This window comes from Mesorhizobium silamurunense, assembly GCF_014843905.1.
GTDB classification, from domain to species: domain Bacteria; phylum Pseudomonadota; class Alphaproteobacteria; order Rhizobiales; family Rhizobiaceae; genus Mesorhizobium; species Mesorhizobium silamurunense.
Map to the genome: position 1 here is coordinate 1 of NZ_LPVS01000104.1, position 55178 is coordinate 55178.

General features: G+C 64.5%; 56 protein-coding genes and 2 pseudogenes. 29 read left to right on the plus strand and 29 right to left on the minus strand.

Annotation, left to right across the window (positions count from 1 at the left end; all coding sequences use genetic code 11):
- The 8 genes and pseudogenes from AU465_RS31150 to AU465_RS31180 form a co-directional block, all read right to left on the minus strand.
- Positions 1-202 (minus strand): annotated as a pseudogene (locus AU465_RS31150) (ABC transporter substrate-binding protein); the annotation flags it as partial.
- Between the two features lie 264 nt (positions 203-466).
- Positions 467-1651, minus strand: a complete 1185-nt coding sequence (locus tag AU465_RS31155; RefSeq protein WP_192256547.1) for a mandelate racemase/muconate lactonizing enzyme family protein — start codon at positions 1649-1651, stop codon at positions 467-469.
- Position 1652: 1 nt separating this feature from the next.
- Positions 1653-2756 carry a mandelate racemase/muconate lactonizing enzyme family protein gene (locus AU465_RS31160; RefSeq protein ID WP_192256549.1) on the minus strand — a complete coding sequence of 368 codons (1104 nt, stop codon included), beginning with the start codon at positions 2754-2756 and terminating at the stop codon, positions 1653-1655.
- 14 nt (positions 2757-2770) lie between these two features.
- Complete coding sequence (locus tag AU465_RS31165; RefSeq protein ID WP_192256551.1) at positions 2771-3475, minus strand: GntR family transcriptional regulator; 705 nt, start codon at positions 3473-3475, stop codon at positions 2771-2773.
- A gap of 147 nt (positions 3476-3622) precedes the next feature.
- A complete protein-coding gene (locus AU465_RS31170) occupies positions 3623-4777 on the minus strand; it encodes an efflux RND transporter periplasmic adaptor subunit (protein ID WP_192256553.1) in 1155 nt (384 codons plus the stop codon).
- A 14-nt stretch (positions 4778-4791) separates the two neighbouring features.
- Positions 4792-7467 (minus strand): efflux RND transporter permease subunit, encoded by a 2676-nt coding sequence (locus AU465_RS31175; RefSeq protein ID WP_512699444.1) that lies wholly within the window; start codon positions 7465-7467, stop codon positions 4792-4794.
- Positions 7468-7490: 23 nt separating this feature from the next.
- Positions 7491-8027: an efflux RND transporter permease subunit gene (locus tag AU465_RS38150; RefSeq protein ID WP_246506585.1), complete on the minus strand. Its 537-nt coding sequence runs from the start codon at positions 8025-8027 to the stop codon at positions 7491-7493.
- On the minus strand, positions 8021-8320 hold the full coding sequence (locus AU465_RS31180) for a hypothetical protein (protein ID WP_376774926.1): 300 nt from the start codon (positions 8318-8320) through the stop codon (positions 8021-8023). The genes AU465_RS38150 and AU465_RS31180 overlap by 7 nt, the downstream gene beginning before the upstream one ends.
- A 187-nt stretch (positions 8321-8507) precedes the next feature.
- On the opposite strand from AU465_RS31180, the gene AU465_RS31185 reads away from it, so the two are divergent.
- On the plus strand, positions 8508-9089 hold the full coding sequence (locus tag AU465_RS31185) for a TetR/AcrR family transcriptional regulator (protein ID WP_192256555.1): 582 nt from the start codon (positions 8508-8510) through the stop codon (positions 9087-9089).
- Positions 9090-9466: 377 nt separating this feature from the next.
- Here the strand turns inward: AU465_RS31185 and AU465_RS31190 are convergent, their stop codons facing one another.
- The 5 genes from AU465_RS31190 to AU465_RS31210 all read right to left on the minus strand — a co-directional run bounded on the left by AU465_RS31190 (position 9467) and on the right by AU465_RS31210 (position 14804).
- Positions 9467-10489, minus strand: coding sequence for a LacI family DNA-binding transcriptional regulator (locus AU465_RS31190; protein WP_192256557.1), 1023 nt, complete (start codon positions 10487-10489; stop codon positions 9467-9469).
- Positions 10490-10546: 57 nt separating this feature from the next.
- Positions 10547-11341 carry an ATP-binding cassette domain-containing protein gene (locus AU465_RS31195; protein ID WP_192256559.1) on the minus strand — a complete coding sequence of 265 codons (795 nt, stop codon included), beginning with the start codon at positions 11339-11341 and terminating at the stop codon, positions 10547-10549.
- A 3-nt stretch (positions 11342-11344) separates the two neighbouring features.
- The gene (locus AU465_RS31200; protein ID WP_192256561.1) at positions 11345-12331 is read right to left on the minus strand and encodes an ABC transporter permease; all 987 of its coding nucleotides are present in this window, start codon (positions 12329-12331) and stop codon (positions 11345-11347) included.
- Positions 12332-12434: 103 nt separating this feature from the next.
- Entirely contained in the window at positions 12435-13367 is a 933-nt protein-coding gene (locus AU465_RS31205; RefSeq protein ID WP_192256563.1) for a substrate-binding domain-containing protein, read from the minus strand.
- Positions 13368-13646: 279 nt separating this feature from the next.
- Positions 13647-14804 carry a fumarylacetoacetate hydrolase family protein gene (locus tag AU465_RS31210; protein ID WP_192256565.1) on the minus strand — a complete coding sequence of 386 codons (1158 nt, stop codon included), beginning with the start codon at positions 14802-14804 and terminating at the stop codon, positions 13647-13649.
- 232 nt (positions 14805-15036) lie between these two features.
- Between AU465_RS31210 and AU465_RS31215 the strand changes: the two are divergent.
- The 7 genes and pseudogenes from AU465_RS31215 to AU465_RS31245 all read left to right on the plus strand — a co-directional run.
- Positions 15037-15669: pseudogene (locus AU465_RS31215) on the plus strand (ABC transporter permease); the annotation flags it as partial.
- On the plus strand, positions 15666-16466 hold the full coding sequence (locus AU465_RS31220) for an ABC transporter permease (RefSeq protein ID WP_192256567.1): 801 nt from the start codon (positions 15666-15668) through the stop codon (positions 16464-16466). The pseudogene AU465_RS31215 and the gene AU465_RS31220, both read left to right, overlap by 4 nt.
- 22 nt (positions 16467-16488) lie before the next feature.
- Positions 16489-18075, plus strand: a complete 1587-nt coding sequence (gene ggt, locus AU465_RS31225) for a gamma-glutamyltransferase (protein ID WP_192256569.1) — start codon at positions 16489-16491, stop codon at positions 18073-18075.
- A gap of 50 nt (positions 18076-18125) precedes the next feature.
- Positions 18126-19655, plus strand: coding sequence for an acyl--CoA ligase (locus AU465_RS31230; RefSeq protein ID WP_192256571.1), 1530 nt, complete (start codon positions 18126-18128; stop codon positions 19653-19655).
- Complete coding sequence (locus AU465_RS31235) at positions 19655-20632, plus strand: 2-dehydropantoate 2-reductase (RefSeq protein ID WP_192256573.1); 978 nt, start codon at positions 19655-19657, stop codon at positions 20630-20632. Before AU465_RS31230 ends, AU465_RS31235 begins: the two co-directional genes overlap by 1 nt.
- A gap of 120 nt (positions 20633-20752) precedes the next feature.
- Complete coding sequence (locus AU465_RS31240; protein ID WP_192256575.1) at positions 20753-21106, plus strand: nuclear transport factor 2 family protein; 354 nt, start codon at positions 20753-20755, stop codon at positions 21104-21106.
- 250 nt (positions 21107-21356) lie between these two features.
- Entirely contained in the window at positions 21357-21704 is a 348-nt protein-coding gene (locus tag AU465_RS31245; RefSeq protein WP_192256577.1) for an ArsC family reductase, read from the plus strand.
- Positions 21705-21797: 93 nt separating this feature from the next.
- Here the strand turns inward: AU465_RS31245 and AU465_RS31250 are convergent, their stop codons facing one another.
- The 3 genes from AU465_RS31250 to AU465_RS31260 all read right to left on the minus strand — a co-directional run bounded on the left by AU465_RS31250 (position 21798) and on the right by AU465_RS31260 (position 24477).
- A complete protein-coding gene (locus tag AU465_RS31250) occupies positions 21798-22151 on the minus strand; it encodes a DUF488 domain-containing protein (protein WP_192256579.1) in 354 nt (117 codons plus the stop codon).
- A gap of 76 nt (positions 22152-22227) precedes the next feature.
- Positions 22228-23484, minus strand: coding sequence for an aminopeptidase (locus tag AU465_RS31255; protein ID WP_192256581.1), 1257 nt, complete (start codon positions 23482-23484; stop codon positions 22228-22230).
- Positions 23485-23562: 78 nt separating this feature from the next.
- A complete protein-coding gene (locus tag AU465_RS31260) occupies positions 23563-24477 on the minus strand; it encodes a LysR substrate-binding domain-containing protein (protein ID WP_192256583.1) in 915 nt (304 codons plus the stop codon).
- A 97-nt stretch (positions 24478-24574) separates the two neighbouring features.
- Between AU465_RS31260 and AU465_RS31265 the strand changes: the two genes are divergently transcribed.
- The 3 genes from AU465_RS31265 to sbmA all read left to right on the plus strand — a co-directional run bounded on the left by AU465_RS31265 (position 24575) and on the right by sbmA (position 27391).
- A complete protein-coding gene (locus AU465_RS31265; protein ID WP_192256585.1) occupies positions 24575-24772 on the plus strand; it encodes a hypothetical protein in 198 nt (65 codons plus the stop codon).
- A 72-nt stretch (positions 24773-24844) separates the two neighbouring features.
- Positions 24845-26005, plus strand: a complete 1161-nt coding sequence (locus AU465_RS31270; RefSeq protein ID WP_192256587.1) for a YbfB/YjiJ family MFS transporter — start codon at positions 24845-24847, stop codon at positions 26003-26005.
- 123 nt (positions 26006-26128) lie between these two features.
- Complete coding sequence (sbmA, locus tag AU465_RS31275; protein WP_192256589.1) at positions 26129-27391, plus strand: peptide antibiotic transporter SbmA; 1263 nt, start codon at positions 26129-26131, stop codon at positions 27389-27391.
- 28 nt (positions 27392-27419) lie between these two features.
- Here sbmA and AU465_RS31280 read toward each other — a convergent pair whose 3' ends face one another.
- Positions 27420-28436 carry a polysaccharide deacetylase family protein gene (locus AU465_RS31280; RefSeq protein ID WP_192256591.1) on the minus strand — a complete coding sequence of 339 codons (1017 nt, stop codon included), beginning with the start codon at positions 28434-28436 and terminating at the stop codon, positions 27420-27422.
- 202 nt (positions 28437-28638) lie between these two features.
- Between AU465_RS31280 and AU465_RS31285 the strand changes: the two genes are divergently transcribed.
- Entirely contained in the window at positions 28639-29304 is a 666-nt protein-coding gene (locus tag AU465_RS31285; protein WP_192256593.1) for a tetratricopeptide repeat protein, read from the plus strand.
- Positions 29305-29310: 6 nt separating this feature from the next.
- The gene (gene der, locus AU465_RS31290) at positions 29311-30741 is read left to right on the plus strand and encodes a ribosome biogenesis GTPase Der (RefSeq protein ID WP_192256595.1); all 1431 of its coding nucleotides are present in this window, start codon (positions 29311-29313) and stop codon (positions 30739-30741) included.
- Between the two features lie 14 nt (positions 30742-30755).
- On the opposite strand, the gene AU465_RS31295 is transcribed toward der, so the two are convergent.
- Positions 30756-31676 (minus strand): LysR substrate-binding domain-containing protein, encoded by a 921-nt coding sequence (locus AU465_RS31295; protein ID WP_192256597.1) that lies wholly within the window; start codon positions 31674-31676, stop codon positions 30756-30758.
- Between the two features lie 117 nt (positions 31677-31793).
- Between AU465_RS31295 and AU465_RS31300 the strand changes: the two genes are divergently transcribed.
- The 7 genes from AU465_RS31300 to AU465_RS31330 all read left to right on the plus strand — a co-directional run bounded on the left by AU465_RS31300 (position 31794) and on the right by AU465_RS31330 (position 37329).
- On the plus strand, positions 31794-33068 hold the full coding sequence (locus tag AU465_RS31300) for an MFS transporter (RefSeq protein WP_192256599.1): 1275 nt from the start codon (positions 31794-31796) through the stop codon (positions 33066-33068).
- A 143-nt stretch (positions 33069-33211) separates the two neighbouring features.
- Complete coding sequence (locus AU465_RS31305) at positions 33212-34393, plus strand: cell wall hydrolase (RefSeq protein ID WP_192256601.1); 1182 nt, start codon at positions 33212-33214, stop codon at positions 34391-34393.
- Between the two features lie 266 nt (positions 34394-34659).
- Entirely contained in the window at positions 34660-35052 is a 393-nt protein-coding gene (locus AU465_RS31310; protein WP_192256603.1) for an AtpZ/AtpI family protein, read from the plus strand.
- A 65-nt stretch (positions 35053-35117) separates the two neighbouring features.
- A complete protein-coding gene (locus tag AU465_RS31315) occupies positions 35118-35879 on the plus strand; it encodes a F0F1 ATP synthase subunit A (protein ID WP_192256605.1) in 762 nt (253 codons plus the stop codon).
- An 80-nt stretch (positions 35880-35959) separates the two neighbouring features.
- On the plus strand, positions 35960-36184 hold the full coding sequence (locus AU465_RS31320; RefSeq protein WP_027164582.1) for a F0F1 ATP synthase subunit C: 225 nt from the start codon (positions 35960-35962) through the stop codon (positions 36182-36184).
- Between the two features lie 61 nt (positions 36185-36245).
- Positions 36246-36827, plus strand: coding sequence for a F0F1 ATP synthase subunit B (locus AU465_RS31325; RefSeq protein WP_192256607.1), 582 nt, complete (start codon positions 36246-36248; stop codon positions 36825-36827).
- A 10-nt stretch (positions 36828-36837) separates the two neighbouring features.
- Entirely contained in the window at positions 36838-37329 is a 492-nt protein-coding gene (locus tag AU465_RS31330) for a F0F1 ATP synthase subunit B (protein WP_192256609.1), read from the plus strand.
- Positions 37330-37458: 129 nt separating this feature from the next.
- On the opposite strand, the gene rnhB is transcribed toward AU465_RS31330, so the two are convergent.
- Positions 37459-38157, minus strand: a complete 699-nt coding sequence (gene rnhB / locus AU465_RS31335) for a ribonuclease HII (protein ID WP_192256611.1) — start codon at positions 38155-38157, stop codon at positions 37459-37461.
- 254 nt (positions 38158-38411) lie between these two features.
- The gene (locus tag AU465_RS31340) at positions 38412-39566 is read right to left on the minus strand and encodes a PA0069 family radical SAM protein (protein ID WP_192256613.1); all 1155 of its coding nucleotides are present in this window, start codon (positions 39564-39566) and stop codon (positions 38412-38414) included.
- Between the two features lie 149 nt (positions 39567-39715).
- Between AU465_RS31340 and AU465_RS31345 the strand changes: the two genes are divergently transcribed.
- Both AU465_RS31345 and AU465_RS31350 read left to right on the plus strand, forming a co-directional pair.
- Complete coding sequence (locus AU465_RS31345) at positions 39716-40219, plus strand: glycosyltransferase (protein WP_192256615.1); 504 nt, start codon at positions 39716-39718, stop codon at positions 40217-40219.
- A 186-nt stretch (positions 40220-40405) separates the two neighbouring features.
- Positions 40406-41380, plus strand: coding sequence for a hypothetical protein (locus tag AU465_RS31350; protein ID WP_192256617.1), 975 nt, complete (start codon positions 40406-40408; stop codon positions 41378-41380).
- Positions 41381-41396: 16 nt separating this feature from the next.
- Here AU465_RS31350 and AU465_RS31355 read toward each other — a convergent pair whose 3' ends face one another.
- From AU465_RS31355 to AU465_RS31385, 7 genes are all read right to left on the minus strand, one after another.
- Positions 41397-41849: a GFA family protein gene (locus AU465_RS31355; protein ID WP_192256619.1), complete on the minus strand. Its 453-nt coding sequence runs from the start codon at positions 41847-41849 to the stop codon at positions 41397-41399.
- A gap of 96 nt (positions 41850-41945) precedes the next feature.
- Complete coding sequence (gene moaB, locus AU465_RS31360; RefSeq protein WP_192256621.1) at positions 41946-42497, minus strand: molybdenum cofactor biosynthesis protein B; 552 nt, start codon at positions 42495-42497, stop codon at positions 41946-41948.
- Positions 42497-43378: a 4-(cytidine 5'-diphospho)-2-C-methyl-D-erythritol kinase gene (locus AU465_RS31365; RefSeq protein ID WP_192256806.1), complete on the minus strand. Its 882-nt coding sequence runs from the start codon at positions 43376-43378 to the stop codon at positions 42497-42499. The genes moaB and AU465_RS31365 overlap by 1 nt, the downstream gene beginning before the upstream one ends.
- A 26-nt stretch (positions 43379-43404) precedes the next feature.
- On the minus strand, positions 43405-43590 hold the full coding sequence (locus tag AU465_RS31370; protein WP_040971812.1) for a membrane protein: 186 nt from the start codon (positions 43588-43590) through the stop codon (positions 43405-43407).
- An 83-nt stretch (positions 43591-43673) separates the two neighbouring features.
- On the minus strand, positions 43674-44531 hold the full coding sequence (locus AU465_RS31375; protein WP_192256623.1) for a S49 family peptidase: 858 nt from the start codon (positions 44529-44531) through the stop codon (positions 43674-43676).
- A gap of 107 nt (positions 44532-44638) precedes the next feature.
- Positions 44639-45433, minus strand: coding sequence for a tRNA1(Val) (adenine(37)-N6)-methyltransferase (locus AU465_RS31380; RefSeq protein ID WP_192256626.1), 795 nt, complete (start codon positions 45431-45433; stop codon positions 44639-44641).
- On the minus strand, positions 45433-45657 hold the full coding sequence (locus AU465_RS31385; protein WP_059186744.1) for a putative signal transducing protein: 225 nt from the start codon (positions 45655-45657) through the stop codon (positions 45433-45435). The genes AU465_RS31380 and AU465_RS31385 overlap by 1 nt, the downstream gene beginning before the upstream one ends.
- Before the next feature lie 162 nt (positions 45658-45819).
- On the opposite strand from AU465_RS31385, the gene AU465_RS31390 reads away from it, so the two are divergent.
- The 5 genes from AU465_RS31390 (at position 45820) to AU465_RS31410 (ending at position 50804) form a co-directional block, all read left to right on the plus strand.
- The gene (locus AU465_RS31390) at positions 45820-46833 is read left to right on the plus strand and encodes a polyprenyl synthetase family protein (protein ID WP_192256808.1); all 1014 of its coding nucleotides are present in this window, start codon (positions 45820-45822) and stop codon (positions 46831-46833) included.
- A gap of 108 nt (positions 46834-46941) precedes the next feature.
- Positions 46942-47607: a GntR family transcriptional regulator gene (locus AU465_RS31395; protein WP_192256628.1), complete on the plus strand. Its 666-nt coding sequence runs from the start codon at positions 46942-46944 to the stop codon at positions 47605-47607.
- Between the two features lie 204 nt (positions 47608-47811).
- Positions 47812-48420 (plus strand): biotin transporter BioY, encoded by a 609-nt coding sequence (locus tag AU465_RS31400; protein WP_192256630.1) that lies wholly within the window; start codon positions 47812-47814, stop codon positions 48418-48420.
- Positions 48417-48836 (plus strand): DUF1284 domain-containing protein, encoded by a 420-nt coding sequence (locus AU465_RS31405; RefSeq protein WP_192256632.1) that lies wholly within the window; start codon positions 48417-48419, stop codon positions 48834-48836. The genes AU465_RS31400 and AU465_RS31405 overlap by 4 nt, the downstream gene beginning before the upstream one ends.
- Before the next feature lie 189 nt (positions 48837-49025).
- Positions 49026-50804 carry a tetratricopeptide repeat protein gene (locus AU465_RS31410; protein WP_192256634.1) on the plus strand — a complete coding sequence of 593 codons (1779 nt, stop codon included), beginning with the start codon at positions 49026-49028 and terminating at the stop codon, positions 50802-50804.
- Positions 50805-50865: 61 nt separating this feature from the next.
- Here AU465_RS31410 and AU465_RS31415 read toward each other — a convergent pair whose 3' ends face one another.
- Positions 50866-51327 carry a GNAT family N-acetyltransferase gene (locus AU465_RS31415; RefSeq protein ID WP_192256636.1) on the minus strand — a complete coding sequence of 154 codons (462 nt, stop codon included), beginning with the start codon at positions 51325-51327 and terminating at the stop codon, positions 50866-50868.
- A gap of 169 nt (positions 51328-51496) precedes the next feature.
- On the opposite strand from AU465_RS31415, the gene AU465_RS31420 reads away from it, so the two are divergent.
- A complete protein-coding gene (locus AU465_RS31420) occupies positions 51497-52441 on the plus strand; it encodes a glycine--tRNA ligase subunit alpha (RefSeq protein ID WP_192256638.1) in 945 nt (314 codons plus the stop codon).
- On the opposite strand, the gene AU465_RS31425 is transcribed toward AU465_RS31420, so the two are convergent.
- Positions 52438-52620, minus strand: a complete 183-nt coding sequence (locus AU465_RS31425) for a hypothetical protein (protein WP_192256640.1) — start codon at positions 52618-52620, stop codon at positions 52438-52440. The two genes, AU465_RS31420 and AU465_RS31425, sit on opposite strands and share 4 nt — an antisense overlap.
- A 221-nt stretch (positions 52621-52841) precedes the next feature.
- Here AU465_RS31425 and glyS point away from each other — a divergent pair, with 221 nt between their 5' ends.
- Positions 52842-54995 carry a glycine--tRNA ligase subunit beta gene (gene glyS / locus AU465_RS31430; RefSeq protein WP_192256641.1) on the plus strand — a complete coding sequence of 718 codons (2154 nt, stop codon included), beginning with the start codon at positions 52842-52844 and terminating at the stop codon, positions 54993-54995.
- Positions 54996-55178: the final 183 nt, after the last annotated feature.

Consider the following 55178-nt stretch of genomic DNA (forward strand, 5'->3'; position numbering starts at 1 on the left):
CGCGGGCAAGCGAGGGCGCGGCGCCGAAGCCCGCGGCCATGCCGATGCGGCCGAGGAGCGGCAGCGACAGGCCGAGCAGGCTGCCGTGGCGGACGAAGTCGCGGCGGCTGACGCGGCCGTCGATAAGGCCGTCGATGAGGTGGTTTTCGAGCGGCGTGCGGTTGCGCCGGATAAGGTCGAGAATGCGGTGGTTCTTGCTCATGGGTCTAGACCCTTTCCCCAGTTCTTGTGGTTGGCGAGTGCATTCCGGTTGACGAAATACCGTGGAGTTCTCCGGTCCCGGCCATCGTCAAGAATATCAGTCGAACGAACTTTAGCATGCAGGTTAGTCCGGTCCATCCGCTCTTGGATGCGGGAAGGTCAGATTTTCTTGATGCATGCCATCTTCGATCTTGCGGTCCGATCGAAATCGCGGCCGCTTCTTTTTCTACGTCTGTCGCCTCCTTTCCTCTGGCGGTCTGCTGGTTCAGTTCAGCGGCAGCCGGCGATAGGCGCCGGGCTTTTCCGGGTCGTGGTACTTGTTGCAGGGCCCGTTCTCGACGAAGTCGCGATGGCAGGCGGCAAGCCTGTCGGGCGACAGCGTGACGCCGAGCCCGTAGCCTTCGGGCACCCGCACGACATTGTTCTTAGGCGCGAACGGCCCTTCCTCGATGACGTCCATCGGCTGCATGCGAAACAGCGACTGGTTGGGCTCCCGGATCCAGCCAAGTGCCGAGCAAAGATGCAGGTAGCAGGCGCTGCCGATGCCGGTGTCGCCGCTGTAACACCAGTAATCGATGCCGGCATGCTCGCAGGCGCCGACGAAGCGCAGCATCCGCCCGATCCCGCCATGCGCCGTCGGGTTGCCGACAAACGCGTCCGGCACCTTCAGCTCCATGGCGCGCGCGACATCGATATTGTGGGTGGAGAAGGGGATCGAGGTGTGGCGGCGCAGCTCGCGCATCTCCTCGATCGTCGCCACCGGGTCTTCCCAGTTGCGCACGCCGAGCTCTTCCAGCGGCCGTGCCAGTCGCCTGGCGGTGGCCAGCGAATAGGCCTGGTTGGAATCGACGCGGATCATCGCATCGTCGCCAAGCTTCTTGCGGATCAACTCGACCATCTTCAGCGAAAGCTTCGGATCCTGCGTCGAGAACTTGCCTTCGAAGAAGGTCGTGCCGTGGCGTTCGTTTAGCTCGACGCAGTAGTCGGCGACCGCTTCCGGCGTCTTCTCGCCCTTTACCGTCGGCCCGTCGCCGCGCAGCGAGAAATAGTCGGTGAAGGGGATCTCCTTGCGCACCGCGCCGCCGAGCAATTGGTAGAGCGGCTGCTTCCACGCCTTGCCGCGCAGATCCCACAGCGCCATCTCAATGGCGCCGAAGGCCATGATGCGGACGCGGTCGTTGATCGACTGCACGCCGCTCCAGAAGGGCAGGCAGACTTGCTCCGCGCTGGCGATGTCGAAGGCGTCGCGGCCGGTGAGCCGGGGTGCGAGCACGTCGTTGACGACGGCCGCGGCCGCCGGCGTCGGCGCTTCGCCGAGACCGACAAGCCCATCCTCCGTTTCGACCTCGACTATGGTCGGCGAAAAGCCGTCGAGCTCGCCGAACACCCAGACATAGGGCGCTTCGAGCCTGTAATTGATCGGCGTTGCCTTGATGCGCCGGATCTTCATTTCAGCCGATCTCGAAGAAGGGCTTGCCGAGCAAGTCCGGGTCGACATCGATGCCGAGGCCGGGTCCGTCGGGAATGCCCATGCGGCTGCCCGTCACCGGCGGCTTGTTGGAGGCGGTGCGCACCGTCACCCATTCGTGGAAGGCGATCGCGTGCAGCCGGCGCTCCTCCGGCGTCGACAGCGACAGATGCGCCATGGCGGCCGTGTCGATCTCGGCGCCGCCGGTGTCCTCGACGGTGATCATGAAGCCGAGATCGACGGCGACGTCGCGGATCAGCCGCGTCTGCGTCACGCCGCCCAGCCGCGAGATCTTCAGCGTCAGCCCGTCGGCCGCGCCACGGCGGTGGATTTCCAGCATCTCACCCAGCGAGGTGACGGATTCGTCCAGCACCATCGGCTTGTCCAGCATGCGGCGCACCGACATGTTTTCCTCGATCGTCGTGCAGGGCTGCTCGAAGGTGTAGTCGATGCCGCGCGTAGCGTCCGCGAACTGCCGCGCCTGGTAGGGCGTCCAACCGGCATTGGCGTCGCAGAAGATTACCGTGCCCTTCGGCACGGCCGACGCCACTGCCGTCACACGTTCGATGTCGTCGCGCACATTGCCGCCGACCTTGACCTGCAGCCGGTGGTAACCTTCGGCGACGATCTTCTTGGCAAGCGCTGCCATCTGGTCGACTGTGCCGTGGGTCACAACCCTGTAGAGCTCCGCCGTCTCGCTCTCGCGGCCGCCGAGCATGGTCACCAGCGGCACGTCGGCCACGCGGGCGGCGAGATCCCAGCACGCCATATCGAGTGCGGCTTTGATGTAAGGGTGGCCCTTGAACACCGTGTCCATCAGTCTGCCGATGCCGGCAAGGCCGCGTGGATCGTGGCCGATGAGGTGCGGCGCGATCTCCGGCACGCCGGCCCGGGTTCCGGCCGGGAAGGCGGCCGAGTAGAAATTGCCGAGCGGCGCCATCTCGCCCCAGCCGGTCACGCCTGTGTCGGAGGTGATGGCGACGATCACCGCGTCGAAGCAGTCGGCGACCCGCCCCTTCGACATGCGGTAGGGGCCGTCCACGAAAGGCTGCACGACATGGTAGGCTTTTATGCTTTCGATCTTCATGTCGGTGTCCGTTGTCAGCGAGGTCGGTCGGCGCCCTTCGAGGCGCGCTTTTCGAGGCCGCGCGCGTAGGCAAGAAGCTCTTCGAAATCGAGGTCGATATGCTCGCGCGCATGGCGCTGGGCGGCGCGCATGTCCGCGCCCTTGAGCAGCGTCACATAGGTCTCGTGCACGTCCTCGGCCGGCACCGGCTCGTTGCGCGCCCGCTGATGCAGGGCGAAATACATCTGCAGCCGGCTGGTCAGCCGCTGCCAGGTTTCCAGCAGCACCGAATTGTCGGCCCATTCGTAGATCAGCCCGTGCAGCTGCAGCGCCGTCTCGATCTGGCGCGTGGTGTCGAGCGCCCGCGTCGCCTGCTTGACCGCTTCGTGGCGGCGGTCGATCTCGTCGAAAAAGCGCTGGTCGCGCTGCGGCCAGGCGAGCTCGATGGCGAACTCGTCGAGCACCTTGTTGAGGGAATAGGCATCGATGATGTCCTTGGCGGCGACATCGATGACGAAAGTGCCGGCATAGGGGATGCTGGTCAGGACGCCTTCCTGCACCAGCTCGCGCATCGCCTCGCGCAGCGGCGCGCGGCTCACTCGCATCTGCTCGGAAATCCTGAGCTCGTTGAGCTTCTGTCCGGGCTCCAGCTGCCCGGTGAGGATGGCGCGCCTGAGCAGCGCGACGATCTCGGCCCTGCGCGTCGTATCCGCGATCGGACTGAAATCCAGTTTCGCCATGTGTCCCACTCCGGATGACCTAGCTGCAAGACAAGCAGATTGTCGACAATCTAACAAGGGTATTTTTTGCAGAGCGTAGCGCTCAACGAAACGGCGCCCTCGACGTGGGAGCCGAGGGCGCCGTCGGACCGGAACTGATGGGGGTTATCAGCTGGCCGGTTTCGGTTGCGGCAAGGGAGAAACCGGCATTCCGGGTCCGATCTTCTGCAAATTGCCCGTGATCACCTGGTCGCTCTCGGAAATGCCTGAGGTGACGGAGATCAGGTCGCCGTCGGTTGGCCCGAGCGAGACCAGCTTCTGGTCGACGGTGTTGCCTTTGCCGAGAACGTAAAGGTACTTGCCGAGCTGGCTGGAACCCAGCGCCACCTGCGGCACCATCAGGGTGTTGGGCTGCTCCTTCACATGCAGCCGCACGCGCACATATTGCCCGGGCAGCAGCCTGAACTTGGCGTTGCCGATCGTGGCACGCGCCGTGATCGTGCCGGTCGAGTGGTCGATCGTGTTGTCGATGAAGGTGAGCTGGCCTTTCTGACTGGGCTCGGTCTCGCCGGGCAGCAGCACGTCGACGGCGATCGGACCGGCGGCCTTCGCTTCTTCGATCTGCACGAGGTCGGTCTCGCTCGGATTGAAGGTGACGTAGATCGGGTCGAGTTGCACCAGCGTGTTGAGCACGGTGCCGGCGACGCTGACCAGCGTGCCGACCGAGGCCTGGTTGCGGCCGATGCGTCCCGGGAACGGCGCCTTGATCTCGGCATAGCCGAGATTGAGCTCGGCCGTCCGCACCGCGGCCCGGTCGACCGCCAGCGCCGCCTCGGCCCCGCGCAGGGTGCTGGTGCGCTGGTCGAAGCTGTCCTTGGCGAGATAGCCGCTCTTGGCGAGCTCGGTGCCGCGGCCGAGGTTCGAACGCGCATAGTCGAGCGTCGCAGAGTCGCGCTCCACCTGAGCCTTCGCCTGGTCGAGTGCTGCCTGATAGTCCTCGGTCGCGATCCTGTAGAGCAGGTCGCCCGGCTTGACGTCGCTGCCGTCGGCTGCTGTCTGCTCTTGCAGATAGCCCGGCACGCGCGCCTGCAGGGTGATGCTGCGGATCGATTCCACCCGCGCGGCGTAATCGAGGTAGATCGGCAGCGTCTTCTTGACGACGTTCACCACCGGCACCGGCATGACGAAGGCAGCGGGCGCGGGCGCCGCGCCAGCCGTGCTGGCGTTGAGGCTCAGATTGCCCATGTCGAGCAGATGAACACTTGCCACCGAAATCGCGCCCAGCGCGACGGCCGTTCCCAAAGCGATTTTCCATTTACGCATGTTGGTCTCCAATCCTATTCGGCCGCCTGGGCGAGCGGCTGAAGCGCCGGCTCGGCGGTCGGTTCAATTTCCTCTGGCTGAGGAGCGTCATGATGCCCCTTGGCTGGTTCTTTCTCGCCGCGCTCGCGCAGCTTTTCGATCACCGCGTAGAAGACCGGCACGAAGACCAGCGACAGGATAGTCGCCGCCACCATGCCGCCGAAGACGGTGGTGCCGATCGACTGCCGGCTGGCCGCACCCGCGCCGGTCGCGAACATCAGCGGCAACACGCCGAGGATGAAGGCGAAGGCCGTCATCAGGATCGGCCGCAGCCTCAGCCGCGCGGCTTCCATCGCCGCCTCGACGATGGTCAGGCCTTCCTCTCGGCGCCGTCGGGCGAACTCGACGATCAGGATGGCGTTCTTCGCCGCCAGGCCGATCAGCATGACGAAGCCGATCTGCGAATAGACGTCGATCTGCATGCCGCGCAGCAAAAGCACCACGAAGGCGCCGAACAGAGCCAGCGGCACGGCGAGCAGCACCATGAAGGGCATTGCCCAGCTTTCATACTGCGCCGCCAGGATCAGGAAGACGAAGACCATGGCGAGCCCGAACACGATCGAGGCGATCGATCCGGCCTTGAGCTCCTGATAGGTGATGCCGGTCCACTCATAGCCGAAGTCCCGCGGCAGGACGTTCGCCGCCGCCCGTTCCATCGCCGCCACCGCCTGGCCGGACGAGAAGCCCGGCGCAGCGCCGCCATTGATCAAGGCCGACGCATTGTTGTTGTAATGCGGCACGGTCTCGGGGCCGACGATCGGCACCAGCTTGCCCAGCGTGCTCAGCGGCACCATGCCGCCCGACGCGTTGCGCACGTAGAGCCGCGAGATGTCGGTTGCATCGGCGCGCGCGTCCTTGTCGGCCTGGATGGTCACACGGAAGGTGCGGCCGAACAGGTTGAAGTCGTTGACGTAGAGCGAGCCGAGATAGATCTGCAGCGTGTTGAACACGTCGGGCAGGTTGAGCCCGAGAAGCTTCGCCTTGCTGCGGTCGAGGTCGTAGTTGAACTGCGGCGTCGAGGTCGAGAAAGATGAGAACAGCTGCTGCGGATTGAGCTCCGGCTGCTTGCGTGCCTCGGCGATCAGCGCCTGCGTCACCTCGTTGAGCGCGGCACTTCCGCGGCCCGAAAGATCCTCCACCTGGAACTCGAAACCGCCGGTGGTGCCGATGCCCGGGATCGAAGGCGGATCGAAGGAGAGTGCGAACGCGTCCGGCATCTGCAACAGCTTGCCGCGCACCTGCTCGACGAGTTTCGAAGCACTCTGGTCAGGCCCGCGTTCGTCCCACGGCTTCAGGATGGCGAACTCCACCGCCGAGTTCGACTGCGCGGCGCTGGTCAGGAAGTTGAGGCCGCTGATCGAGCCGACGATGTCGACGCCGGGCGTGTTCTGCAGGATGTCGCGCGCCTTCTGCGCCACCGCGTCGGTGCGCTCCAGCGAGGCGCCGTCGGGCAGCTGGATGACGACGAAGAAGTAGCCCTGGTCTTCGACCGGGAGGAAGGTCGAGGGCAGCTTCTGCCAGACGAAATAGGTGGCGACGAGGCCGGCCGCGAACAGGCCGAGCATGGCCCAGCGCAGCCTGATCAGGATGCGCACGCCATGGGCATAGGCATGCGACAGCCAGTCGAAGCCGGCATTGAACCAGCGGAACAGCACGAACTGCGTTTCGCCACGATGGCGTAGGAACGCGGCACTCAGCGCCGGGCTCAACGTCAGCGAGTTGAAGGCCGAGATGCCGACCGAGATCGCGACGGTCAACGCGAACTGGTTATAGAGCCGGCCGGAGACGCCTGGGATGAAGGCGACCGGGATGAACACCGCCATCAGCACCGCGGTGGTGGCGATGATGGGGCCCGTCACTTCGGCCATTGCCGCGCGCGTCGCGGCAAGCGGCTTGAGGCCGGCTTCCAGCTGTCGCTCGACATTCTCGACGACGACGATCGCATCGTCGACGACGAGGCCGATCGCCAGCACCATGCCGAGCAGCGAGAGCATGTTGAGCGAGAAGCCCAGCATGTACATCACCGCCAGCGTCGCGACGAGCGACACAGGGATGGCGATGGTCGGGATGATCGTGGTGCGCCAGCTCTGCAGGAAGATGAACACCACCGCCACGACCAGCACCAGCGCTTCGCCGAGCGTGATCAGCACGTCATGCATCGAGGCCGAGACGAAGCGGGTCGTGTCGTAATGCATGGCGTAGTTGACGCCCTTCGGGAAGCGCGCGGACAATTCCTGCATCTTGTCCTTGACCCGCTGCTGCAGGTCGAGGGCGTTGGAGCCGGGCATCTGGTAGACGGCGAGCACCACCGTCGGGTCCTTGCCGAAGAAGGCCGACGAGGAATATTGCAGCGCGCCGAGCTCGATGCGGGCGACGTCTCGCAGCCGCACCAGCGAGCCGTTCTGCGAATTGGCGCGCACGACGATGTCGCCGAATTCCTTGGGGTCGCTCAAGCGGCCGACCGCATTGACCTGCATTTCGAAGGAGGTGCCAGCCGGCGCCGGCGACTGGCCGATCTTGCCGGCCGCCACCTGCACGTTCTGCTCGGCAATGGCGTTCTGCACGTCGACGGCGGTGATGCCGAGATTGGCCAGTTTGTCCGGATCGAGCCAGACGCGCATCGAATAGCGCCGCTCGCCGAAGATCTGCACGTCGCCGACGCCGGGCAAGCGCTTCAGCGGATCGCCACGTCGCCGACGCCGGGCAAGCGCTTCAGCGGATCGACCACCTGGAGATAGGCGAGATTGCTCAGCGCCACCGGATCGACGGAGCCGTCCGGCGAGGTGAGGTCGACGATCAAAACGAAATTGGGGTTCTGCTTCTTGATCGTGACGCCGCCCTGGTTGACGATGGCCGGGAGGGAGGATGCGGCTTGCGAGACGCGGTTTTGCACGTCGACGGCCGCGGTGCTCAGCGGATAGCCGACGTCGAAGGTGATGGTGATGGTCGAGGAGCCGTCATTCGAGCTCGTCGACGACATGTAGGTCATGCCTTGCACGCCGTTGATCTGCTGCTCGAGCGGCGTGGTGACCGTATCGGCCACCACCTGCGCGCTGGCGCCGGGGTAATGGGCGCTGACCACGACCTGCGGGGGCGTGATGTCTGGGAATTGCGAGACCGGCAGCAGGAAATAGGCGATCGCGCCGGCGAGCACCATGATGATGGCGATCGCCGATGCGAAGATCGGGCGGTGGATGAAGAATTTCACCATGATGCTGATGCCTCGCCGAAGGGTTTTGCGAAGTGGCGCAGGCGGGCCCGGCCGGAGCCGGAGTCCTCCAGGAAGGATGGCAGAACTTCATCGCCCGGCACCTGTTGCGCCGCGCGCGAGCGCAACATCCGTTCGAAGGCTCCGGGATCGATCCCGTCTGCCTTCATCACCAGCCGGATCATCGGATCCCGGATGGCTTCGTCGATCGTCAGGTCTTTGCGCTTTTGCATAGGAGTAGCTCCTTGCTTGCGGTCCGCATCGGATGATCTCGGACCGTTTTTCTCTCTTTTCACCGGCCGAAGCCGCATGACAGGCAGGTTTCTGGCTCTATCTCGCTCTGGCAGGGCCTATCGGTAGGGCCTTGTCGTTGACGGGAAGCGACATAGGTGTTACCAGTAAGTAACATTCTGGAAGTTACAGACCGGTAACACCCTAGTCAAGAGGTGGCCGAGGGATTTTTGGAAACGAAAGGAGATCATGATGACAGACGGCGTCGTGGAGCGCTCTCGCCCCCGGGATCGGATCCTGGAGACGGCGCAGGACATGTTCCACAAGCACGGCATCAAGGGCGTGGGCGTCGATGCCATCACCGAGGCCGCCGGCACCAACAAGATGACGCTTTATCGTCACTTCGAATCCAAGGACGAATTGATCATCGAATGCCTGCGGGCTACCGCGGCGAAGACCGCGAGGATATGGGACGAGTTCGAGGCCCGGCATCCCGGCGACAAGCTCGCGCAGCTGCATGCCTGGGTCCAGAAGGCCTCGGAAATGCTGAGCGCAGACTGCCGCGGCTGCGACATGGCCAACGCGGCCGTCGAGCTCAGTGAGACCGATCACCCGGCAAGGCGCGTCATCAAGGAATTGAAGGAAGCCCAGCGCGAGAAGCTCGTTGCACTGTGTCGCGATGCCGGCGTCGGCCAGGCGGAACTGCTCGCCGACACGCTGTCACTGCTGCTCGAAGGCGCGCGCGTGAGTATGCAGAGCGTCGGCGCCGAAGGCCCGAGCGCGCAATTCGTGCGCATGGCCGAGGGCCTGATCGCCTCGTTCCGGTCGCGCTAGGAAGTCCCCTTGACGCTTCGCGGCTACCTCCTCTTCGAAGAGAGAAGAGGCCGGCGCCGGCTGCCCGAATTGCGTTTGCTGTTCGCCTGGAATGCGGGTGAGGGGATTTGGTGTTTGCCGAGGCCTGGGCAAAGAAAAGCCCGCTGCCGGGAGGAGGTGGCAGCGGGCTCGATTTCGAACACGGCGCGGGAGGAGGTGCACCGCATTCATCGTCGGCATCACATCTGGGAGGAGGAGACGGCCGACACGTGTACATGTACTAGTTGCTTAATGATTCGGCAACCTCAAAACTTGCATAGCTGGTGTGCAGATTTGTCGCATCGTCGACCATTCCTCCTACAAATCCGAATATAGCGGCCTCGCCCGAAGCGGCCAACTCACTGCACCGGCACGTTTTCCTTGAAGATCAGCCGCGGCTCGATGAATTTCTTCGTCAGGTACGGCGCCGATGAAGCGATCGAGCCAAGCAGGCGGATCACCGCCTGTTCGGCAATCAGCCGCGCATTCTGGTCGATGACGACGTCGGCGAGGTCGTCGACGAGATAGCGGCGCGTTTCCTTGGTCAGGTCGTGGCAGATGAACACCGGCTTCTTGCGCGGCCTGGCTTCGAGCAAGGCCTTCGCCACGCCCGAGCGTCCCGCGCCGAGGCAGTAGATGCCGAGCAGTTCCGGCTCGTTGTGCAGCGCCTTGATCGTCGCGCCGTAGCTGGCGTCGGGCTCGTCGTTGATCTCAACGGCGCTGGAGACGGTGAGGTTGGGAAACTCCTCGGCGAGCACCGAGCGGAAACCCATCTCGCGCTCCTCATGGCCGCGATAGGAGCGCGAGCCGACGACCATCGCCAGATGGCCGGTACGGCCGCCCAGGAAGCGGCCCATCAACAGCGCCGCCGTGCGTCCGGCGACCCGGTTGTCGATCCCGACATAGGCCGAGCGGGGTGCAGCGGGAACATCGGAGACCAGCGTCACCAGCCGGATGCCCGCCTCGACCAGCTCGCGCAGGATATTGCGCGTGCGCGGGTGGTCGACGGCGATGACGCCGACGCCGTTGGCCTTGAGCGAGAGGTTCTCGACCGCGCCCTGCAGCGCGCCAGGTGAGATGCCGGCAAGGTTGTGGATGCGGCAGGAGGCGACCAACGGCAGGCGCGCGGCATAGTCCTCGATGTGATGGGCGAGATCCGCCATGAAGGCGTTGCTGCCGATCGGCAGGAAGAATTCGAGATGCGCCGGCTTCGACGGCAGCACGACCTGGTCGAGGGTCGGCAGGTAGCCGAGCTGCTTCGCCGCCTCCATCACCCGCTGCCGGTTGGCCGCGCTCGCGCCTGGCCGGTTGTTGAGCACCCGGTCGACGGTCGCGGTCGACAGGCCGCAGCTCCTGGCGATGTCGGCTACGGTGGCTTTCATGGGTCCACTCATAGGATGGGATGCGAGCCCTGTCAGGCCAATCAACGTCAGGCCAAGTCAGCCATGCGGCTGCGGGCCGTCGGAAATCGCATCGCGGATCTCCTTGTCCGACATGCCGGTGATGATGCGCTCGACCTCGGCGACCGTGGTCTTTTTCGGATCGATTTCCTCGGCCACCACCTTGCCGCGGCGCATCACCACGATGCGGTCGACCACCTGGAAGACGTGGTGGATGTTGTGGGCGATGAAGATGCAGGAATGGCCCGAGTCGCGCGCGCTGCGCACGAAGCTCAATACCCCTTGCGTCTCGGCGACGCCGAGATTGTTGGTCGGCTCGTCGAGGATGATCAAGTCGCTGTCGAAATGCATGGCGCGCGCGATCGCCACGGCTTGCCGCTCGCCGCCGGACAGCGAACCGATCGGCGTCGTCGGCGGGATGTTCTTGGAGATGCCGACTTGTTTCAGCAGGTCGCGCGCCACCGTGTTCATCGCCTCCTGGTCCATGCGGTTCAGGAAACGCGGCGGCTTGATCGGCTCGCGCCCAAGAAACAGATTGCGGGCGATCGACAGCTGCGTGACCAGCGCCGAGTCCTGGTAGATCGTCTCGATGCCCTGCGCGATGGCATCGCTGGTGCTGCGCAAGGTAACCTTCTTGCCGCGGATGAAGATATCGCCGCTGGTCAGCGGTACCGCGCCCGACAACACCTTGATCAGCGTCGACTTGCCGGCGCCGTTATCGCCGAGCAGCCCGACGATCTCCCTTTCGTTGACGTGGAAGTTGGCGTCCACCAGCGCCTGCACGCGCCCGTAGGACTTGCGGATATTTTCCATGCGGATGAGCGGTTCGGCCATGGTTCACGTCCCTGCCTGATGCCGGCGTTCGAGCCATGAGTGCAGCGCCATCATGCCGAGGATGATCGCGCCGATGAAGATGTTGTAGGCCAGCCCCGGCACGCCGATGAGCACGATGCCGTTGCGCATGACGCGCAGGATCAGGATGCCGAGCACCGTGCCGATGATGGTGCCGCGTCCGCCGGTCAGCGCCGTGCCGCCGATCACCACCATGGCGATGACCTCGAGCTCGTAGCCGGTGCCGCTGTTGGGGTTGGCGGCCGAGGTGCGCAGCGACGAGATCACGCCGGCGAGCGAGGCCATCACCGCCGACAGGACGAAAAGGCCGACCTTGACGCGGTTGACGTTGACGCCGCGGGCGCGCGCCGCATTTGGGTTGCCGCCGGCCGCCTGGATCCAGTTGCCGGTGCGGCTTTGCGTCAGCACGTAGCCGAGCAGGATCGCAGCGCCGATGAACCAGAACAGCGAGGCGTAGATGCGGAACGGCCCGATGTAGAAGTCGCCGACCAGGATGTCGGCAAGCCAGCTGCCTTCGGCGCTCCATGTGCGCTGCGGAAAGCCGTCAGTGACGAACAACGCGGTGCCGCGCACGACGAGCAGCATGCCGAGCGTCACCAGGAAGGACGGAATCTTGAGCCGGGTGACGAACCAGCCATTGACCAGCCCGATGAAGGCCGCGACCACCAGCGCGATGACGAAGCCCACCTCCAGCGATGTGACGCCGCCGTTGAAAAGCGTCCACATCAGTACCGGCGAGAAGCCGAACAGCGAGCCGACCGAAAGGTCGAATTCGCCCGATGTCATCAGCAGCGTCATCGCCAGCGCGATCAGGCCGAGCTCGACGGTGAAGGCCAGGATGTTGGAGATGTTCTGCGGCGACAGGAAGTCGGGATTGATGCCCCAGAAGACGACGAGCTCGACGACGAGCAGCACTAGCGGGCCGAATTCGGGCCGCGCGATGAAACTTTGGATGAAGGAACGGTTTTCCATTGAGCCCGCGACGTGAGTGAACTTGGCTGAAGCCCGCGCGGCCGCAGGCTCGGCGAAAGGAATGGCCGTGGCCGCCGCAGCGGTCACGGCCATTGGTCGCGGATTACTTGCCGGACAGGATCTTGTCGTAGACGCCGGCTGTGTCCTTTTCATAGAGCGCGCCGGTGATGACGTTGAAGCCCGGAGGAATGCCGGCGGCAGCCATGTTGGCGAGCGAGAGCGCCACATAGCTTGTCGCCTGGGGGTCCTGCCACTGCGCGGCATTGACGTAACCGTTCAGTACTTCCTGCGTGGTGTCGAGCGAGTTGCCCCAGCCGACGACCGGGATTTCGCCCGCCTTGACGCCGACCTGATCGAACACGCGCTTGATCGAGCCGGTGACGAGATCGCCGAGACCGATGATGGCCTTCACCTTGCCCTTGTGGGCGGTGAGGTAGTCGACCATGCGGTTGATCACTTCGGCCTGGTCGAGCGTCGCTTCGGTCACCTCATAGGTGATGCCCGCCGGCTCGAACACGCTCTTGATGCCTTCCTCTTCCTGGACGCCATAGGTGGCGCCCGGAACCTCGACGGGCATCCACACGAAGTCGCCCTTCTTCACCAGGCCCTTGTCGACCAGATACTGCGCCCAGTGCTTGCCGAAGGTGACGTTGTCGCCGCCGACATAGGCGTTGAAGTTGGCCTTCGGATCGGGCGTGTTAAAGTTGATGATCGGGATGTTGGCCGCGCGGGCCTCCTTGACGATTTCAACGAGACTGCCCGGATCGGGGCTGGTCGTGACGATGCCGTCGGCCTTGGCCGAGATGGCGGCGCGGACAGCCTCTTGCTGCGAGGCGACGTCGCCATTGTGGAACGAGGTGTTCACCTTGTTGCCGGTGTCGCTCGCCCATTGTTTGGCGCCGGCCAGGAAATAGGTCCAGACCGGATCGGCCGGGCCGCCATGCGAAATCCAGTAGAACGTCTTGGCCTCGGCCATCGCCGGAATGGCGAGTGCCGCGATCAAGCCAAGCACGAGCAGTCTTAGCCTCGAAAGCATTCGATTTCCTCCCATGTTGAAATCCACCTCCACATCAGGCGCGATACGATCCTCAAGGACCGCATCTCCTGCCCGCGCCGACCGGACGCCTCTAGAGCATTCCCTTTTTCGGTCGCTGGCAAGCCTCCATCGCCAATGGATGTTGGGGCAGCCGCACGCGCCATCAGCAATCCCATCAGATTGCATCAGTTGCGATGATATTCCGCGGGCAAAACCCCGCCGTTGCGCTCCATCAGCCCCTGGCAATGAGCGCCAGCATATTGCCGCTATGATCCGCTGTTAGATCAGACCGGCTCGGGCGAGGTCGCGCATGAGGTGGCTGGCGCCGTAGGTCCAGTGTGGGCAATCCGGCGACAGCCGCACGCGGTTGACCAGGGCGCCGAGCTTCTCGGATGAGATGGTGACCAAATCGCCGACCTTGTGGGTGAAACCCTTGCCCTTCTCGCCGCGGTCCTTCGACGGCACGAACATGGTGCCGAGATAGAGCGCCAGCCCATCCGGATACTGGTGATGCGGCCCCAGCGCGGCCTTGACCAGCTCTTCCGGCGAGCGGCTGATTTCGGCCATCGAGCTCGCGCCCTCCAGAGAAAATCCATCCTCGCCCTCGACGCTGAGCCGCACCGTCGCGCGCTTCACGTCGGCGATGGAGAACGTCTCGTCGAAGAGCCGGATGAAGGGGCCGAGCGCGGCGGAAGCATTATTGTCCTTGGCCTTGCCGAGCAGCAGCGCCGAGCGGCCCTCGACGTCGCGCAGATTGACGTCATTGCCGAGCGTTGCACCGACAATCCGACCTGAGCTGTCCGCAATCATCGCGATCTCCGGCTCCGGATTGTTCCAGGTCGAGACCGGATGCAGCCCGACATCGGCGCCGAAGCCGACTGAGGCCATCGGCTGGCACTTGGTGAAGATCTCGGCATCCGGCCCGATGCCGACTTCCAGATATTGCGACCAGGCGCCGCGCTGGATCAGCTTGGCCTTGATCTCCATCGCCTCGGGCGAGCCGGGCTTCAGCTTCGACAGATCATGGCCGATCAGCCCGGCGATGTCGGCGCGAATGGCGTCGGCCTTCTCAGCCGAGCCGCGCGCCTGCTCCTCGATGACGCGCTCGAGCAGGCTGACGACGAAAGTGACGCCGGAGGCCTTCACTGCCTGCAGGTCGACGGGCGAAAGCAGGATCGGCTTCTTCGCATCGCGCTTGGTCGCGAAGCTGTTTGCCGCAATGTCTTCCAGCGCGCCGATCGCCTTGCCCTTGGCCGAGCGCACATGGCCGGCCGGATCCTTCAGCTCGCAGAGATCACGCATCGTGGGCGCCGCGCTCGACGTGATGTCGATGACCTCGCCGTCGCGCACCGTGACCACCAGGGGGTGGGAGGCTTCGCTGGTCCTGGCGCGGCCGACGAAAAGGCCGTCGGCGGGGAGGCGGGTCGGGTCGGTCATGGTCTTCGTATCCTCTCGATTGTTGCGCGGCACTTTCCTCGGATTTAATGCAAACGTCTATCCCGTCGATGGCAAGGTTATGGGCCATTGGCGTGCTGTCACATAGCCAGGGCCGGCTGGCCCATCGAGCGCTCTTTCAAATTCATGAAATCGGCAATAGGATTTTCACGAAGCTCCAGCACTTGCCCGCAGCCTTTTCCGATCCGATCTGGCGGAAGCCCAAAACGGCCCCGGCGCCTGCGTGCTGTTCGGCTATCCGCTGGCCTATATGCTGTCGCAACTGCCGCGCCGCGCGGCCTCGATCTGCCTGATCTTCGTCATCCTTCCGTTCTGGACCTCGGTGCTGGTGCGCACCTATGCCTGGCTGGTCATCCTGCAGCGCAAGGGACTGATCAACAATTGGCTGATCGACCTCGGCATCATCGGCCAGCCGCTGCCGCTCGCCAACAATTTCGCCGGCGTCGTCATCGGCATGACCCACATCATGCTGCCGTTCCTGGTGCTGCCGCTCTACGCCTCGATGAAGACCATCGACGTCGACTGCCTGCGAGCCGGCATGATTCTCGGCGCCAGCCCGGCCGCCACCTTCCGGCAGATATTCTTCCCGCTGTCGCTGCCCGGTCTCGCCTCGGGCGTGGTCATCGTCTTCGTGCTTTGCCTCGGCTTCTTCGTCACGCCGGCGCTGATGGGCGGCGGCAAGGTCATCATGTGGGCGATGCGCATGGAGCAGGCGACCAGCCTCTATTCCAACTGGGGCGCCGGCGCCGCTCTCGGCGTCGTGCTGCTCGCCGTCACGCTGGCGCTGCTCGGTCTCTTCCAATGGCTGCTCGGCGCGCGTGCCACCGGTGTATGGAGCCGGCGATGAGCGCGGAAAACAGCCTGCCCATCTCGCACTGGCAACGCCTCTGGCTCTACCTTCTGGGCGGCCTCGTCATGCTGTTCCTGATCGCCCCCTCGGTGATCATCGTCATCATGTCCTTCTCCGGCTCGACGCTGCTGCAGTTCCCGCCCGAGCAATGGTCGCTGCGCTGGTACGAAAGCTATTTCGGCTCCGTCGAATGGCGCGACGCCACCATCGTCTCGGTCAAGGTGGCGGTGATGACGGCCATCGTGGCGACGCCGCTAGGCACCGCCGCCGCCTACGCGATCAATGCCGGCACGTTGAGGCTGACCGGCGCCATCAGTGCGCTGCTCACGGCATCGCTGATCATCCCGGTCATCCTGATCGGTATCGGCACCTTCTTCCTCTATGCCCGCATCGGCCTCAACAACACGCTGACCGGCCTCGTCATCGCGCATACCGTCCAGGCGCTGCCGCTGGTGGTGCTGACCGTGCTTTCCGGCTTGCGCTCCTACGACATGAGCCAGGAGATGGTGGCGCGCAGCCTTGGCGCCGGACGCTTCGCCGCCTTCTTTCAGGTGACCATGCCTCAGCTTCGCTTTTCGATCGTCTCGGGCGCGCTGTTTGCCTTCATCACCTCCTTCGACGAGGTGGTGGTCTCGCTCTTCATCTCGGGCGGCGAGACCACGACGCTGACGCGCCGCATGTTCAATGCGCTGCGCGATCAGATCGACCCGACGATTGCCGCCATTTCGACTTGCCTGATCGTGCTATCGATCGTCTTGTTGTCCGCCGCCCAGCTTTTCGGCCGCGGACGTTGAATGCAGGGATATCTTAAACAGCATGCGTGATTTCCAATTTCCCGGCCGCTCTCCGGTCCGCGCCACCGAAGCCATGGCGGCGACCTCGCATCCGCTCGCCACGCTTGCCGCCATCGACATGCTGCGCTCCGGCGGCAACGCCATGGACGCCGCCGTCTGCGCGGCGGCGGTGCAGGCAGTGGTCGAACCGCAATCGACCGGCATCGGCGGCGACTGTTTTGTCCTCTATTGCCCCAAGGGCGACGGCAATGTGATCGCCTTCAACGGCTCGGGCCGGGCGCCCCAGGCCGCGACGGTCGACTGGTACCTGGAGAACGGTTTCAGCGAGCTTCCCAAGCAGGGCCCGCACGCGGTGACCGTTCCCGGCGCCGTCGACGCCTGGTGCCGGCTGCTGGAAGACCATGGCCGCAAGGGCATCGCCGACGCATTGGCGCCCGCCATCCGTTATGCCGAAGAAGGTTATGTCGTGCACGACCGCGTCGCCTTCGACTGGGAGGAGCCGGAAACCGATCTGTCGGCCGACGAAGTGGCGGCGCGCATCTTCCTGCCGGGCGGCAAGCCGCCCAAGGCCGGCGACGTGCATCGCCAGCCGGAACTGGCGGAGACGCTGCGCATCATCGCCAGGAAAGGTCGTGCCGGCTTCTATGAGGGCGCGGTAGCCGAGGATATTGTCGGACGGCTTCGTGAGCTCGGCGGGCTGCATACGCTGGACGACTTCGCCGCGACCAAGGGCGACTACAGGACCGCGATCAGCACCTCCTATCGCGGCTGCGACATCCACCAGATGCCGCCGAACAATCAGGGGCTGACCGCGCTCTTGATGCTCAACGTGCTGTCCGGCTTCGACCTTGCCGCGCTCGACCCGAACGGCGCCGAGCGCCTGCATCTGGAGGTCGAGGCGGGGCGGTTGGCCTATCAGGAACGGGATGCATTTTTCGCCGACCAGGACCATGTCGATGTCCCGGTGAAAGCGCTGCTCTCCAGCGCTTATGCCGACCGGCTGCGCGCTACGATCGATCCCGAGCGCGCGATGACGCATCTGCCGCGCCTCGATCTGCCGGGCAGCGACACGGTCTACATCACCGTCGTCGATCGCGACTTGAATGCGGTGAGCTTCATCAACTCGACCTATTATTCCTTCGGCAGCGGCGTCGTCGGGCCGAAGACCGGCGTCGTGCTGCAGAACCGCGGCTCGAGCTTCCGCCTCGATGCGAAGCACCCGAACGCAATAGCGCCCGGCAAGCGGCCGATGCACACGATCATGCCGGGCATGATGACCAGGAACGGCCGCGCCGTGATGCCGTTCGGCGTCATGGGCGGCGGCTACCAGCCCTTCGGCCATGTGCATCTTTTGACCAACATGATCGACTTCGGCATGGATCCGCAGCAGGCGCTGGACGCCGCGCGCGTCTTCTATAACCACGATGTCGTGGAAGCCGAGCGAAGCGTGCGTCCAGATGCCGTCGAGGGCCTGCGTCGCCGTGGCCACCGCGTTGTCGAGCCCGACCATCCGCTAGGCGGCGGACAGGCAGTGCTCATCGATTGGGAAAAAGGCACGCTGACCGGCGCCTCCGATCCGCGCAAGGACGGCCTGGCGCTCGGATATTGAGCAGCCCTTTGCTGGACATCGGCCGACCGTTCGAAACATAGTCTGGAACCATGACAAGAAGCGAAAACTCCATCGACCTTGCCCATCGTCTTGCGCCCGGTGCCGAAGATGCGCCGGCCATTGCTGCGCCCGACCGGACCGCTCTCTCGCATGGCGGGCTGCGCCGGCTGATCCACGAGACAACGGCCCGGCTCAACGCGCTCGGCATCGGCCGCGGCGACCGCGTCGCCATTGTGCTGCCCAACGGCCCGGAGATGGCGACGGCTTTCATCGCGGTCGCCGCTGCCGCCTCCACGGCGCCGCTCAATCCGGCCTATCGCGCCGACGAGCTCGATTTTTATCTGACCGACATCGGCGTCAAGGCGATCCTCGTCGGCAAGCACGAGGCAGGTCCCTCGGTCGAGGTTGCCGAACGCCTTGGCATCCCAGTACTGCGCTTGGTCGTGCCGCAGGACGCGCCTGCCGGCGTCTTCACGATCGAGGGCGACCCGGTCGGTCCGCCGGTCGCGTCCGGATTGTCCGAGGATGGCGATACCGCGCTGCTGCTGCATACCTCCGGCACCACCTCACGTCCCAAGCTGGTGCCGCTCAGCCATGCCAACCTTGCCGCTTCGGCGGCGCATATCGGCGCCACGCTCGGCCTGACCTCGACGGACCGCTGCCTCAACATCATGCCGCTGTTCCACATCCACGGGTTGATCGCGGCGGTGCTGTCCTCGCTTGCCGCCGGCGGCAGCGTCTTTTGCACGCCGGGCTTCAACGCGCTGCGCTTCTTCCAGTGGCTCTCCGAGGCGCGGCCGAGCTGGTACACGGCGGTGCCGACCATGCATCAGGCGATCCTGCCGCGCGCCGCGCGCAATCCCGAGCAGCTCGCCGAAGCAAACTTGCGCTTCATCCGCTCGTCTTCGGCCTCCTTGCCGGCGCAGGTCATGGCGGAGCTCGAAGCGACATTCGGCTGCCCGGTGATCGAGTCCTACGGCATGACCGAAGCCGCGCACCAGATGGCGTCCAACCGGCTGCCGCCGGGCCAGCGCAAGCCGGGCAGCGTCGGCGCGGCGGCGGGACCGGAAGTGGCCGTCATGGCGCCCGATGGACGGCTGCTCCAGGCAGGCGAGATCGGTGAGATCGTCATTCGCGGGCCGAACGTCACCGCCGGCTACGAGAAGAATCCGGACGCCAATGCCAGCGCCTTCGCTCATGGCTGGTTCCACACCGGCGACCAGGGCGTGCTCGACGAGGATAACTACCTGCGCGTTACCGGCCGGCTGAAGGAGATCATCAACCGCGGCGGCGAAAAGATTTCGCCGCTCGAGGTGGACGGCGTGCTGATGGACCATCCGGCGGTGGCGCAGGTCGTCACCTTCGCCATGCCGCATGACAAGCTCGGCGAGGAGGTCGCGGCCGCGGTCGTGCTGCGCGAAGGTCAGAGCGCCAGCGAGACCGACATTCGCGGCTTCGCCGCGGCACGGCTCGCCGATTTCAAGGTGCCGCGCAAGGTAGTGATCCTGGACGAGATACCCAAAGGCGCGACCGGCAAATTGCAGCGCATCGGCCTTGCGGCAAAGCTCGGTCTCGGCTGATGCGCATCACTGTCTTTGGCGCCGGCGCCATCGGCGGCTACCTCGCCGCCAAGCTGGCGATCGCCGGCCGGGTCGATCTTTCGATCGTGGCGCGCGGCGCGCATCTCGAAGCGATCAACGCCAACGGTCTTCGCCTGATCGAGGATGGCAAGGAAACAGCGACACGGGTGAGGGCCGCGGCGCGGGCCGATGAGCTCGGCGCGCAGGACTATGTCGTGCTGGCGCTGAAGGCGCATTCGCTGGCGCCGGCGCTCGGCGAGATCGCGCCGCTGCTGGGCGAGGGGACCGCCGTCGTCACCATGCAGAACGGCGTGCCCTGGTGGTATTTCTACAAGGCCGGCGGCGCGCTTGAAGGCACGCGGCTCAACACGGTCGATCCCGACGGCACGATCTGGCAGCGCATCGGCCCTGAGCGCGTCATCGGCTCCGTCGTCTATCCCGCCGTCGAGGTCGATGCGCCCGGCCTGATCCGCCATGTCGAGGGCACGCGGTTTTCACTTGGCGAGCCTTCCGGCGAAAAGAGCGAGCGTGTCACTGCGTTGGCGCGGGAACTGGTCAAGGCCGGGCTGCAGGCGCCGGTGCGCGAGGACATACGCTCGGAAATCTGGGTGAAGCTTTGGGGCAATCTTTCCTTCAACCCGATCTCGGCGCTGACCTGCAGCACGCTTGCGGCGATCGTTGCCGACGAAGGCACGCGCGCAGTCGCTCGTGCTATGATGCTGGAGGCGCAAGCGATCGGCGAGAGCCTCGGCGTGCGCTTCCTCATCCCCGTCGACCGGCGCATCAAGGGCGCCGGCGATGTCGGCGAGCACAAGACCTCGATGCTGCAGGATCTCGAACGCCGCCGTCCGATGGAAATTGATGCCCTGGTGGGCGCAGTGCAGGAACTCGGCCGCCTGACCGGCCAGCCGACGCCGACCATCGACAGCGTGCTGGCGTTGGTGCGGCGGCTGGCGATCCAACGCGGGTGTTACTGATTGGGCGACGCTCGATGCCGTTTTCAGTCCTGACATGACTTGTCAGGTACCGGCCGTTTGGCGGTGGCAAGCTGATGGCAAGCTCCCTATTTGGACTCTGTCCAAACCCGGGAGGATCCCATGACCACTGCCGAAATTGCCAAGGATTTCACCGAACTCCTCAAGCAGGGCGACAGCCACAGCGCTGCCGCGAAGTACAATGCCGACGACATCGTCAGCTACGAAGCGATGGAAGGGCCGATGGCCGTCTGCAACGGCAAAGAAGCCGTCAAGCAGAAGGGTGAATGGTGGGAAGCGAACCATGAGGTTCACGGCGGCTCGATCGATGGCCCCTATGTCAATGGCGACCAGTTCGCATTGCGCTTCACCTTCGACATAACGCCCAAATCTACCGGCGAACGCGTCACCATGGACGAGGTTGGCCTCTACACGGTCAAGAACGGCAAGATCAGCGAAGAGCGCTTCTATTATTGAGGCCGATCGGCCTGCGGCATCCTACGTCTTTTCGCTGCAGGATTTGAAAATCAGACATGGCGGCCAGGATGATATGCCGGCCGCCATGGAGAGCGTCAAATCGTCTTCACATAGTCCCACTGGCAAAGCGAGCAGGGCAGGCTCTAAATCAAAAAGAGAGCATGATGTCGCCCGAAAACCGCTTCGCACTTTTCGGCATCATGCTCTAGGGTTCGGCCGGATTCGCAATCCCATCTGCCCGAGGTCTGAGTTGACGATCACCATGTACGGCATCACCACCTGCGACACGATCAAGAAGGCGCGCGTCTGGCTTGAGAGCCACGACGTGCCGTATCGTTTTCATGACTACCGGGCCGAGGGCATCGAGGTCGACAAATTGAACGGCTGGGTCGGCAAAGTCGGCTGGGAAAAGCTGCTCAACAAGGGCAGCACGACTTTTCGGGAGCTGCCGGACAAGGACAAGGAAGCGCTCGACGAGAAGAAGGCGAAGAAGCTGATGCTTGCCAAGCCGACGATGATCAAGCGCCCGGTGCTCGAGGTCGGCGACCGCATCCTGGTTGGGTTCAAGCCGGAGGTTTATGAGGAGGCGGTGGGGTAGGGTAGCGGGACAGCGAAGCTGCCAATCTCCCCCCGCAAGGGGAGATCGGACGTCACCTCGGCTTTCGCAAATCGCGAGCGTTGCGCGAGTCCTTCACGCCCCCCGCAAATACCCCGCCAGCGCCACTGCGTTGTTATGCGCCTCATCCTGCGCGCCGTAGAGCAGCGTCACCTTTCCCTCGCGAAGCACATCGCGCAGTTGCGCCACCGCCTCCTCGTTCCGGTCGAGTTCGGCGCGGTATCGCTTCTGGGAATCCGCCCAGCGCTCAGGCTCATGTCCGAACCATTTGCGCAGCTCGTCGCTCGGCGCGATGTCCTTCAGCCAAAGGGTGAGAGCGGCATCCTTCTTGGCGACGCCGCGCGGCCAGATGCGGTCGACTAGCACCCGCTGGCCGTCGGTCTTCTCCGGCGCCTCATAGATGCGCTTCACCGCTATGTCGAAGGCCATTGAGCCTCCCTTGACAAGCAATCCCGGGAAAACTGTGCAGCGGTTTTCCGTCCGGAATTGCGCAAAAAAAGTCCTCTCAGGCCCACTCGCCCTTGCGCATGACCGGCACGCGGCCGCCGTCCTTGGCCACGCCATCGATGTCGATCTTGTCCGAGCCGATCATCCAGTCGATGTGGATAAAACTCTTGTTGCCGCCACGCTGCGCGATCTCGTCTTGGCTGAGCGAAGCGCCGTTGACGAAGCACTTCGAGTAGCACTGCCCGAGCGCGATATGGCAGGCGGCGTTCTCGTCGAACAGCGTGTTGAAGAACAACAGTCCGCTCTTCGAGATCGGCGAGGAATGCGGCACCAGCGCCACCTCGCCGAGGCGGCGCGCGCCCTCGTCGGTGTCGAGCACCTTCTTCAAGACGTCCTCGCCCTTCGCGGCCTTGGCCTCGACGATCCGCCCGCCCTCGAAGCGCACCGAGATCTCGTCGATCAGCGTGCCCTGATAGGAGAGCGGCTTGGTCGATGACACGTGCCCTTCGACCCGCCATGCATGCGGCGTCGTGAAGACTTCCTCGGTCGGGATGTTCGGATTGCAGGTGATGCCGTTCTTGGCCGTCGAGGCACCGCCCATCCACTCATGGCCTTCCGCCAGTCCGACGGTCAGGTCGGTGCCCGGCCCGGTGAAATGCAGCGCGTGAAAATTGTGGCCGTTCAGCCATTTGGTGCGCTCGGCCAAGGCGGCGTTATGCGCCTTCCAGTTGCCGATCGGATCCTCGACGTCGACGCGTGAGGCCGAGAAGATGGCGTCGGCGAGCTTCACCACCGCGACGTCGTCGGGCTCGCCCGGAAACACCTGCTTGGCCCAGGCAAGGTCGGGATAGGCGACGATGTTCCAGTTGATGTCGAAGCCGGTGATCTTCTCCAGCGCCGGCTGGTAAGCCATCGAGTTCGCCTTGTTGGCGCGTGCCACCTTGGCCGGGTCCTGCGCCGACAGCAGCGACGGGTCCTCGCCGCGCACGGCGAGCCGCGCGGCATTGTTGGAGAAGGCTTTCGCCATACCCTCATAGAGCCAGCCGGCGGCGCGGTCGAAGCCGGCGTCGGCGCCGTAGCGGAAGCGCGCCAGCGTGATCTCGTCGTCGTTGAAGATCGGCGTCACCAGCCCGGCGCCGGCCTTGTAGGCATGCTCGACGATCCGCCTGGTCAGCGGCAGCGCCGCGATCGAAGAGGTCAGCACCAGATCCTGTCCGGGCTGCAACTGCAGCCCGACCTTGATCGCGACTTCCGCCAGCCTGTCGAGCTTCACCGGGTCGATTGTTGCCGAGACGCCGCGCGAATGTGTGGTCATGATCCTGCCTGCCGTTATGTTGGGGTCTGGTCCTTACATAGACCGGCGCGGTTGGCCTTTCCACCGTGATCGACTGGTTCAGGCGGCGCTGTCCAACGCTCGGAACTGCGCCATGGTCGCTTCGATCTCCTCGCGGATCCAGGCCTTGAAGTCCCGCACCTTGCGGCTTTCGCTTTTTGTCTCCGATGTCACCAGCCAATAGCCAAGTCCGCTTTGCGCACGCACGCCGAAGGGCGCGACAAGCCTGCCGTCGGCGAGCGCGTCGGCGGTGAGCAACTGCCAGGCAAGCATCACACCGTGGCCGGCGATCGCCGATTCCAGGCAAAGCATCGGATCAGTGAAGCGCGCTCCCTTGAGAAAGGTGACGGGCTCGACGCCGGCCGCCTCGAACCAGCTGTCCCAATTGATCATCGCCCGCTCGTCGGTGATGGCGCAGGTCTGCGCCAGGTCCTCGATCGACTTCAGCCTGGCCGCGATCGACGGCGCGCAGACGGGAAACACCTCTTGCGCCAGCAGCAGCTCCGCCCGGCCGCCCGGCCATTTGCCGTCGCCCAGCCGGATGGCGATGTCGATGTCGGACCGGTCGAGGTCGGCGATCCGGGCGGAAGCGTCGATCCGCAGCAAAACGTTCGGGTGCCGGGCGAAATGCCGCGACAGCCTGGGCAGCAGCCATTTCGAGGCGAAGGCCGGCGCCACCGACACCACCAGCGTGCATTCGCTCGCCTCGTCAGCCAGCGCCATCGCTTGCGCGAGTTCGCGGAAGCCGGCGCTGAGTCGGGCCGTGAAGACGGTGCCGAATTCCGTCGGCACAAGCCCTGCAGGCGTCCGCTCGAACAGTGCCTGGGCAAGCTGCTTTTCCGTGCGCTTGACCTGCTGGCTGACGGCGCTGACCGAGACGTTGAGCTCGGCGGCCGCGGCCGCAAGCGAGCCCAGCCGGGCGACGGTTTCGACGGCGCGCAGGCCGTTGAGATGGACGCGGTTCAGCATAGCCATTCAGTTTTTCTAAACTCTCTGGGCCGAAATCTCAATTGAAACCTGGCGCGGAAAGGCGGATTTTAGCGAGGCGAGCCAGACCGTGGAGGCAATCCGGATGAAGATTTTATCTTTGCTGAAGGGGCTTTCCGGCGCCGAGCCAAGTCAGGTTCGGCCGGATGACAGCGAGGTCGCCCGCTGGGTCGTCGATCCGCTGTCGCATCCGGTGCTCGACACGATGTCGGAGCGCGAGCTCGGCGACATGCCGTTCCGGCTGACGGCGCATCGCACGGCTTACGAGACGACCTGCCACTGAAAGGCAGCCTAACCGAACTGGCCCAACAGAAGCGCATTGTTTCGCCTGCGCACACACTTATGTTGCGCTGCAATGAGCGCCGCTTCGCCATCTCCCTTGCGCCTCGCCATTGCCGGCATGACGGCACTCGCCGTCGCCATGGGCATCGGCCGCTTCGTCTACACGCCGATCCTGCCCGGCATGATGGAGGAGTTGCACCTGACGCCGGCCGACGCCGGCTGGATCGCCTCCGCCAACTACCTCGGCTATCTCATCGGCGCGCTCGGCGCGGCCGGCGGCTGGGCGCATGGGCGCGAGCGTATGCTGATGTTCGCCAGCCTTGCCGCCAGCGCCGTGCTCGTGGGGCTCATGGGGCTGAACGAGACGATGGCCGCTTTCCTCGTCATCCGCTTCCTTGCCGGCCTCGCCAGCGCTTTCGTCATGGTATTCATGTCGTCGATCGTCTTCAGCCATCTCGCCCTGGCCGGCCGCGGCGACCTGCAAGCGCTGCATTTCGGCGGCGTCGGCCTGGGCATCGCGGCATCCTCGGCGCTGTTGGCCATTCTCGTCACGACCCACGCAGGCTGGCCCGCGGGCTGGCTGTGGTCGGGAGCGATTTCCGCTGTCGGCTTGCTCTTCGTAGCGCTGCTCGCGGGCTCCGCCACGCCCGCCAACGGCGTCGACGGGCCTGAACCGGCGCTGCCGAAGGACAGGTCGCTGACGAAGATGATCCTTGCCTATGGGCTGTTCGGCTTCGGCTATGTGGTGACGGCCACCTTTCTGGTCGCCATCGTTCGCCAGGGCGGCGGCGGGCGCGTCTTCGAGGCCACCGTCTGGATGGTCGCTGGCCTTGCCGGCTTCCCCTCGACCTGGTTCTGGCAGAAGTTCGCCGGCAGGATCGGTCTCTATCCCGCTTATGCCGTGAGCTGCCTGGTCGAGGTGGTCGGCGTCACCGCCAGCGTCGTCGTCAAAGGCTTCACCGGGCCGCTGCTCGCCGGTGTGCTTCTCGGCGGCACCTTCATCGCCATCACCGCTCTCGGCCTGCAAGCGGCAAGGCAGCTTGCGCCGCAGGCACCGCGCCGCATCTTCGCGGTGATGACGGCCGCCTTCGGCCTCGGCCAGATCATCGGCCCGATCGCCGCCGGCCTGCTCGCGCAGGCCTCGGGCAACTACGTGCTCGCCTCGATCATGGCCGCCGTTGCCTTGCTGCTCTCCGGCGTCATCGCCTGGTCGGCTGCGCCAAAATCGCCATGATTTGTGGTCTTGCTCGAGGCCGGGCATCGGGCACGGGCATTTTCTTTCCCACTAATGTGTGACTTTATGCCCGCCGAACAGCAACGCCGCTGATTTGCGGTCAGACCGAGGAAACCCGCCACAGTGTTCGTATCCTTCTTCCCGCAGCCGAAGCTTTTCTTCACCTCGGCGATCGTATGGAGCGCGGTCATGGTGATCGTGTGGTTTCTGGGCGGTGAGCAGATCGGCGCTCTAATCGGATTACCTGCCGCCGCTTCGGAGGCCCCACCTATCATAGGCGTGTCAGTATTTTGGTCGCCCCCATTTCTTTGGTTCTACATCTACTTTGCACTAGGCGTGATGGCCTTTTATGCCTTCTGGCAACTGTATTCCCCACACCAGTGGTCAGGTTGGTCGATCCTCGGCAGTTCGCTGATCCTGTTCACAACCTATTTTCAGGTACAGGTCAGTGTCGCGATCAATGCCTGGTACGGGCCGTTTTGGGACCTTATTCAGGGCATCGTCAGCAAAAGCGTGAAGGCCACGGAAAGTGATGTTTACGCGCAAATAATAACGTTCCTCGGTATCGCTCTTGTCGCCGTTACCGTGCTGGTTTTGACGAATTTCTTTGTCAGCCACTGGGTGTTTCGTTGGCGCACCGCAATGAACCATTACTACATGTCGCATTGGCCTAGATTGCGCCAGATCGAGGGCGCCGCCCAGCGCGTGCAGGAAGACACGATGCGGTTCTCCCGGATCATGGAAGACCTCGGCACGAGCTTCGTCGATTCGATAATGACGCTGATCGCCTTCATGCCGATTTTGCTCGGCTACTCCAAGCATATCACGGTGCTACCATTCGTCGGTCAGGTTCCGCAGCCGCTTGTTCTTGCTGCGATCTTCTGGGCGATCTTCGGCACCGTGTGCATTGCCGCCGCGGGTATAAAGCTTCCTGGCCTGCAGTTCCGCAATCAGCGGGTCGAAGCCGCCTATCGGAAGGAGCTTGTCTATGGCGAGGACCATGCCGACCGGGCCCAGCCGTTGACCACCGCCGAGCTGTTCGCCAATGTCCGCCACAATTACTTCCGGCTCTATTTCCACTACGTCTATTTCAATGTGGTCCGCTACCTTTATTTGCAGCTCAATACCGTCTTCCCTTATTTCCTGATGGTACCTTCGCTGATAGCTGGTACGTTGACGCTGGGTCTGATCAACCAGATCAGTTCCGCCTTCTCGCAGGTGACGAGTTCCTTCCAGTATCTGGTCAATTCCTGGTCGACGATTGTCGAGCTTCTATCGGTCCATAAGCGCCTGCGTGCTTTCGAAGCCACGATCAAGGGCGAGCCGTTGCCGGACATCGACCAGCGCTTCGTCGAGCGCCAGGCGCAGGAGGCGGATCCAGCCTGATCAATATTGGGTGGGTGTGGGCGGCGGCTCAACCGCCCGCCATCGCCTGCCTGTCGCTGACGCGCTGCCGCGCGACATAGTCGCGGAAGCTGATGCATTCGACCTGCTGCATGACGCAAACCTCGCCGGCAAAGCGCTCCAGCGCGTTCCAGTAGGTGCCGCCGTTCATCTGTGTGAAGTGGAAGCCGAGCTCGAGCGGAAGTCGTTTGCCATTGTATTGGGCATCGAACGCGGCGCGGAACGCGTGGTAGGCGCGATCGGCGAACTCACCCGCCATCGACGGTCTCTCGAAGCCGCCCGAATGGCGGACATAGAGATTGTAGTCCATGGCGACCACCGGTTTCGATTTCGGCCCCTCCGGAATCTGCGGCAGCGCAAAGCCAATGATGCCGTTCTTTGTCGGCGGCACGGCAGGGCCGTTCGAGACACCGCTCGCGTCGTACTGGAAGCCGGCCTCGGGCAGCGCTTCGTAAAGCGCCTTGTCGGTCGACAGGTACGGCGCGCGAAAGCCGATCACGGCACGGCGCGCGAAATCGCGCCAGCCGGGCGGCTCTGGCGAAATGCCGCTGATCGCATAGGCATTTTCGAGGATGTGCCGGAATGCGGCGAACTCGGCCAGCCAGTCGGCCTTGCTCCAGTCCTTGCCGTCGAAATGGCCGCAGGCATGGCTGCCGATATCGTGGCCTTCGGCGGCCGCGAGCCGGATCTGTTCCAGCCTGTCCGCCACCTCCTGCTTCGAGGCGGCAAAGCCGATATTCGATTTGCCGGCGCCCTTGCCGGGTGCGGTGTACTCACTGCGTGTCTCCGGCGAGAGCAGGAAGACGCAGGACAGAAAATAGGTGAAATGCGCGCCGGTGCGCTTTGCCAGCGCGCGGCTGCGTTCCCATTGCGAGATCTCGCGCGCGCTGTCGAAAGAGATAAGCACGATCTGCTTTGGCCTCGCCGGCATGGACTCCGGCGGTTTGGGCGGATCGGCGAAGACCGCGGCAACGGAGCTGGCAAGCGAAGCGAGACTGAGCGCAAGGACGCGGAACGGATGTGGCACAGGCAACCTTCGGAGACATCTTCTGATGATTGGAATACCGGCTATTGCCCAATTGTGGCATCGGTACGTTGCGCCCCGGCTGGAAGCCGCCCTGGCTTGTCCCGCCGATTTTCCGGCGATCCCCCTTCCATGCCGACAAAATTTCGCTAAAACGCGGGGCTCAAGAAGCGCCCCGTTCCGGGGCTGCAATGGTTTTTGATTGATGTCCGACGACAGTTTTATCCGCGAAGTCAACGAAGAGATTCGTCGCGAGCAGGCGCAGGCGCTGTGGGACCGTTTTGGCCCGGCCCTGCTTGGCCTGGCCATCCTTGTGGTGGTCGGCACCGCCGCCTTCGTCGGCTACCGCTACTGGGACGAGACCCGCGCCAACCAGTCGGGCGATGCCTTCTCGCAGGCTCTCAAGCTCGCCAATGACGGCAAGAACGATGAGGCGATCGCCGCCCTCGATCAGCTGGAGAAGGATGGCTATGGCGCCTATCCGCTGCTCGCCCGCATGCGCGCCGCGACCGTCAAGGCCGACAAGGGCGATGTCGACGCCGCCGTCAAGGATTTCGACGCGGTCGCCGCCGACAGTGCCATTCCCGCCGGCATCCGCGATATGGCGCGGCTGAGGGCGGCGCTGCTGCTGGTCGACCACGGCTCGTTTGCCGATGTCTCCAGCCGGGTCGAGGCGCTCACCGCCGACACCAACCCGCTGCGCAGCTCGGCGCGCGAGGCGCTCGGCCTTGCCGCCTGGAAGGAAGGCAAGTCGGCTGACGCGCTCAAACTGTTCGACCAGATTGCTTCGGATGACGGCGCCCCGCGCAATGCGCGCCAGCGGGCGACGCTGATGTCCGAACTGATCCGCGGGTCGGGCAACGCGTCGTGACCTCGGATGTCATTCAAAGTCGCCATCATCGGCCGGCCTAACGTCGGCAAATCGACCCTTTTCAATCGGCTGGTGGGAAGGAAGCTGGCGCTTGTCGACGACACGCCGGGCGTGACGCGCGACCGTCGCGTTCACGCAGCCAAGCTCTACGATCTTCACTTCGACGTCATCGACACCGCCGGCTTCGAGGATGCGGCTGCCTCGACGCTGCCCGGCCGCATGCGCCAGCAGACCGAGATCGCGATCCGCGAGGCCGACCTGATCTTTTTCACCGTCGATGCCAAGTCCGGGCTGATGCCCGACGACCGCACATTCGCCGAAGTCGTGCGCAAGTCCGGCAAGCCGGTCGTGGTGGTCGCGAACAAAGCCGAGGCGCGTGGCGCGCAAGGCGGCATGCTGGAGGCCTGGGAGCTCGGTCTCGGCGAGCCGATCCCCGTTTCGGCCGAGCACGGCCAGGGCATGCCCGATCTCCGCGACGCTGTGATCGCCGCGCTCGGCGAGGAACGTGCCTTCGGCGAGGACGAAGAAGAGCCAGGCGACGAGATCGCCGTCAGCGAGGTGCTGATCGGCGAGGACATCGCCGACCCTGATGCCGAGCCTGCCTATGATGACAGCAAGCCGCTGCGCATCGCCGTCGTCGGCCGCCCCAATGCCGGCAAGTCGACGCTGATCAACGCGTTGATCGGCGAGGAGCGGCTGCTGACCGGCCCGGAGGCCGGCATCACCCGCGATTCCATCTCCGTTGACTGGGACTGGCGCGGCCGCCGCATCAAACTTTTCGACACGGCCGGCATGCGGCGCAAGTCGAAGGTCCAGGAAAAGCTCGAGAAGCTTTCGGTACAGGACGGCCTTCGCGCCATCCGTTTCGCCGAGATCGTCATCATCGTGCTCGACGCCACCATCCCCTTCGAGAAGCAGGACCTGCAACTCGCCGATCTGATCATCCGGGAGGGCCGCGCGCCGGTGATCGCCTTCAACAAATGGGACCTGATCGACAACCCGCAGGAGCTTCTCGCCGAACTGCGTGAGAAGACAGGGCGGCTCTTGCCGCAGGTGCGCGGCATCCAGGCGGTGACGGTCTCGGCCGAGACCGGACGCGGCCTCGACAGGCTGATGGAGAGCATCATCAAGACGCACAAGGTGTGGAACAGCCGCGTCTCCACCGGCAAGCTCAACCGCTGGCTGGAAGGCATTCTGGCGCATCATCCGCCGCCCGCCGTCGCCGGCCGCCGGCTGAAGATCAAATATGTCACGCAGGCCAAGACCCGCCCGCCGGGCTTCGTGGTGTCGTGCTCGCGGCCGGACGTGATGCCGCAATCCTATGTCCGCTACCTGTCGAACAGCCTGCGCGAGGCCTTCGATATGCCCGGCGTGCCGATCCGCATCGCGCTGCGCACCTCGGATAACCCCTTTGCCGGCCGGGCGAAGAAGCGCTGAGGCAGACCTAGAGACTAAGCCACTTTCAGCAGCTTCTCTTTCATCTCGGCGCTTTCAGGCAGCGCCTCGAAAGCCGCCTGCAACAGAATGTCGGCCAGCCGCGCGGCCACCGGATCGAGCTCGGCATCCTTCTGATGCAGATGCAGCGCCATCTTCGGCAAGGCCGGCAAGCCGAGCAGACCGGGCGCGAGCGCCCTGACATTAGCGGGCAGGCCGATATCGGTGCGGATCGTCAGCCCAAGACCGGCCGCGACAGCCGCCCAGATGCCGCCAAGGCTGGGGCTCGAGAACGCCATGCGCCAGGCAAGCCCGGCCCGGTCGAGCGTCTCTGTCGCCACGGTGCGCAGCAGGCAGGGCGCCTCGAACACCACCAGTGGCAGCGCTTCGCCGTGGCGTGCGTCCGCCTCGATCTGTTTCGCCGGACCGATCCAGCGCGCCTGCACATCGGCGACATGCCGGCTGTATGGCAGCGTCGTGCCGTCGTGCCAGGCGAGCGCGATGTCGAGGCTGCCGGCAAGGACGCGTTCGGCGAGTTCATGGCTGCGTCCGATCCGCGCTTCGATCCGGACCTTGGGGTGGGCGCGGGCGAAGCGGCCGAGCACTTCCGGCAGCACGGCTTCGCCGAAATCCTCCTGCAGGCCGAGCCGCACCCAGCCTTCCAGCTCGACATCGCGGATGGCGGAAGCCGCCTCGTCATTGAGCTCGATCAGACGCCGCGCATAGCCGAGCATGGTCTCGCCGGCCTCGGTAAGCGCCAGGCCGCGCCCTGCCTTGCGGAAGATCGGCGTCGCCGCCTGCTCCTCCAGCTTCTTCAACTGCGCGCTGACGGCGGAGGTCGAGCGGCCGAGCCTTTCAGCCGCCTTGGCGAAGCTGCCGAGTTCCATGCCGGTGACGAAGGTCCTGAGGACGTCGAGGTCGAACGTGACGCGTCGCATGAGATCGTCCTTATTTTCAGGATTGTCGATCAAGAACTTCCTGATTTTATGAATCAAGCTATGGCGCTACATCCGCCCCGTCAAGGCCGGTCGGCCGGCCGTCACGGGAATGGAATCATGTCAGCCATCGTCACCCGCAACCAATGCCAGCCGTCTGGGCGAGGCATCACCGCCTCGGCCGGTTGGAGCTTCGGACCCAACCATCGCTGGAAGGTGCTGGGCATCGGCGTCGCCGCCAATGCCGGCTTCTCCGCCACCTTCTCCGGCATACCGGCAACCGCTGTGGTGATGCGCCAGGGCTATCAGCTCGACAATGCCTCGCTTGGACTGGCGCTCGGTCTTCTCGGCCTCGGCGTGGCGCTCAGCGAACTGCCCTGGGGCGTGCTCACCGACCGTTGGGGCGACCGCCGCGTGCTCTTGACCGGGCTCGGCGCGACGGCGGCATGGCTTCTCATCATGGCGATGCTCGTCGTGCCGACGAAAACAAACGTTCCCGGCGTCACGCTGCTGTCGGCAAGCCTGCTCGTTGCCGGGCTGCTCGGCGGCAGCGTCAACGGTTCCAGCGGCCGTGCCATCATGGGCTGGTTCGGTGAAGGCGAGCGCGGCTTCGCCATGAGCATAAGACAGACGGCGGTGCCGCTCGGCGGCGGGCTCGGCGCGCTCGTCTTGCCTTCGCTAGCTGTGGCCTTGGGCTTTGTCGCTGTCTTCGGTCTGCTTGCGGCTCTATCCGCGCTCTCGGCTTTCTTCGCCTGGCGCTGGCTGTACGAGCCGCCGACGCAAGGCGACGCGCACGGCGCCGCCGCGACGAGCGGTCCGGCGCCGCTGCGCAACATCGAGGTCTGGCGCATCTCGACGGCTATCGGTTTACTCTGCTTCCCGCAGGTGGCGGTGCTCACCTTTGCCGCCGTCTTCCTGCACGACTTCGCCGGCATGGGCACATGGGTAACCAGCGCCAGTCTTGCCCTCGTGCAGACCGGCGCCATGGTGATGCGCGTCTGGAGCGGCCGCTTCACCGACCGCCACGGAAACCGCCGGCCGTTCTTGAAATTCTGCAGCGTGCTCAGCGCGCTGGCCTTCCTGGTCCTGTGGCTGCTAGTGATCGTGGCGGCAACGCAGCCGGCGCTGATGCTGCTCCTTCCCGCCATGGTGGTCGTGGCCGGCATCTCCGTCTCGGCCTGGCACGGCGTTGCCTATACCGAACTGGCGACGCTTGCCGGCGCTGGCCATGTCGGCACCGCGCTCAGCCTCGCCAACACCCTCGTCTTCGTCGGCTTCTGCCTGGTGCCGATCGCCATTCCCTGGCTGTTGCTTCTGTTCGCATGGCCGGGCGTGTGGCTCGCAGCCGCGATATGCGCGGCGATCGCCTGGCCGATCTTCCTGCGCACCGCCTGATTCCTGGCCAGCTTTCCACAGCAGTGGGAAGCCGGCTTGCCTTCAACATAAAATAAACACGATCGATGTCGTTAACCCGGCATCAAGGTTAATGCATCATTTTGGCTCTCCAGTCGGGTCAGTAGCGTTTCCTGGAGAGTTCCGTGCATCGACGCGTTTTTAAGCGGCTTCTGGCCGCCGCCGGTGAGAAGAAACGTTCCGTCCTTCCTCCTGTGCTCCTTGGCCTCGGCTTCTGGGTCGGCTTTCCGTCCGTCGTCGCCTATCAGGACATGGCAAGCCTCGTTTCCGGTCTGGAATCGCCCAGCCATCGCTGGAACGCCTATGTCGAAAAATCCGTCGCCGGCTCGGTGCACGCCGCCGAGATGCCTTTCGTCGATTCGGCCGCCACGGGCTCGATCTCCGGCTCCGGCGTGGAATTGCCGGGCGTCGGCACGGTGGCGTTCCGCGGCAAGGGCAATGTCGCCGGCGCCACGCCCGACGAGGATCGTGTCGTGCGCGCCGACAAGAAGGGCCGCCTCGTCCAGGTCTCGCCCGTTGCGCCGCCCAAGAACTTCAGCGCCGGCTCGATCTTCGAGCGCACGTCCTCGCTGCTTCGCCCCGCGATGGACAGCGGCCTGAAGCTCACTTTCGCCAAGCCCGGCATCAAGGGCAGGGAAGTCCAGATCGCCCAGGCCTTCCATATCCGCGAGGACAAGAAGCCCGATCCCGACTTGCCGGCGGCCCTCGTCGCCCTCGTCAACAACGACAAGCCGGATATCCTCGCCACCGCCTATGCCCAGTCGGCGCCCGACTATGCCAAGGCCTCGCCCTTCGAGGCGCTGCTGCAGGACGATCCGAACGACGGCCGCTTCATCCCGCCGATGGGCAAGGGCGACCACGCGTGGATGCAGAACCCGCTGCCGGCGGCCGTCTTCTCCAAGCCGGAACAGGAGTGCCTCGCCAAGGGCATCTATTTCGAGGCGCGCAGCGAACCGGTGCGCGGACAGGCCGCGGTGGCGCAGGTGATCCTGAACCGCGTCCGCAACCCCGCTTATCCGAAGACGATCTGCGGCGTCGTCTACCAGAACGACAACTGGTTCAACCGCTGCCAGTTCTCCTTCGCCTGCGACGGCAGGAAGAAGCGCATCAGCGACCCGGTCGCCTACAAGACCGCCCAGGACGTCGCAATGGCGGTGACCGCCGGCAAGATATTCATCCCCGAGGTCGGATCCTCGACCCACTATTACGCCAATTACGTCCATCCCGGCTGGGCGCGCGCCATGCAACGCATGACCAGGATCGGCCTGCATATCTTCTATCGCACCTATGGCGGCGGCTGGAGCTGACCCGCTCGAGCGAGGCCTCCGACGGCATTCTGCGCGGCCTGGCGCGCGCACCGATCGGCGCGGCTTGCCGGGCGGATTCGCGCCGAGTCCCCGCGCGGGCGTGACGGGCACGATGTCGCACCCGAATAAGTCATTGATTTAAAAAGCGAAAATACATCGCTTCGAAGTTCGGCCCGTGGCTTGACGGGCGCGGACCCTCTAACTATGTTGCCGGCGACTTTAGAAGCGGACGGACGGTGATCGTCTGCCCGGGCAGGGGGGTTGCGATGGCCGACAAGAAAGGGCCAGACGGAACCGGAGAAACCGGCCGCGGCAGGCAGCCAGAAGCCACCATCCGCGACGACGAACTTGAGCGCCGCCGGCGCGAGCTTGAAGCATCGCTTGCGACAAGACGCACGGACCGGCTCGAGGGGAAAGACGAAGCGAACGCTGCGACCGGTTACGGTCAGGCACTGAAGCTGTCCAGCGAGTTCATCGCCGGGGTGGTGGTTGGTGTCGGCTTGGGCTGGATCATCGACCGCTTGGCGGGAACGGCGCCTTGGGGTCTGATCGTCGGCCTGTTGCTGGGCTTTGGCGCCGGTATACTCAATGTCCTGCGTTCGGCGGGACTTGCACCGCAGTTCGGTCAGGGCGGCAAGCCACCCGAGCCGAAGGAATGAGACGAGGCGCCGCAAGGCGCGAAAGAAACTTAAGAAGCCGGTTGTGGCTTTGACGGGGATTTAAAGTGGCTGCTGCTGACAAGGTCGATCCGATCCACCAGTTCCAGATCCATCCGATCATCCCGCTTCATATCGGCGGCTACGACGTCTCCTTCACCAACTCCGCTCTGTTCATGGTCGTGACGATCATCGTCGCTTCTGCCTTCCTCTACATGAGCACCGCCAGCCGCGCCCTCATCCCGGGCCGCCTGCAGTCGATGTCGGAAATGGCCTACGAGTTCGTCGGCAACATGCTGCGCGACGCGGCGGGCAAGCAGGGAATGCAGTTCTTCCCGCTGGTGTTCTCGCTGTTCATGTTCGTGCTGGTCGCCAATCTGATCGGCCTGTTCCCTTATTTCTTCACCGTCACCAGCCACATCATCGTCACCTTCACGCTGGCCGCGCTGGTCATCGGCACCGTCCTCGTCTACGGCTTCGCCAAGCACGGCTTCGGCTTCCTCAAGCTGTTCGTGCCGCACGGCGTGCCCGGCTATCTTTTGCCGCTGGTGGTGGCGATCGAAATCATTTCCTTCGTCTCGCGTCCCGTCAGCCTCTCGGTTCGTCTTTTCGCCAACATGCTGGCCGGGCACATCACTCTGAAGGTGTTTTCTGGCTTTGTCGTCAGCCTCAGCGCGTTCGGCGTCGTCGGTATTGCCGGCTCGGTGCTGCCGCTCGCCATGGCGGTCGCGTTGACGGCGCTGGAATTGCTGGTCGCCTTCCTGCAGGCCTATGTCTTCGCGGTGCTGACCTGCATGTATCTGAACGACGCTCTGCACCCGAGCCACTGACCGATTTTCACCGGCGCTCCGGCGCCAGCATACCCAACGTACCAACCGCAACGATTACGAAAAACCACAGGAGTTTTGAAATGGACGCAACTGCAGCAGCTGCTATCGGCGCTGGTATCGCCTGCATTGGCATGGGCGGCGCCGGCATCGGCCTCGGCAACATCTTCGGCAGCTATCTCTCGGGCGCGCTCCGCAACCCGTCGGCTGCTGACGGCCAGTTCGGCCGCCTGATCTTCGGCTTCGCCGTGACCGAAGCTCTGGGCATCTTCTCGCTCCTGATCGCTCTGCTCCTGGTCTTCAAGTAAGAGCCAGAGTTGATGCATGGGGCCGCATGGTGCGGCCCCGTTCCATGGACAGGGGAATGAGATGTTCGTGACATCTGCCTTTGCGCAAGAAACCGCGCCAGCCGCGGCCGAAGGCGAGACGCATGCAGGCACCGCCGTGCCTGCCGAGGAGCATGGCACGTTCCCGCCGTTCAATGCCGAGACCTTCCCGTCGCAGATCCTGTGGCTGGTCATCACCTTCGGGCTCTTCTATCTGTTCCTGAAGCGGGTTGTCATGCCGCGTCTCGGTGGCATCATCGATGTCCGTAACGACCGTATCACCCAGGATCTCGACCACGCCGCCAGGCTGAAGGGCGAGGCGGACGCGGCCGTTGCCGCCTATGAGCAGGAACTGGCGGAAGCCAAGACACGCGCCAATACGATCGGCCAGCAGGCGAGCGACGCCGCCAAGACCGAAGCCGAAAGCACGCGCAAGAAGCTCGAGGCGGAACTCGAGAAGAAGCTCGGCGAGGCCGAGGCGAGCATCGCCTCGATCAAGGCCAAGGCGATGAAGGAAGTCGGCACGATCGCCGAGGACACCACGTCGGCCATTGTCGAGGCGCTGGTCGGCGGCAAGACCGACAAGGCCGAGATTTCGGCCGCGGTCAAATCCGCGACCCGGTGAGGAGGGCATCATGGACGCCACATCACTCGCGACACTCTGGGCCACGATTGCCCTGATCATCTTCCTCGGTGCCGTCATCTATCTGAAGGTGCCGGGCATGCTCGCCAAGTCGCTCGACGCCCGCGCGGCCAAGATCAGCAGCGAGCTCGAGGAAGCGCGCCGCCTGCGTGAGGAGGCCCAGCAGTTGCTCGGCCAATACCAGCAGAAGCGCAAGGAAGCCGAGAAGGAGGCCGCCGACATCGTCGCCGCCGCCAAGCGCGAGGCCGAACTCCTTGCCTCCGAGGCGCACAAGAAGACCGAGGACTATGTCGCGCGGCGCACCGCACTTGCCGAGCAGAAGATCAGCCAGGCCGAGCGCGAAGCGATCGGCGAGGTGCGCGCCAGCGCCGTCGACATCGCCGTCGAGGCCGCTCGCGCGCTGCTGGCCGCCAAGGTCGACGCCAAGGCCGGAGCGGACCTGTTCAAGTCCGCGCTGCAGGACATGAAGGCCAAGCTCAACTGACGGGTCTCGCGGTTACAGAATCAAAAAGCCGCCTGGGCAACCCGGCGCCTTTTTTTGTTTTCGAGAGGGAGTGCGGCGCGGAAGCTGCTGATCTCTCACAAGGGGGGAGATAAGCTTATCGATGTCCGCTCATTCCAGCCCGATCAAGCCTTCTTCCTCTTCCGCCACCTCAACCCCACCCAGCCGGAACGGCGCGAACGATGCCCGGTGCAGTCTTGCCACCGGTCCATGCGCTTCGATCGCGGTGCGGTGCCGGATCGTCGCGTAGCCCATATGCATTTCGAAGCCGTAATGCTCGTGATGGCCGCCGCAGCCGCACATCATGCGGTCGCGCATCACTTTGGCGACGATCGATGCGGCGGCGATCGATTGTGAGCGCTGGTCGCCCTTGATCAGTGCGCGGCCCTCGCAGGTGAGGCCTGGCGGCACGTCGCGACCGTCGGCTAAAGCCAGTTTCGGCTGCAGCGACAGGCCGGCGGCGGCGCGGCGCATCGCTTCCAGGCTGGCTTTCAGAATGTTGCTGCTGTCGATGCCTTCGGCGCTGATCGAGGCCATCGAGACGCTGAGCGCCGAGCCCAGGATTTTGAGGAACAGCGCCTCGCGCTGCAGACGGGTGAGGCGCTTCGAGTCGTCGAGCCCCTCGGGAATGTTGGCTGGGTCGAGCACCACGGCCGCCGCCACAACCGGACCGGCGAGCGGCCCCCGGCCAGCCTCATCCATGCCCGCGACAGGCCACAGCCCGTCTGCCATCGCCTTCGTCTCGATGGAGAAGTCGGGTTTCTCGACCATTTCAAAGAGAAGCGGAGAATCGGAACGCGCGCGAGCCATAGTGCGGGCCAGGTTCGCATCGGCTCCGATTCTCCGCAAGTCCCTCCGGGTCGGATGGGGCGTCGGACCGGGAGGGCACCGTCTCACGGCCGGGGGACAGGGGCCGGACGGGGTTCTTGAGCAATTCCAGGAAAATTACACAGCGGCTTTTCCGTTCGGAATTGCGTAAAAACAAATACTTAGCGGGTCGCAATCCGGGCGGAAAACCCGTTCTCCCGAGTTGCTTGGCGCCGGCCTTTCGGCCGGCACCGTCTTCACAGCAGCATCAACTGTTCGCCGGCGCCGGAGCCTGCGACGAATTGGTCGGTCCGAAGCTGCCGCCGCTCGGCATTGAGGCCGAGCCGCTTAGCGGCGATCTCGAAGCGCCGGCCGATCTGCCAGGCATAGGGTCCGGCGCCCTTCATGCGCTTGCCCCATTCCGAATCGTAATCCTTGCCGTCGCGCATCGAGCGGATCAGCGACATCACATGTCGGTAGCGATCCGGATAATGGCGCAAGAGCCAGTCCTTGAAGATCGGCGCCACCTCGAGCGGCAGGCGCAGCACGACATAGCCGGCTTCCCTGGCGCCGGCGGCACGCGCCGAATCGAGGATACGCTCCATCTCCGGATCGTTGAGGCCTGGAATGATCGGCGCCACCATCACCGAGGCGGGGACACCGGCATCCGAAAGTTGCCTTATCGCCTCCAGCCGCTTCGTCGGCGTCGACGCGCGGGGCTCCATCGTCCTTGCCAGCATGCGGTCGAGCGTCGTCACCGACAGTGCCACCTTGGCAAGGCCGCGTTCGGCCATGCGCGACAGGATGTCGATATCGCGCGTCACCAGCGCCGACTTGGTGACGATGCCGACCGGATGGCCGCGCGCCTCCAGTACTTCCAGGATCTCGCGCATGATCCGGTACTGCTTCTCGATCGGCTGGTAGGGGTCGGTGTTGGTGCCGATGGCGATGGTGCGCGGCTGGTAGCCGGGCTTCGACAATTCCCTGTCCAGCATGCGTGCCGCATCCGGCTTGGCGAAGAGCTTCGATTCGAAATCGAGCCCCGGCGACAGGCCCATGAAGGCATGCGTCGGCCTGGCGAAGCAATAGACGCAGCCATGCTCGCAGCCGCGATAGGGGTTGATCGAACGGTCGAAGGAAATGTCCGGCGATTCGTTGCGCGTGATGATGGTGCGCGGCTTCTCGACCTGCACCTCCGTCTTGAACGGCGGCAGTTCTTCCAGCGAGTTCCAGCCGTCGTCGAACACATGCCGGCTGACCGGCTCGAAGCGGCCGGACGGATTGATGCCGGCGGAGCGCCCGCGGTTGCGATCCGGCCGCACGCGCATGCCGCTCTGTTCCATCATCGCATTTGCCATTTCGGCCCTGCCTGCTCCGAAAGCGGCAATGTCGGCGCGCACGATCTGTTCCATTTTCGCCCTCTCCCAGGGACCGTCGGCAGGCTGTCGAATCGCTCTGTTCATGAAACTATTCCTATTTTGCCGATGAGAACAAAGCAAGAACTTTTTCGGCTGGGATGCGCAACTGGCGCAGCGCCCGGCTTTCCGCTATTCGGCTAGGAATGCTCAGCGTTCTCATCGAAACCCGGAACGACGAAGAGGGCCTTGCCCGCACGCTCGCCTCGCTGATCGGCGGCGCGGTCGAAGGTGTGGTACGCGACGTCATCGTCTGCGACGCCGGCTCGACCGACCAGACGCATCGCGTTGCCGAGCACGCCGGCTGCCACTATGTGGCCGGCAGCATCGCTACCGGCATCGGCCAGGCCAAGGGCGACTGGCTGCTGTTCCTCGAGCCTGGTGCGCGGCTGGCCGAGGGCTGGATTGACGAGGTCGTCGCCCACACGGCAAGGCAGACCATGCCCGCGCGCTTCGCGCGCGCCCGCGCCAACCGCACGCCGTTCCTGGCACGGGTCTTTTCAGGCAAGCGGACGCTGGCCGAAGGCCTTGTCATCAGCAAGCGACAGGCCGCGGCGCTCGCGAAAAGCGCGCGCAGCGCCGAAGCCCTGGCGCGCGGGCTGGCGACCAGAAAGCTGAACGCGGAAATCTGGGTCGCGCCGCCGAAGTAACCTATCCTTCCTCGTTGGTGGACGAGAGCGATGCCGCACTTTTTATATAAGACGATTTTAATTGTGCATTGCACAAAATCTGCCGTGAAGTTAGCATTCCTTTGACGCGGGACAATCGGGTTTGGGTAATGCCAGAGCGGTAAGCGGCCGACGATTCGAGGCTGCCGCGCATATCTGAGGAACCCAATGAATCCTGCTACGCCTGACAAATCCGGCACTCCCAGCCTGGAGGCCATTGCCCGCAACGGCAGCCTGCTCCGCCGCATCGCGGTGCGCATCCCGACCTACATGACGGACCTTCGCGAAAACCCCGCCTGGCTGCCGATGTTCATGCTGGCGCGCACCATGCCCGGACGCCGCATGCACTGGCTGGGCGCCAAACGAGCCCGCCCGCTGGAGAATGCGGCAGAGACGATGTTCACCGGCATCGATCGCGGGGCGGTGGTTGAGGCGTTGCGTTCTGACGGACTGTTTTCGGGCTTCATGCTGCCGCCGGCGATTCATGAGGAGATCGCCGCTTTCGCGCAGCGCACGTCCTGTTTCGGCAATTTCGACCGCCGTCTCGAATTCATGCCGGGCGAGCATGACGAGGCGGAAAAGCGATTTGGCCGCTCGCTGCTCAGCGGGCACTATTTCGAGCGCATCCTCGATTGCCCGGCGGCGCTTGCCATCCAGAAGGATCCGCTGCTTCTCGACGTCGCCCGGCATTATCTCGGGGGCCAGGCCAAGTTGATCACCACGCGCGTCTGGTGGAGCTTCCCGACCGGCAAGGCCTCAGACGCCGACAAGAACCTCGCCTCGCTCGGCAAATACCATTTCGACCTCGACGATTGGCGGATGCTGAAGTTCTTCTTCTATCTTTCGCCGGTCGACGCGGGCACCGGCCCGCACGTCTATGTCCGCGGCAGCCACAGACGCCGCGCACTCAAGCACCAACTGACGCTGCTGGTCGGCCACGCTGCGGAAGAGGTGCTGGACGTCTACGGTCCGCAAAGCCCCGTCACGCTGACGGGCGAGGCGGGTCTCGGCTTCGTCGAGGACCCGTTCGGCTTTCACATGGGAACGGTGCCGGCGCACACACCACGGCTGATGATGGAAATCGGCTTCGGCGTCTCGCGGCCGTCGCGCCGCCGCTTCCACGGCGAGCCGGTCATCCGCTAGAGCCGGACCTTGCCGGTCAAATCCCCTGAATCGCGACCGGCATCCAGGCGGTACGTCGCCTGGCCAGGCGCTGCTCGCGGCTTTCGGCGTCGTAGCGAACCGGGATCGGTTCGCGACAGAATTGCTCGCGGTCGTCGAGCGCGTTGACGATGACGATCGCCCTGGCGTCGTCACCATCGCCGGCGATCGCCGCGACATAGACGCCGCATTCGCGGCAGATGAGATAGTCGGCGGTGCGCAGGCCGAAGCGGTAGACCTGCAGCCGCGACTTATCCTCGACCGAGACGATCAGCTTCCCGTTCGGATCGGCGGCAGCACGCGACCCATGCCGGGTGCAGAACGAGCACTGGCAAGCGCGGATTTCCATTCCGGCCGGATCGAGCGCGGTGGAGAAGCTCAGGCGGATGTTGCCGCAATGGCATCCGCCGCTGTGAACGGTGATGGCATTGTCCCTTGTTTCACAGCACAAGGTACTTTGCCCGCATCGGCTTCGGAATGGCGCCTCGAAGGCGGGAGCGCCATTCCGCTTGCAAACCGGATGCCGATTGAATGTTTTGCCTGCGGTTTATGAGGCAGGCTTGCCGCCGCGCCTGAGATGCTCGTCGAGGCGCGGCATGATCTCGACGAAGTTGCAGGGCATGTGCCTGTAGTCGAGCTGTGCCTTGATGATACCGTCCCAGGCGTCCTTGCAGGCGCCGGGCGAGCCGGGCAGCACGAAGACGAAGGTGGCGTTGACGACACCGCCCGTCGCCCGGCTCTGGATCGTGGAGGTGCCGATCTTGTCATAGGAAATGCGGTGGAAGACTTCGGAAAAACCGTCCATGCGTTTTTCGAAGATCGGCTCCAGCGCTTCCGGGGTGACGTCTCGTCCGGTGAAGCCGGTGCCGCCGGTGGTGATGACGACATCCACCGCTTCGTCTTTCGACCACGCGAGCACTTTTTCGCGGATCTTTTCGCGATCATCGGTGACGATATCGCGGGCGGCCAATATGTGGCCGGCCTCCACGATGCGGTCGGCCAGCGTCTGCCCCGATTTGTCGTCGGCGAGGCCGCGCGTATCGGAAACCGTCAGCACCGCGATGCGCACCGGGATGAAGGGCCGGCTCTCGTTGGCCATCAGTCGGCCTCCATGCTGCGCGTCGCCGCGACGAACCAGCCGGGATGGCGGCCTCGGATCTCGATCGCGGCGCGCTTGGCGACATTGCCGGTCTCGAACAGGCCGAAACAGGTGGCGCCGGAGCCCGACATGCGGGCGAAGGCCGCGCCTGCCTTCTTGAGCGCCTTGAGCGCTTCGCCAACGGTCGGCTGGATGGCTTGAGCGGAAGGTTCGAGATCGTTGCGGGTCGTCTCGAGCCAGTTGCGGATGGTGTGGAAATCCAGACGGCCGGGCAAGGGCGGCAACGCCTCGTTGTCGCGCCTGGAAAGCGCCTTGAACACCTCGGGCGTCGAAACCGCAACACCCGGGTTGACCAGAACCAGCGCCAGCGCCGGAAAGCCCGCCAGCGGCGACAATTCATCGCCGATGCCGCGCGCAATGAGCGGCTTTGCCTCGAGGCACATCGGCAGGTCGGCGCCGAGCGACAGCCCGATCCGCGTCAGTCCGGCTTCGTCGATATCGAGGTTCCATAGGTGCGAAAGGCCGTTGAGCGCGGCGGCTGCGTCACTCGATCCGCCGCCGATGCCCGAGGCGATCGGCAAATTCTTCTCCAGCCGGATGGCGACCGGCGGCGTCCGCTGCGCCCCGGCTTGCCGCCGCAAGACGTCGCGGGCCTTGATCACCAGATTGCCGTCATCGAGCGGCACGCCGGCGGCGAAGGGGCCTGACACCGAGAATTCGTCACGCTCGGCCGGCCCGATCTGCAGCCGGTCGCCGAAGCGCGTGAACACGGCAAGGCTGTCGAGCAGATGGTAGCCGTCCGCACGCCGTCCGGTGACATGCAGCGCCAGGTTGATCTTGGCAGGCGCAAGCCATGTCCGGGACTTGGCCTCGGGCTCCAGAATTTCGGCTGCTGGCGAGATGACGCTCAGTCCTTGGCCAGACGGTATTCGCCGGTCTTCGGATCCTTGACCAGCGTGCCCATCGTGCCGTTGGCCGCTTGTTTTTCGGTGCGCCGGATCTTGGCCGTCACGCGCTCGGCCTCGCGGATGAAAGCGCGATAGCCGAAATAGGCGGCGGCGCCGACGACAACGAAGAAAATGATCTGCGGCATCTCAAAACTCCTCCCGCGACTGCGCGGCAAGGCCAGCCGTATGGGGCCGGTCAGGCGTTATGCTAGACGCAATCATGGCTTTTTCAAAGCCTGAAGCGCGCCCACAGCGCGCGCTCTTCCGCCGCATCGATGATGCCGCTGGCGGCGGCCGCGGCGATGTCGGGCGCCGAAAAGCGCGAGCCGAACAGGCCGAAACGGCCGAAAAGGCCGCGCGGCGCGGTGATCAACTTGAGCTCCGTCTTGTCGCCGAAACGGGTCTTGAGCACGCTGCGCATGTCGCCCAGCGCATCGACCAGACCGAGCTCCAGGCCCTTCTTGGCGGTCCAGAACAGGCCGGTGAACAGGTCAGGATCGTCCTTGAGCTTGGTGCCGCGCCGTTCCTTGACGAGATCGATGAAGGTCTCGTGCACTTCGAGCTGCAGCGCCTTCAGCCGCTCGACGTCTTCCTTCTTCTCCGGCTTGAAGGGGTCGAGCACGGCTTTGTTTTGGCCCGCGGTGTGGACGCGCCGCTCGACGCCGATCTTCTTCATCAGTTCCGGGAAGCCGAACGATGCCGAGACGACGCCGATCGAGCCGACGATCGACGACGGGTCGGCGAAGATCTCGTCGCCGGCGACCGCGATCATATAGCCGCCGGAAGCCGCTACGTCCTCGACGAAGACCAAGACCTTCTTGTTCTTTTCCGCCGCCAGGTCGCGGATGCGCTTGAAGATCAGCCGCGACTGCACCGGCGAGCCGCCCGGCGAGTTGATCGAAATCGCAACCGCCGGCGCGTCGAAGCCGAACGCCTTTTCGATAACGCCAGCCGTCGAAGCGAGCGACAGGCTCGGCCGGAACTGGCCGCCGCCGGGCAGGATGGTGCCATGCAGCCGGATGACGGGAATGGTGACGACAGTCGAGCGCCAGGATTTCGGCAGCAGGCGGTTGAAGAGGCGTTTCACGAAAGCTTGTCTCCGCAAGAGGTGCAAGAGCAAGGTGGGACCTCATCCTTGCTCCCGGCATGTAGGAATTCGCCGGCCAACGGCAATGCCGCATTGCCGGCCTCTGATCAATCGCCGAACAGCGACGCCAGCCCATTGTTGATCATCTCGGTCCGCTCCGTCGGCCCATTGCCGGATGGTCCGTGCAAGGTCAGCGGTGGCCGGATCGACAGTTTTCCGCGCGCGCCGAGCACCGCCCTGACGATGATGCGGATCGCCGCAGCGTCCGGGCGAGGGTGGACGCACAGCATCTCGGCGTCGCCGAAGCGGCCTTCGATCGCATCGAGGATGGCGACGAGCTGCTCGGGCCGGACAATCGCCGCCAGCCCGCCGCGCGGCTTGACGACGGCGGCCGCACTCCTGATCCAGCGCTCGAACAGCCCGTCCTCCGTGACATGCGCCTCTCTGCGCAGCGCATCCGGCGTGGCGCGATCCTCCGCAGCATTGAAGGGCGGGTTCATGATGACGAAGTCGAACGAATTGTCGGCAAGCCCGGCCTCGGCCCGCGCCTTGCCGGCGAGCGTGACATCGGCCTTAAGCACCGAGGCGCGGCCGCCGAGATGCGCATTGCCCGGATGCGCAAGCGTGGCGGCGGCAAAGGCCGCCATCTCGGCAGAACGCTCGACCAGAACAGCGTGTGCCGCAGGGCAGCGTGACAGCATGGCAAGCGCGGCCGCACCGGCGCCGGCGCCGAAATCGGCGAGCCGGCCGGAAAAGCCGGACGGCACGGCCGCCGCCAGCATCATGGCATCCATGCCGGCGCGGTGGCCCTGCCGTGGCTGCACCAGCCAGAAGCGCCCGCGATGAAAGGCATCGACCGTATGGGCCGGCGTGTCCGGGGCGAGGGCGGTTGATGCTGCCATTATTTCCGGCGGATCTCGTTCTCGATGCCGGCATCCTTCAGGATGCGCCGCGCCGCATCGGCCTTGTCGGCATCGACCATGATGCGCCGAGGCAGGATGCCGATCGATCCGTCGAGCACGCTCATGTTCTGGTCAGCCACGAAGCAGGCGATGCCGGCGTCGCGCATCAGCGATTCGACGAAGGAGATGAGGACGGCGTCGTTGGTGCGGACGAGTTCAATCATGGAATGAAAATCGCAGGTTGCGGCGTTCATGTAAACGTCGAGGCAGACCGGCGCCAGCAAAGCCGCGCCAATTCGCCTCTTGCCGTGCGCGGTTGTGCCGACCTAGAGTCCCATCGGGACCAGGGTGTTGTCGTGCGCGTCAATGAGACGGGAGTGATCGTGGTGGGTGTCGTTCTGAATATCGAGGGCAAGCGGGAACCTGCTTCCATCAAGGATCTCATCGATCTGACGGCAGCCGATATGGGACGCGTCAACGAGCTGATCCTGTCGAAGGCCGGCTCCGACGTCGAGATGATCCCCGAGGTCGCCAACCACCTGATATCGTCCGGCGGCAAGCGGCTGCGGCCGATGCTGACGCTCGCCGCCGCCCAGATGTTCGGCTATGCCGGCGAAGGCCACGTCAAGCTCGCCACCGCGGTCGAGTTCATGCACACGGCCACGCTCCTCCATGACGACGTCGTCGACGAAAGCGCGCTGCGCCGCGGCAAGAAGACGGCGCGCATGATCTGGGGCAACCAGGCGAGCGTGCTGGTCGGCGATTTCCTGCTCGGCCAGGCTTTTCGCATGATGGTCGAGGTCGGCTCGCTGGAAGCTTTGGACATCCTGTCGAGCGCCGCCTCCATCATCGCCGAGGGCGAGGTGATGCAGCTTGCCGCCGCCAAGAATTTGGAAACCACCGAGGACGAGCATTTCGCCGTCATCAAGGCCAAGACCGCGGCGCTGTTCTCGGCCGCCGCGGAGGTCGGCCCGGTGATTGCGCTCGCCTCCCGCAACGACCGCGCGGCGCTGCGCTCCTACGGCATGAATCTCGGCCTTGCTTTCCAACTCATCGACGACGCGCTCGACTATGGCGGCTCCAGCAAGGATCTCGGCAAGAATGTCGGCGACGATTTCCGCGAGGGCAAGGTGACGCTGCCGGTGATCTTGGCCTACCGGCGCGGCACCAAGGCCGAGCGCACCTTCTGGAAGCGCGCCATCGAGGACAATGTCGCCGACGATGCGGGGCTCGAAAAGGCGATCGGCCTGATGACCCGCCACGGCGCCATCGCCGACACGATCGGCCGCGCCCGTCACTTCGGCGAGATCGCCCGCGACGCCTTGGCGCCGCTGGAGGCGACGCCGCAGAAGTCGGCGCTGATCGACGTCATCGATTTCTGCATCAGCCGCGTCAACTGAGAGCCTGCCCACCTCCTGGCGCTTGCCTGGCGTCCGCTGGGAAGGGCGCCTGTGAATCTCGTTCCGGCCGTCTCGACAAACGGCCTCTGCGCAAATTATCTATAAAATATGGCCAATACAGAGGACACGATCGCCGTCCGCATCAGCAAGGAATTGGCGGACCGCATCATTTCGGGTTCGATCGAGCCCGGCTCGCGGCTGCGCCAGGACCATGTCGCGGAGGAATTCGGCACCAGCCACGTCCCGGTGCGCGAGGCCTTCCGCCGCCTCGAGGCGCAAGGCCTGGCGATCAGCGAGCCGCGCCGCGGCGTGCGTGTCGCGGCTTTCGACCTCGGCGAGGTCAGGGAAGTGGCCGAGATGCGCGCCGCGCTCGAGGTGCTGGCGCTGCGCCACGCCGCCCCGCATCTGACACCGGCGATCCTCGATGAGGCCGAGGAGGCGACCAAGGCGGGCGACAAATCCCGTGACGTCCGTTCCTGGGAAGAAGCCAACCGGACCTTCCACCGGCTGATTTTGGCGCCCTGCAACATGCCGCGACTGCTTTCCACCATCGACGACCTGCATGCCGCAAGCGCCCGCTTCCTGTTCGCGGCCTGGCGCTCCGAATGGGAAACGCGCACCGACCAGGATCACCGCGCGATTTTGAGCGCGCTTCGGCAAGGCAACACGGAATCGGCCGCCGCCACGCTTGGCCGCCATGTGCAATGGATCGGCCAGAAACCGGTCAAGACCGCCTCCGGCAAGACCCGCGACGCCTTCGCCATCGTTGGCTAGCGATAACGCAGACTCAAGCTATGCTTCTGCGCTCTATCGCCGCCAGATGTCGGCTTTGGGAATCCCAAATCACCCCGAATGGCTCAGCCTCACCGCTCGTCGATTTGCGTTTCCGCGATAGATGCTTGCCATCTCTGCAAAAATATGAATTCGATAATAGATCGAATGCAGAAATTATCTATAATTTCAACCAGGGACATCACCGTGACAAACATCGCCGTTTCGACCCGCAAGCCCTCCTTCAGCCCGCTCAGGCTGGATAGTCGCTCCGTTGGCTGGAAGGCCGGCGCCGTCATTCTCGGTTCGCTGTTCCTGGCGCTGTCGTCCTACATCGAGGTGCCGATGGTGCCGGTTCCGGTGACCATGCAGACCTTCGCCGTGACGCTGGTCGGCGCGCTCTATGGCTGGCGGTTCGGCGCGCTCACCATCGCGGCCTGGCTCGTCGAGGGTGCCGCGGGCTTCCCGGTTCTGGCCGGCGGCGCTGCCGGCGTGCAGCATTTCGTCGGCCCGACCGGCGGCTATCTTTTCTCGTTCCCGATCGTCGGCGCGGTTGTCGGCTGGCTGGCCGAGCGCGGCTGGAACGGCAATCGAGTGATGCTTGCCTTCGCCGCCATGCTCATCGGCAATCTTCTGTGCCTGGTTCTTGGCACGGCCTGGCTCGCAGTCATGATCGGCGCCGAGAAGGCGATCACCTTCGGCTTCCTGCCGTTCATCGTTGGTGGCTTGCTGAAGTCGGCGCTGGGCGCCGCGACGCTGAAGCTCTTCTCGACCTATCGGGCCGAGCCGCGCGACCGCTCGTCCGAGACGCGATGACCATCAGGCTGCGCGCCCACCATCTGCTCTGCCTTCTGACCTATGTCGGCAAGGGCTACTCGCCCGCCTTCATCGCCAATTACGAAAAGGTGGTGAGGCGGCTGGGCGAGGGCGAAGAGGTTCTGATCGTTACCGGGCCGGACGACATCTGCGCCCCGATGCTCGACGAGCCCGCCGAGCCACATTGCCTGCGCGAAAGCGCGGCCGAGCGGGACGGGCTCGCGGCGCGCGATGTCGGGGCTCTTCTCGGCCGGCTGGTCCAGGCCGGAGAGCGGTTCGTGCTGGACGCCTCCAGCCTGGCGCGGATGCGGAAGGCGTTTTCCTCCGGCCTGACGCGCCAGGCGTGCTTAGGCTGCGAATGGTCCGACCTGTGCAGCACGGTTGCCGGCAGCGGATTCCACGATACGCGCCTTTAGGCAACGCTGGCCTGTCGGTCCCGCGCCGGACTTTTTTGGCGCGCGGCATCGTTTTTTAAGCCGGATGATTGCATTGTGATTCGCGCCGGATTGAAGCCTGACCCCAAAAAGGCCATGCTTTGTCTGGAAAAGATCGAGTCTGTGGGCGGTCCGCCAAGGGCGGGATCGCGTCTGGCTGAAAGGGATACAATGCGGCAAGGACGTGCGCGCTGGCTGACAAGGCTGGCATTTTTGACGGGTGTGGCGCTTTCGGTGCTGCCTGCCCATGCCAAGGAAAACGCCCAACCGATCCAGATCACGTCCTTTTCGGGCGCCTATCTCGCCGCTCATATCGCCGAAAGCGACAACGATCTCGACAATGCCATCGCCTACTACAAGCAGGCGCTGGCCTTTGGCCCCAATGATACCGAGCTGCAGCAGAGCCTGATGCTGGCGCTGGTCGCGCAGGGCCGCTTCGAGGAATCGCTGGTCTATGCCGACAAGCTCAAGGAAGTGCCCGATGTCGAGCGCTTCTCGCGCCTGGCGCTTGCCGTCGATTCCTTCCACAAGAAGGATTACGCCAAGGCCCAGTACTGGCTGAAGCTGTCGCTCGAATCCGATCTCGACCGGCTGCTCTCGGGCGTCATGGACGGCTGGGCCAAGGAAGGCGCGGGCGATGCCTCCGAGGCGATGGCTTCGATCGACAAGCTCAAGGGGCCGGACTGGTTCGGCCTGTTCAAGTCCTTCCATCGCGCGCTGATCGCCGACGCCGCCGGCCTTTCCGACAAGGCCGATGAGATCTACGCCGCTACCCTGGCCGACACGGCCGCCGGCGGCTCCGCGCCCGAGACGTGGATGCGCAACGCCCAGGCCTATGCCTCGTTCCTCGCCCGCAAGGGCGATAAGGCAAAGGCGATTGCGGTACTGAACCAGGCCGAAGCCTTCGCGCCGGGCAAGCTCGAAATCACCACGCTGCGCGACAGGATCAGCAAGGGCGACAAGATCGAGCCTCTCGTCGCTGGCCCGGCGGACGGCGCGTCGGAAATCCTGCTCGATCTCGCCACCGCGCTCAACCGTGGCGGCGGCGAGCCTTTCGTGCGGCTCTATCTGCAATATGCGCTGGCGCTGAAGCCGGACAGCGACGCCGCCCTCGTGCAGCTCGCGGCCGTCGCCGAGCAGTTGAAGGACGGCGAAGGCGCGATCGCGCTCTATCGCCGCATTCCGGCCTCCTCGCCGTTGAAGGAGCTCTCGGAGCTGCAGCTTGGCCTGAACCTTGCCGACATCGACCGCCACGACGAGGCGATCGCCCATCTCAAGGGCTATGTCGATGCGCATCCGACCGACATGCGCGGCTACCTGGCGCTTGGCGGTGTCTACTCCTCCAAGGAGGACTATCGCTCGGCCGCCAATCTCTACGACAAGGCCGCAGAGGAGCTGAAGACGCCGACCGCCGCCAACTGGAACATCTTCTACCAGCGCGGCATCGCCTATGAGCGGCTGAAGGAATGGCCGAAGGCCGAGCCCAATTTCCGCAAGGCGCTGGAGCTGCAGCCCGACCAGCCCCAGGTTCTGAACTATCTCGGCTATTCCTGGGTCGACATGAACATGAACCTCAAGGAAGGCCTGGCGATGATCCAGAAGGCCGTGGATCTCAGGCCAAGCGACGGCTACATCGTCGATTCGCTGGGCTGGGCCTATTACCGCCTCGGCCGGTACGACGACGCCGTGCGCGAAATGGAGCGCGCCGTGTCGCTGAAGCCGGAGGATCCGGTCCTCAACGATCATCTGGGCGATGCCTATTGGCGCGTCGGCCGCAAGCTGGAAGCGACCTTCCAATGGACTCAGGCCCGTGACCTGAAGCCGGACCCGGACGTGCTTGCCGCCCTGCAGCAGAAGCTGCTCAAGGGCCTGCCGCCGATCGAATCCAACACGGCGCAGGAAACCCCGAAGGTCAAGCCGGTCCCGCCGACAGCGCCGCCGAAGGGTTGAGATTTCGCAATCAAGCATTTTTGCGGGGCCTTTTGGCCCCGCAATTCTTTCAGCAGCTCTGTCAGAACAGCTTTCGGTAGACGACGAACCCCGAGCGCTCGCCGATCTTGTCATAGAGCTGCATGGCGGTGTGGTTGGTCTCGTGCGTCAGCCAGTAGACGCGGCCCGACCCGGCGACCCTGGCGCGCTCATAGACGCCTTCGATAAGCGCCCTGCCGACGCCCTGGCCACGCGCGGCCTCCGAGGTGAAAAGATCCTGCAGATAGCAGTTCGGCGCGATCGCCGTGGTCGAGCGGTGGTAGAGATAGTGAACGAGGCCGAGAAGCCTGCCGTCGCGCTCGGCCACCAGCGCATGCACGGGCTCATAGGCATCGAAGAATCGCGACCAGGTCATTTGGGTGATCTCGCCGGCAAGCGCTGTCTCGCCCGAGCGGCCGTAGAATGCGTTGTAGCCGTCCCAGAGCGGCAGCCACTGTTCGTAGTCTTGCCGGGTGACGGGACGGACGGTGAGCTGACCGGGCATGGCGGAACCTTTGTCGTTACGGCTCACGCGAGCAAACGGCCAGTGTGAACCGCCTGCAATGGGCCAGCCGCCGGCAAAGCGTTCAACCTCTCCGTGATGCGGCGCTGCCTTGACGCTAGCCGGCCCGGCAACTAGGGAATGCCCAATCCCAGCGCTTTCCGAGGCCGCCGTGACCATCGAGATTCCTGCCCATATGCATCCCAGCCGCTCTTTCCAGGGGCTGATCCTGACCTTGCACAATTACTGGGCGGCCTATGGCTGCGTCATCCTGCAGCCCTACGACATGGAAGTCGGCGCCGGCACCTTCCATCCGGCAACCACCTTGCGAGCGCTCGGTCCGCGTCGCTGGAATGCAGCTTATGTGCAGCCGTCGCGCCGGCCGAAGGACGGCCGTTACGGCGAGAACCCGAACCGGCTGCAGCACTATTATCAGTATCAGGTGATCCTGAAGCCGAACCCGCCGAACCTGCAGGATCTCTATCTCGGCTCGCTCGAGGCGATCGGCGTCGACCCGCTGCTGCACGACATCCGCTTCGTCGAGGACGACTGGGAAAGCCCGACGCTGGGCGCCTGGGGCCTCGGCTGGGAGTGCTGGTGCGACGGCATGGAAGTGTCGCAGTTCACCTATTTCCAGCAGGTCTGCGGTATCGAATGCGCGCCGGTGGCGGGCGAGCTCACCTATGGGCTCGAGCGCCTCGCCATGTATGTGCAGGGCGTCGACAATGTCTACGACTTGAACTTCAACGGCCGCGAGGGCGCCGACAAGGTCACCTATGGCGATGTCTTCCTGCAGGCCGAGCAGGAGTATTCGCGCCACAATTTCGAATTCGCCAACACCGCGATGCTGCTCCGGCATTTCGAGGACGCCGAGGCCGAATGCAAGGCGCTGCTTGCCGCCGGCGCGCCGGCGTCGAACGACAATCTGGCGGCGCATCGCATGGTCTTTCCCGCTTACGACCAGTGCATCAAGGCAAGCCACGTCTTCAACCTGCTCGACGCCCGCGGCGTGATCTCCGTTACCGAGCGGCAGAGCTATATCCTGCGCGTGCGCAATCTGGCCAAGGCCTGCGGCGAGGCGTTCCTGCAGACGCAGGCGGGCGGTCTGGCGGCTTAACCCAGCACAGCTTTTGCGATTTCGGCGGCGACGGTCAGCGGCAACGCGCTTTGGCTGCTTGCGGCATCGATCGTGCGCAGTGCTTGCCTCACGCCAGGCATCGAGAACGTGCCATGCATCTGGGCGGCGAAGCAGGCGCTGAGCGCCAGGATCTGCAGGGTTCTCGATGCCGTCTTCATCGTCGTTCAGCCAATAGTTCTCTGCCTGAGCGTTGGTCGCTTCAGCGCTGCGTTCGGTTCATGGGAATTTCTGCTCCTAGGACGGGCAGGTTCGCTTCTTCCCGACAGCCAGCCGCAAAATTTCCGGAAATCGATCAAAAAGGGGATCCGCATGCAGGGTGACAGCGGCCGGCCGAGTTGCTATGCCCCGCGCGGACATTCCTGCCGCAAGAGCCCTGTCGATGCCTGACCTGCTACTGGAACTTCGCTCCGAGGAAATCCCCGCCCGCATGCAGCGCAAGGCGGCGGGCGATCTCAGGAAGATGCTGACCGACGGTCTGGTCGAGGCGGGCCTGACCTACGAGGCGGCGCGCGAATACTGGACGCCGCGGCGCCTGGCGCTCGACATCCGCGGGCTGACGGCGCGCTCGAAGGACATTCGTGAGGAGATCAAGGGGCCCTCGACCACGGCGCCGGAGCAGGCGGTGCAGGGTTTCCTGCGCAAGGCTGGCCTTGCCTCGATCGCCGAGGCGCATGTCCATTCCGATCCGAAGAAGGGCGACTTCTACGTCGCCCACATCGCGAAGCCGGGCAGGGCGGCGGAGGAGATCATTGCCGAGCTGGTGCCGGGCATCATCAAAAACTTCCCCTGGCCGAAGTCGATGCGCTGGGGGCCGGCCTCGGCCAACCCCGGTTCGCTGCGCTGGGTGCGGCCGCTGCAATCGATCGTCTGCACCTTCGGCCCGGAGACCGAGGAGCCGGTGGTGGTCGATTTCGAGATCGACGGCATCCGCTCCGGCAACGTCACCTACGGCCACCGCTTCCACGCGCCGGGTCCGATCACGGTTCGCCGTTTCGACGACTACGTGGCCAAGCTCGAAGCGGCGAAGGTCGTGCTCGATGCCGACCGGCGCAAGGAGATCATCCTCGCCGACGCGCGCAACGTCGCCTTCGCCAACGGGCTCGATCTCGTCGAGGATGAAGGTCTGCTGGAAGAAGTGTCCGGCCTGGTCGAATGGCCGGTCGTGCTGATGGGCGAGTTCGAGCAGGATTTCCTCACCATTCCGGCCGAGGTCATCCGGCTCACCATCCGTGCCAACCAGAAGTGTTTCGTCACCCAGCCGCAAGGCGCGGGCGAAGACCTCTCCAACCGCTTCATCCTGGTCGCCAACATCGAGGCGAAGGACGGCGGCAAGGAGATCGCCTACGGCAACGGCAAGGTGGTGCGCGCACGCCTTTCCGATGCGCTCTATTTCTGGAAGACCGACCAGGGCGATTTGCCGGATCTCGACCAACTCGTGGAATCGGCGGCAAAGTTCGACCTGGATCTGAAGAAGCCGCTCGACCAGCGCATGGCGCGGCTCGATCACCTCAATGTCACCTTCCACGCCAAGTTGGGCACGCAGGGCGCAAGGGTCGCGCGGATCAAGCGCCTGGCTGAGGAGCTGGCTCCGGTCGTCGGCACCGATCGCGCGCTCGTCGCCCGCGCTGCGGTGCTTGCCAAGGCCGACCTGCAAACCGAAGTGGTGGGCGAGTTTCCGGAACTTCAGGGCGCGATGGGCCGCAAATATGCGCTGCTGCAGGGCGAGCATTCATCGGTGGCCGCGGCCGCCGAGGAGCACTACAAGCCGCAAGGCCCGTCCGACCGCGTGCCGACCGATCCGGTGTCGGTTGCCGTCGCGCTCGCCGACAAGCTCGACACGCTCACCGGTTTCTGGGCGATTGATGAAAAGCCGACCGGCAGTAAGGACCCGTTCGCGCTGCGGCGGGCAGCGCTCGGCATGGTCAGGATCCTGATCGAGAACCGCATTCGCCTGGGACTGACTTCGGTCTTCGCCAAGGCCTTTGCGGACTTCGCCAACGGTACCGGTCAGATATCCGACCTGCTTGCTTTCTTCCACGATCGTCTAAAAGTCTATCTTCGCGACCAGGGCGCGCGGTACGACCTGATCGACGCCGTCATCACCCCGCAGTCCGACGACCTTCTGCAGATCGTTCGTCGTGTCGAGGCGCTCGGCTCTTTGCTCGACACCGAGGACGGCAGGAACCTGCTGGCCGGCACCAAGCGCGCAGCTAACATCCTGGCCGCCGAGGAGAAGAAGAAAACGCTGGTCGCCGAGACTGTTGAGCCGGCACTATTCCGTGAAGACGCGGAAAAGAAGCTGTTTTCCGCGGTGAATCAGGCCGAGAAGGAAGCCGGCAAAGCGATTCAAAAAGAAGATTTTTCCACCGCCATGCTGACACTTAGCGTGTTACGCGAGCCCGTTGATTCATTCTTTGAAGGCGTTCTCGTGAATGATGAGGACCAGGCCGTGCGCGCCAACCGCCTGGCGCTGCTTGCCCGTATCCGCGCCGCCACCGATCAGGTCGCCGATTTTTCAAAAATCGTCGGCTGACGACCCGAAAAATCGCACGTTCGAAGCCGCCTGCATCCGCTAGGATGCGGGCGCGTTTCAACAATTTGGCATCCGAAATTTAACGCGCCGGAGCCGGCTTACAGTCATATGGCGATGACCTCCGCATGGGAGAACCAATGCATGTCGCCCAGAAGTGTTCAGCGGTTCTGGGACAACGACATG

Bases quoted from the DNA above. Each gene is read 5' to 3' on its own strand.
- AU465_RS31155 (WP_192256547.1), bottom strand. From the start codon at position 1,651: ATGAAGATCCGGCGCATCAAGGCAACGCCGATCAATTACAGGCTCGAA.
- AU465_RS31160 (WP_192256549.1), bottom strand. From the start codon at position 2,756: ATGAAGATCGAAAGCATAAAAGCCTACCATGTCGTGCAGCCTTTCGTG.
- AU465_RS31165 (WP_192256551.1), bottom strand. From the start codon at position 3,475: ATGGCGAAACTGGATTTCAGTCCGATCGCGGATACGACGCGCAGGGCC.
- AU465_RS31170 (WP_192256553.1), bottom strand. From the start codon at position 4,777: ATGCGTAAATGGAAAATCGCTTTGGGAACGGCCGTCGCGCTGGGCGCG.
- AU465_RS38150 (WP_246506585.1), bottom strand. From the start codon at position 8,027: ATGGTGAAATTCTTCATCCACCGCCCGATCTTCGCATCGGCGATCGCC.
- AU465_RS31185 (WP_192256555.1), top strand. From the start codon at position 8,508: ATGACAGACGGCGTCGTGGAGCGCTCTCGCCCCCGGGATCGGATCCTG.
- AU465_RS31190 (WP_192256557.1), bottom strand. From the start codon at position 10,489: ATGAAAGCCACCGTAGCCGACATCGCCAGGAGCTGCGGCCTGTCGACC.
- AU465_RS31195 (WP_192256559.1), bottom strand. From the start codon at position 11,341: ATGGCCGAACCGCTCATCCGCATGGAAAATATCCGCAAGTCCTACGGG.
- AU465_RS31200 (WP_192256561.1), bottom strand. From the start codon at position 12,331: ATGGAAAACCGTTCCTTCATCCAAAGTTTCATCGCGCGGCCCGAATTC.
- AU465_RS31205 (WP_192256563.1), bottom strand. From the start codon at position 13,367: ATGCTTTCGAGGCTAAGACTGCTCGTGCTTGGCTTGATCGCGGCACTC.
- AU465_RS31210 (WP_192256565.1), bottom strand. From the start codon at position 14,804: ATGACCGACCCGACCCGCCTCCCCGCCGACGGCCTTTTCGTCGGCCGC.
- AU465_RS31220 (WP_192256567.1), top strand. From the start codon at position 15,666: ATGAGCGCGGAAAACAGCCTGCCCATCTCGCACTGGCAACGCCTCTGG.
- ggt (WP_192256569.1), top strand. From the start codon at position 16,489: ATGCGTGATTTCCAATTTCCCGGCCGCTCTCCGGTCCGCGCCACCGAA.
- AU465_RS31230 (WP_192256571.1), top strand. From the start codon at position 18,126: ATGACAAGAAGCGAAAACTCCATCGACCTTGCCCATCGTCTTGCGCCC.
- AU465_RS31235 (WP_192256573.1), top strand. From the start codon at position 19,655: ATGCGCATCACTGTCTTTGGCGCCGGCGCCATCGGCGGCTACCTCGCC.
- AU465_RS31240 (WP_192256575.1), top strand. From the start codon at position 20,753: ATGACCACTGCCGAAATTGCCAAGGATTTCACCGAACTCCTCAAGCAG.
- AU465_RS31250 (WP_192256579.1), bottom strand. From the start codon at position 22,151: ATGGCCTTCGACATAGCGGTGAAGCGCATCTATGAGGCGCCGGAGAAG.
- AU465_RS31255 (WP_192256581.1), bottom strand. From the start codon at position 23,484: ATGACCACACATTCGCGCGGCGTCTCGGCAACAATCGACCCGGTGAAG.
- AU465_RS31260 (WP_192256583.1), bottom strand. From the start codon at position 24,477: ATGGCTATGCTGAACCGCGTCCATCTCAACGGCCTGCGCGCCGTCGAA.
- AU465_RS31265 (WP_192256585.1), top strand. From the start codon at position 24,575: ATGAAGATTTTATCTTTGCTGAAGGGGCTTTCCGGCGCCGAGCCAAGT.
- AU465_RS31270 (WP_192256587.1), top strand. From the start codon at position 24,845: ATGAGCGCCGCTTCGCCATCTCCCTTGCGCCTCGCCATTGCCGGCATG.
- AU465_RS31285 (WP_192256593.1), top strand. From the start codon at position 28,639: ATGTCCGACGACAGTTTTATCCGCGAAGTCAACGAAGAGATTCGTCGC.
- der (WP_192256595.1), top strand. From the start codon at position 29,311: ATGTCATTCAAAGTCGCCATCATCGGCCGGCCTAACGTCGGCAAATCG.
- AU465_RS31295 (WP_192256597.1), bottom strand. From the start codon at position 31,676: ATGCGACGCGTCACGTTCGACCTCGACGTCCTCAGGACCTTCGTCACC.
- AU465_RS31300 (WP_192256599.1), top strand. From the start codon at position 31,794: ATGTCAGCCATCGTCACCCGCAACCAATGCCAGCCGTCTGGGCGAGGC.
- AU465_RS31310 (WP_192256603.1), top strand. From the start codon at position 34,660: ATGGCCGACAAGAAAGGGCCAGACGGAACCGGAGAAACCGGCCGCGGC.
- AU465_RS31320 (WP_027164582.1), top strand. From the start codon at position 35,960: ATGGACGCAACTGCAGCAGCTGCTATCGGCGCTGGTATCGCCTGCATT.
- AU465_RS31325 (WP_192256607.1), top strand. From the start codon at position 36,246: ATGTTCGTGACATCTGCCTTTGCGCAAGAAACCGCGCCAGCCGCGGCC.
- AU465_RS31330 (WP_192256609.1), top strand. From the start codon at position 36,838: ATGGACGCCACATCACTCGCGACACTCTGGGCCACGATTGCCCTGATC.
- rnhB (WP_192256611.1), bottom strand. From the start codon at position 38,157: ATGGCTCGCGCGCGTTCCGATTCTCCGCTTCTCTTTGAAATGGTCGAG.
- AU465_RS31340 (WP_192256613.1), bottom strand. From the start codon at position 39,566: ATGGAACAGATCGTGCGCGCCGACATTGCCGCTTTCGGAGCAGGCAGG.
- AU465_RS31345 (WP_192256615.1), top strand. From the start codon at position 39,716: ATGCTCAGCGTTCTCATCGAAACCCGGAACGACGAAGAGGGCCTTGCC.
- AU465_RS31350 (WP_192256617.1), top strand. From the start codon at position 40,406: ATGAATCCTGCTACGCCTGACAAATCCGGCACTCCCAGCCTGGAGGCC.
- moaB (WP_192256621.1), bottom strand. From the start codon at position 42,497: ATGGCCAACGAGAGCCGGCCCTTCATCCCGGTGCGCATCGCGGTGCTG.
- AU465_RS31370 (WP_040971812.1), bottom strand. From the start codon at position 43,590: ATGCCGCAGATCATTTTCTTCGTTGTCGTCGGCGCCGCCGCCTATTTC.
- AU465_RS31380 (WP_192256626.1), bottom strand. From the start codon at position 45,433: ATGGCAGCATCAACCGCCCTCGCCCCGGACACGCCGGCCCATACGGTC.
- AU465_RS31385 (WP_059186744.1), bottom strand. From the start codon at position 45,657: ATGATTGAACTCGTCCGCACCAACGACGCCGTCCTCATCTCCTTCGTC.
- AU465_RS31395 (WP_192256628.1), top strand. From the start codon at position 46,942: ATGGCCAATACAGAGGACACGATCGCCGTCCGCATCAGCAAGGAATTG.
- AU465_RS31405 (WP_192256632.1), top strand. From the start codon at position 48,417: ATGACCATCAGGCTGCGCGCCCACCATCTGCTCTGCCTTCTGACCTAT.
- AU465_RS31410 (WP_192256634.1), top strand. From the start codon at position 49,026: ATGCGGCAAGGACGTGCGCGCTGGCTGACAAGGCTGGCATTTTTGACG.
- AU465_RS31415 (WP_192256636.1), bottom strand. From the start codon at position 51,327: ATGCCCGGTCAGCTCACCGTCCGTCCCGTCACCCGGCAAGACTACGAA.
- AU465_RS31425 (WP_192256640.1), bottom strand. From the start codon at position 52,620: ATGAAGACGGCATCGAGAACCCTGCAGATCCTGGCGCTCAGCGCCTGC.
- glyS (WP_192256641.1), top strand. From the start codon at position 52,842: ATGCCTGACCTGCTACTGGAACTTCGCTCCGAGGAAATCCCCGCCCGC.